Raw genomic sequence first — 57,671 nt, 5'->3', positions numbered from 1 at the left:
AAGTCTGTTTTACATATCTTTTTGTATAAATGGGGTCTGTGTCTTCAAACAAGCCTCCTTTTGTATATCTGATGCTTTTGGGTTCTGTGAGCTCTATACCTATATATCCGCTGTTATAGCTGCCTTTTTGTCCTTTTCCGCAATGCCAACCTCTAAAACTATATGGTAAAGTTTCGTATATTGCATAAGTTGACACGAAAGCGTGTACGCATTTATATACACCTGCTTTGTTCCAACTTTTTATAAAATTCATAGGATTTTCTACGTTGCAACCTACACTGTGTATCATCAATCCTTTTATATTCATCTTTGTAGCTGATTTGTAGCAGTCGTTCTTTGTGAGATGTTGCTTTATTATATTCATATTACTACCTCCTATATAATAGAAAATATATTCTATAAAATATTTTGTATTATCACTTCATATGTCTATTAAATTTTTATGATTGTAATTGCAGTGTACATATTGATTAAATCATAATAAATATTGAAATTACAAGATATTTAGAAAGTTTAATACATTGGGAATAAAAATGTATCTATTAAAAAATATCTATAAATTTAAAAAAAAGGTATACAAAATTTTAAAAATTTTATGCTTGAATTATAGAATATAATTTTCTATAATATATATCGTAATATAAATATTGATAAAAAAATAAGTAGCACATTATATATTTATGTATGTATGAGTTTTAATTTAAAACATTTATTTTTCAATATTTATATATTTATTAAACAGTTTCATTTTTATAAGTATATCTTATTTGAAATAATATTTTTTAGGAATGAAACGGATATTGTATTAATTATAATTTAGAAAATATTTTCTATTAATTGGAGGCAGAACGATGAGGAAGAATGAGTATAGTTATGTTGAAAATCTTGTTAAAACTTTTTTTGAAGGTGATGAATATGCCAAAGATGAGGCGTTATCTGAGATAATAGAGTGTTTTAAACCGCTTATTGTAAAGCTTATGTTCAGATATTTTTCTGTATATGATGAAGATATCATGCAAAGTGCGATAGTGGAGCTTATTGAAAGGACTGTGAGCTATGATTATCTGCACTACAACAGATTTGCAGGATATATAAAGAGGTTTATGGAATTATATTTCAAACGAATGTATTTTAATAATATTAATAGCTGTGAAATAATTTGCGATGATATGTATATGAGTGAGATGTCTTGCAATGATGTTTACAGTGTGGAAGTGGACAGCATGATGAGTATGCTGAGCGATTCGCAAAGGTATATAATAAAGAATAATGTGCTTGAAAATAAGAAATTGCAAGAGGTGGCAATAGATATGAAGATATCGTATGTATATGCCAAAAAGATAAAGAAATCGGCGCTTGATGTTATGAGAAAAAACATATAGGAGGATATTATGCAATATAATGAGATAGTGAATTTGGTGGGCAATATGGGTTTTCCGATAGGGATAACAATATATGTGCTTATAAGGTTGGAGTCAAAAATGGACAAATTGAACGAGAGTATAAACAAACTGACAAATGTGATTGATTATAACAAAAAATGATTAAAAATGAAAACTTTTTGATAGATTTCAGAATATCTTGATTTGAATATGATTTAGTATAAAAAATTTTTTGTATACTTTTTTATAAAAATCGGATATTAATTATTGAAAGACAAAGATAAGTCTTCAAATAATTTAAAGCGTTATAGACTAATGTTAAAAGTCAATATGATAATGGATATTCTTATTTTTAATAATTTATCAGCTAAGTAAACTCAATGCTGATTTTTGATAAAATAGTAGATGATTTATATGGGAAGTCCATAAATATGGTTATATTTTAGATTTGGACAATACTATTTTTTTCTACAGTTTTATTGAGTTTTAGTATAGCATATTCAAATTAAAAAGCTTATATCCATTAAACTAAACGAGTATCTATATAAATATAATTATGAAAAGGAGAAATATTATGAATAAAAGTATAAAGGCAAGAAGCATAAAATTCAAATATCAAACAGGAGTGTCTGCTACCGGCAAACCGAAATATTCTTACAATACGATAGGCAATATAGACTCTGCTGTAAGTGACGAGATAATATTCGGTATGGTGGAAGTGATTGCGAAAGTTCAGCAAACACCGTCTGCTGATGTGGAAATAGCTGAAACAACAGTATTAAACTAATTGAAAATGGAGGATGATTATGAATACATTAAAATTGAAATTTAAAATGGCGGATGCCAAGGAAAAGACAGTGAGTATAAAAAATGCCAAAGAAACTGCTTCACAAGCAGATATAAAAGCTCTCGGCAACTATATAGCTACAAACTCTATGCTTAATTATGCAGGCAACAAAGTGTTGAGCTTTGCTGGAGCGGTGATGATTGACAGCAGAGAAACTAAGATATCTGCAGAATAGATATTAAAAGAAAAACACATCTATAATTTTATAGGTGTGTTTTTTTGTGTTTATATTAAAATCCGGTTAATACTAAAATCTTATAGAATAGTGGAAGCTTATATTATTAATTTTTATAATAAAGCATTTATATTTATGCTATACAATTATATAAATTGTCTGTAATTTTATTGGGAAATGGTATCAGTATAAATATAGAACAGCAGGAATGTATAAAATGCCACAGTATTGACGCTATATAAAACGTACGTTATAATATATTTATTAAATTTCAAAAAATAATTATTATTAAAAAATATATAAGGAGAGTGTTATGAAGAGAGAATTTGAACCTAAAAATGTATGGAAAGAAGTAGAACATAAAGAGATTATGGATTATGCAAAAAGATATATGAACTTTTTGGATATAGCTAAAACGGAGCGTCTTGCCACAAAGCAGATAGTAAAACTTGCAAAACAAAACGGATTTAAAGATTATGAAGAATTTGTAAAAATCGGCAAGATAAATGTTGGAGATAAGATAGTATATAATCACAAGGGCAAATCTGCGGTACTATTTGTAGTAGGTAAGAAACCTATAAAAGACGGTATGAACATAGTAGGTGCACATATAGATTCGCCACGTCTTGATATCAAGGCTTGTCCTTTATATGAAGATTCCAATGTGGCTCTTTTCAAAACTCATTATTACGGTGGAGTTAAAAAGTATCAATGGACTACAATACCTCTTGCTTTACATGGGGTAGTTTTTACAAGAGAAGGTAAGGAAGTGGAGATTTCTTTTGGAGATTCAGATGATGAGCCTGTATTATATATAAATGACTTGTTAATTCACCTGTCAGCAGACCAAATGGAGAAAAAAGCAAGTAAAGTTATAGAAGCGGAGCAACTCAATGTGGTGGTAGGACAGATACCTCTAAAAACAGATGACAAAGAAGTAAAAAACTATGTAAAAGAAAATATATTGAAGATATTGGAAGAAAAATACGGTATAAGAGAACAAGATTTTATGACTGCGGAGCTTGAGATAGTGCCTGCCGGAAAATCAAGACATGTGGGATTGGACAGCTCATTTATTGCAGGACACGGACATGATGACAGGGTTTGCTCATATGCCGGAATGGAAGCGATATTTAAAGTACAAAATGTAGATATATCAGCAGTGTGTTTGCTTACAGATAAAGAAGAAGTGGGTTCTATGGGAAATACAGGAATGGAATCAAGATTTTTTGAAAACCTTGTGGCAAATTTGATTGCTATGCAAGAGGATTACAATGATTTGAAGATAAGGTCAGCTTTTGCAAATTCGCAAGTTTTGTCAGCTGATGTGAATGCGGCATTTGATCCTACATTCCCTGAGGTTATGGAAAAGAGAAACGCAGCACTTGTGGGACATGGTATAACTATATCAAAATATACAGGTGTAAGAGGAAAAGGCGGTTGCAATGATGCAAATGCCGAATTTTTGGCTATAGTTAGAAAAGTATTTGATGACAATGATGTTATATGGCAAACAGGTGAGCTTGGCAAGGCAGACCAAGGTGGTGGAGGTACAATTGCCTATATTCTTGCAAATCTCGGTGCAGAGGTGCTTGATTGCGGAACGCCTATGCTGAGTATGCATGCACCTATCGAACTTGTAGGAAAAGCAGATGCATATATGACTTCAAAAGCATATTTCGCATTTTTAAATCGTTAGGAATAGTCTTTATACTATTTTCTAATAAAATTATGGATAACTTATATAATTATATAACATCAATATAAATAGTTTATTAAAAAAATTAATTATTATATTTTTCCATTGTTATATTAGATTTTAGTATTAATCAATCAGAGAATAGAGCGTATCTGAAAAAAATGTTGTAAAAATCGAGATTTTTTCGAAAATACCCTTATATAATAAGCTGAATATTTTTCGGATATGCTCTAAGTTTGAATTAGGATAGATAATTTTAAAATATCTTTCATTATTATACTAAAATTTAATATAATAATGGATATACTTATTTTTAGAATTTATTTCCTGATTAAAATTAAGTATAATCAAAGTGGAATATCTGTTAATTAAACGAACAGCAGTATTAATTTAAAGCGGGAGGGAATTATGTTCAAAACAGTGATAACATTAAAAGATAACTTGGACGATACAACTCTGTCAAATATGAAAAAAAATTGCAGACAAACATTTTGATACACGTATAGATAAATTGGAAAATGTAAGTAGAGACAAATATGTACTTATCTACCAAAGCGACAAGGAAAGCGGTTATGGAGCTACACTTGATGGCAACTGCACATTATATTTAGAAGAAGAGTTCAGAAATAATGTAAAAAGCTGGACTTGGCAGGATACAGATGAAGATGATGTTGAAGATGTGCTTGTAGAGCTTGCAATTCCTGTCATAAGACCGAGAAAGATAGTGTAATATTATGTCAAAAATTTTAAAACAAATAGCATTTGATTTAGATACGAAGTCATTAAAAATATATTATCCGAAAAATAATTGGCGAAAAGCATATGAAGATATAAAAGAATATATGTATAGTAATAATTTTATCTGGATACAAGGTTCGGTATATACATCGAAAATAGGTATGTCTAACTCAAATGTAAGAAATATAGTAAAAATTCTTCAAGATGATTATAAATATCTAAATAAATGCGTGAGAGATATAGTGGTTACCAATATAGGAAAAACGTACAAATTAAACAATTTGTTTGATAAAGATATGGATATACCTACAAAGAAAGAGTATCAAGAGAAAACTCAGATTAAAAATATATAGATAAGATTTTGCAAAATATAATAATGGATAATTTATACGAGAAATATATAAATAGTGTTATATTTTTATTAAATGTACACAATATTATTTATTTCTATAGCTTTGTTTAGTTTTTTATTATACAACTGTTAGACGTGTGCAGAATATAGTGTATATAGTTATTCACAGCTGTATACAGTATAATAATACAGTTATATTTATATATATTGCTGATAGAATATATTTTTTCTTGTTTTGCACATCTCTATCCAACTGTACAAAAGGAGGAAGATGGAATGCGAAATTTGAGAGTAAAAAAAAGACGAAGAGCGAAAATGAAAGTTCAACCTATAGCTATAACATCTCTTCTTTTTTTTGTACAACTTATAATGCTTTTTGAAGTCTATACAAGATTGGACAAGTATCAGGGAGTATTTAACATATCTTGGCATTTAATATCAATAATTTTGGCACTTTTCATAATAAATAAAGAAGAAAATTCGGCATATAAAATAGCGTGGATTTTGCCTATGTGCGTGTTTCCTTTAGTAGGTATAATATTGTATGTACTCATAAAAGTATTGCCGGGGACAAAGCAATTATCAGATGTGCTGAAAACTAAGATATGTATGTCAAGCCAGTACATACATCAAAATGAAGATGTGCTTAAGACTTTTAAAGAGGTAGACAGTAATTATGCGTCTATGGCAAAGTTTCTATATGAATATGAGAGTTTTCCTGTATATGCAGATACAAAATTAGAGTATTATTCACTTGGAGAATATGCTTTTGAGAGCATAAAAAAAGAGCTTTTAAAAGCAAGAGATTACATATTTATAGAATTTTTTATAGTTTCAAGAGGATATATGCTCACAGAAGTATTAGATATTCTTGAAAAGAAAGCCAATGAAGGCGTAGAGATAAGATTTATGTATGACGGGGCGAATATGTTTTCGCTACCTGATAATTACAGTGAGTTCATAAGTTCAAAAGGAATCGACTGCAAAATATTTTCTCCTGTAAAACCTATAATATCGTCATATCAAAACAACAGAGACCACAGAAAAATTATAGTTATAGACGGGAAAATAGGGTTTACAGGAGGTATAAATATAGCGGATGAGTACATTAATAAAAAAGAAAGATTCGGACATTGGAAAGACTGTGCCATCAGGATAGAAGGACATGCTGTAAAAAGTCTTGCGGCTATGTTTTTACAAATGTGGAACATAAATGAAGATGACAAATATGAAATGGAAGATTATAATACTTATTTGCTTACAAAAAAACAAAAAAACTTAAAATAACACATAAAAAACTTGTGAATATGAATGAGCTTTTGCATGAGAAAAAAATAGAGAAGTTGAAAGAAAAATTAAAAAATAATCCGAAACAAAAGGTTAAAATAAGAGAAAATTTGCTTACATTCAAGTGTAAAAATTTTGTTCTACAACCTATGAGAGTATATGACAACTATTCTATACCTTATGGCGATTATCCCGGTAATATGAACAATACGGCAGAGGCGATATATATACATATACTTTTTTATGCGAAAAAATATGTGGATATTATGACACCATATCTTATAATAGATGACGAGCTTATAAATGCGATGAGTATGGCATGTAAGCGAGGTGTAAGAGTAAGGTTGCTACTTCCCGGAATACCTGACAAAAAAATACCGTATATGGTTGCACAGAGCTATTTTACAGCTCTTATGGATGCGGGTGTACAGATATATATCTATACAAAAGGTTTTGTACATTCAAAAGTTTTTGTAAGTGATGATATTGTAAGCACTGTCGGTACGGTAAATTTGGATTATCGCAGTTTGTATTTGCATTTTGAAAATGGTATATTTTGTTATGACAGAGAATTGGCACTTGATATAGAAGATGATTTTGAAAACACTGTTAAGACAGCCAAACGCCTTACAAATCAGGAATATAGAAACATACCGGTTTTTAACAGACTTCTTGGAAGAATTTTTAGAGTATTTGCCCCTCTTATGTGAGGATAGTTATGTATATTTTCTTGATATATTCAGCGATTTTATATAAATATTTTAAAGAGAATTGATTGAAAATTATGAAAAAGATAAGTTTAAAACAAAAGATTATAATAATTTTGCTGTTGACATCTATAATTTATACGCTATATCAGAAGTTGCAGGATATATACAATCCAAGCTCTACTTTGCAGGTACATTTTATAGATGTCGGTCAAGGAGACAGTACACTTATAATAACTCCTGACAAAAAAACTATATTGATAGATGCCGGAGATGAGCAACATTCGAGTAGAACGACGGGTTATATAAAATCGCAAGGTATTGAAAAGCTTGACCTCGTAATAGCAACTCATCCTGATGCCGATCATATAGGCGGTATGGATAAGATTATAAAAAACTTTGATATAGGGATGTTTTCTATGCCACTCGTTTCAAAGGATACCAAACAATATAAGGAGATAAAAAAGGAGCTGAAAAATAAAAAATTAAAAAATAAACCGCTTTATACAGGTGATGGTCTTAGTATAGGAAAAGATATAAAATTACAAATACTTTCACCACAAAAAAATAAAACCTATAGCGATACCAATGAATATTCAATAGTTGCAAGACTTTTATATAAAGAGGTGTCTTTTTTATTTATGGCGGATGCAACTATGGAAAATGAGATTGCAATTATAAACGATTTTGATGATATAAGAGCGGACGTGCTTAAACTTGGACATCATGGAAGCAGTACATCCACATCGGATTATTTTTTAGGAAAAGTAAATCCGAGCATAGGTGTAATATCTTGCGGAAAAAACAATAAATACGGACATCCGCACAAAGAAGTTATGAATTTGCTTAAAAAATACAATATAATGATATTTAGGACAGATGAGCAGGGCAGTATCGTGCTTAAAAGTGACGGATATAAAATTTATAGCGGGAGAAGGAAATAAATGGAGCTTAAACAGGAAATAATAGAGTATTGGACATCAAGAGCGAAGGATTTTTCAAATCTTCATCAAAGAGAGCTGGAAGATATTAAATCCGGCAGATGGTTGGCAGAAATATCTCCTTATTTACAAAATAAACATCAAAAAATATTGGATATAGGAACAGGGAGCGGATTTTTTGCTATACTATTATCAACTCAAGGATATGAAGTTACAGGTATTGATTTGTGCGAAGAGATGATTGAGTGTGCAATAAATAATGCCAAAACAGTTGGTACTGATGTAAATTTTATGGTAGAGGATGCTGAAAATCCTGATTTTGAAGATGAGAGCTTCGATATAATAGTGACACGAAACCTTACGTGGACACTTCCTAATATGGAAAAAGCGTATGAAAAATGGTATAAAATATTAAAAAAAGGTGGGGTATTGATAAATCTTGACGGAAATTACAATGTCAACAAATTGTTGGAAACTCCAATACTAAAAAAATGTTCACATTCTATATTGAGCTATGAGCAAAAGAAAAAATGCAATAAAATATACTCAGAACTTGAAAAAAGAGTAAGACCGGCATATGATGTAGAAGTTTTGAAAAACATAGGCTATACAGTATGTGAAGTGGATGAAAATTTAAGTGACAGAATATATAAAGAAAGAGATGAATTTTATAATCCTGTCAGAATGTTTAAAATAGTGGCTAAAAAATAATTAATGATTATAATAAAACGAGTTATACCATTTTTATTTCAAAAAAACAAAGTAATTATAATGCACAAAGAAGGAAATAGTTATGGAAGACGTAAAAGTATTGAAAATGAGTAAAGAACACATAGAAGATGTGCTTGAGATTGAAAAGCGATGTTTTACAGATGCGTGGACAAGAAAAATGTTTGAAGACGAGCTTTTAAATCCGTTGGCTTATTATATTGTGCTTGTGCAAGATGAAAACATAGTCGGCTATGCAGGATTTTGGGATATAATAGATGATGCTCAGATAATGAATGTTGCAGTAGATACGATGTATAGAGGCAAAGGTTTAGGCAATTTAATTATGGAGGATTTTATAAAAGAAGCGAAAGATAGACATCTTGATACTATGAGTTTGGAGGTCAGAGTATCAAACGAGCCGGCAATAAAACTATATGAAAAATACGGATTTGAAGTGCAGGGCAGACGAAAAAAATATTATCAGGACAACGGCGAAGATGCTTATATAATGTATTTGTTTGACTTGTAACCATATTAAAATATCTATGTTTATTAGAGGGATATCAGTATAAAAGGGATTGTATGGATAAAATATTGGAGATAAAAAATTTAAGTGCAGGATATGGCAATAAAAAAGTTATATCCGATATAAATTTAAGTGTGAAAAACGGACAAAGCATTGCGATAGTAGGAGAAAGTGGCGGAGGAAAAACTACGCTTGTAAAAGCTGTAACCAATATGTGCGATATATATTCAGGAGATATATTATTTGAGGGTAAAAGCATAGTAAATATTAGCAAAAAAGAGATAAGAGAAAACAGAAAACACATACAAATGATAATACAGGATTCACATTCAGCTTTTAATCCGAGTATGAGCATAAGAGATTATATAAAAGAACCTATGAAAAATTTTTATAAATATGACGATAAAAAATGTCTTGAAAAAACAAAAGAATTGTTGAATTTGGTGAGTTTGGATGAAAGTGTATTGGACAGGAGTCCTAATTCTCTCAGCGGAGGACAAAGACAAAGAATAGCTATAATAGGAGCGCTTTCAGTAAATCCTAAAGTTTTGATTTGTGATGAGATAACATCGGCATTAGATGTTTCCGTAGGAAAGCAGATAATGGAATTGTTGGACTATATAAAGTCTAAAACAAATATGACCATAATATACATATCTCATGATTTGGCATTGATGGCAAGTGCTTCAGATGAAATATTTATAATGAATGACGGAAAAATAGTAGAGCAGATTTCAAGCAAAGATTTAAAAAAATCACAAAACATATATACCAGAAAACTTTTAGATGCGACATATGTAATAGATTAAAAAACACTGCTGTTTTTATATAATTAAACAGCGGTGTTTTTTTATGTATATTTTTATAATTTATATGCTTTAATATAAATAAAACTTATAGCCGATAATAACTAATATATATCGTAAAATACTGTAAAAATGAATGATTTGGCTTGACAAAAGATATGAAAAAATATAATATTGGAATGTAAATTAAAAATTAGCTTAATCTACTGTAATATATTTTAACATACTATAAAATAACCATTGTTAAATTAAAATTAATATTATTTTCTAATAAAATTATGGATAACTTGTATAATTATATAAAATTAATACATAGTCTACCAGAAAAATTAATTGTTATAATTTTCCGTTATTCTATAAGATTTTAGTATAATACTATCTTTAGTAAGTATATAGATTATAATAATTTTTAAAAATATTTTTATTTTTTATAGTATGGACTTGTGTTTAAGTAAATACTTATAAAATTTTAGGAGCAATAGATGATAAAAATAGAGCATTTAAACAAAACGTATAACAACTCGGTTAAAGCTCTTGATGATATAAATCTTGATATTGAAAAAGGAGATATATTCGGGATAGTGGGTCTATCCGGTGCAGGAAAGTCATCTTTGGTAAGATGTATAAACAGGCTTGAAGAACCTGACAGCGGTAAGGTTATAATAGGAAACTCGGATATATTGAAACTTGAAAAAAACGAACTCATTGAGCAGAGGAAAAAAATAGGAATGATATTTCAAAATTTTAACCTTTTCTCATCTATGACAGTATTTGAAAACATAGCCTATCCGCTAAGATTGGCTAAACAAGATAAAAATTATATAAAAAAGAGAGTTAAAGAGTTATTGGAAATAGTTGATTTACAAGATAAGGCGGAAAGCTATCCGTCACAGTTGTCAGGTGGACAAAAGCAAAGGGTAGGTATAGCAAGAGCTATTGCAAATAATCCGGATGTACTTCTTTGTGACGAGGCTACATCGGCATTAGACCCTAAGACAACAGGGCAGATACTATCACTTTTAAAAGATATAAATAAACAAACTTCGCTCACTCTCGTCATTATAACTCACGAAATGGAAGTTATAAAACAAATCTGTAACAAGGTTGCAATCATAGAAAAAGGTAAGATAATAGACAGCGGTAAAGTTATAGATTTATTCTCAAAACCTGCAAATGAAAGAACAAAACATTTTGTAGAATATGATTATAAATTACCTGAAGATATATATAAAGGTCATCTGATGTCGCTGACATTTACAAGCGAAGTTGCCTGTACAGCCATTATTTCTAAAATTTCAAGAAGGTACAGCATAGATATAAATGTAATTTCCGGAAATATAGATTATATACAAGGCGAACTGCTTGGGAAATTGTGCGTTGAAATACCGAAAGATTACGATATAGACGAAATAAAATCAGAATTTGAACAATATAATGTGAGAGTGGAGGTAATATAATGCAAGATATGATAGGAGTTTTATATGAACCACTTTTAGAAACCTTATATATGGTAGGGGTATCTACATTATTTACCGTGTTGATAGGATTACCGCTTGGAACAGTTATAGTTATAACATCTGATAATCATATAATGCCTAAAAAAGTATTAAACACAGTTTTGTCATATATAGTTAATATAACTCGTTCATTCCCTTTTATAATACTTATGATAAGTATATTTCCGCTCACAAAATTTATAGTCGGGAAAAAAATAGGAACTACAGCAGCTATAGTTCCGCTTGTCTTTGCAGCAACACCTTTTTTTGCAAGATTGGTAGAAACTTCACTTAGAGAAATACCTTGGGGAGTTATAGAGGCTGCACTTTCCATGGGTTCTACTACAATGCAGATAATAAGGAGAGTTATGATACCGGAGGCATTATCATCTATAGTTCTCGGTATAACTACAACTGTAATCAGCATACTCGGATATTCAGCTATGGCAGGTTCTATCGGTGGCGGAGGACTTGGCGACCTGGCAATAATGTACGGCTATCAAAGATGGCAGACAGATATAATGATAATTACGGTAATAGTCCTTGTAATATTGGTACAAATAATTCAAAGCATAGGCAACAGGATTGCTAAAAGATTGGATAAAAAATAAAGTGTAAGTTTCTGAAACTTTTAAAAGTGTATACGACAAAATCGCAATCATTATTTAATTGTTAACTATAGACTATACTAATATTTGATTAATTGACAGATGAGCTTCATATTATATTTTTATTTAATTTAACAAAAATAATTGAAAAATAAAATATATATTATTTTATTAAATATTAGTATAAAAAAAGATTGGTATAAACTAAAAAATGTTTCAGTAAAATAAATTGTTTAATAAATTTTAAAACTTGGAGGTAAGTTAAATGAAGAAAAATATTAAAAAACTATTGGCATTTGCATTATCAGCATCCATTTTATTGGTAGGTTGCTCAAGTGGAGGAAATGAAAAGCAAGGAACTGCTAAGGAAGAAAACAAAACTGCTTCTGCAGAACAAGTATTAAAAATAGGTGCAACACCTGAACCACATGCAGCGATATTGGAATCTGTAAAACCTGCACTTGAAAAAGAAGGCATAAAATTGGATATACAAGTATTCAATGATTATGTAATACCGAATACAGCATTGGAAGAAAAAGATTTGGACGCAAACTATTTCCAACACCAACCATATTTGGACGAATTCAACGCTCAAAAAGGTACACATATAGTATCAGCCGGAACAGTTCACGTTGAGCCTATGGCTGTATATTCTAAAAAATACACAGCATTGAGTGATTTGCCTGAAGGTGCTACAATATCATTGCCGAATGACCCTACAAACGGAGGTAGAGCACTCATACTTCTTCAAAAAGAAGGATTAATCAAATTAAAAGACGGAGCAGGACTTACTGCAACAGATAAAGATATTGTAGAAAATGCTAAAAATTTCAAATTTGAATTATTGGATGCCGCTCAATTACCAAGAACACTTGATGACGTAGATGCATCGGTTATAAATACAAACTACGCATTAGATGCAAAGCTTGACCCTACAAAAGATGCGCTTGTTGTAGAAGATAAAGAATCTCCATATGCTAATATAGTAGCAGTAAGAGAAGGAGAAACAGAAGATCCAAGAATACAAGCACTTATGAAAGCTCTTAACAGCGAAGAAACAAAAAAATTCATTGAAGAAACTTACAAAGGTGCAATAGTACCTGCATTTTAATTCGATATACATTTTGGAAAAGATAGATTGAAAATTATAGTGTTATCTTTTATTACGGCATTTATTTGCCCACCTGATTTTTCGGTGAGGGTTTTTGCTATTGATAAGCCAAGACCTGTTGATTTACTACCCTTTGACCAATCAACGGAGTAGTTTCGCTTGAATATATCTTGTGTAGAGTTTACCTTAAAATTTGCAGGCAGAGTATTTGATATGCTAACATCGTAGGTGTTTTTCTCAGCATTATCTTTTAAGGAAATATCTATTTTTTCTCTTCCGTATATAAATGAGTTTTTTATAAGATTTGAAAATATTCGTTCAAGTGAAGTTTTATCAGAATATATCATACTTTTATTTGAAGGTATATCTATGTTTATCTTATCATATGCCTGCTCAAGCTCACTGTAATAATTGGCGATAATCTCTCTAAGTGTTTGACTTAGAGAGATTTTTGATATTACGAAAGGATAGTCGAAACTGTCGATGGATGTTATGGAATAAAAATCTTCTACCAAAGCTGACAGCGACATACTCCTGTTTTTTACAATATTTAAGTATTTTATCTTATCTTCTTGTGAAATGTTGTTATCATCCAATAAGAGCTGCATATATCCGCTTATAGAAGTAAGCGGTGTTCTGAAATCGTGTGATATGGAAGTTGCCATACTTTTTAGGCTTTCCTTTGCAGTTTCAAATTCTTTTTTTTGCTCAAGCAATTCTTGTATTATCAGATTGATTGAATTTAAAAGGCTTGGAATAAATACGAAATAGCTTGTTTTTATAGGACTTGCAGAGCTTTTTTGTATTATTAAATTGAGTTGAAACTCGATTTTTCTCTGCTCATTTCTGTTCCATATTACATATATTATAAATAATATGATTGCACATAAGAATCCTGATAAAAAGTAAAGCATTTGAACTCCTTTAATCTATTTTTAATTCCCTTGTATTGATGAAAAATATCTGTATAACTATAAATGAAAGTACATAAAGCGAAACACCTATGAGAAATTTTAAGCTGATAATGCCGTTTTCCAAGGCATTGCCTGCTATTGAATCTACAGTTATGTTTAAAAAAGGTTTTAAGAATTTTACTATTTGGGATATCCAATAAAGTACATTTGTCAATATTCGTGTTGTTGAAAGGCAGAGCCATCCTAAAGCTATATCGGTTTTTGATGTAAAATACAGTATAACCGCCCCTTCAAGCGTATATACAGCTGTTATTATATAGGATACAAGTCCTGTCTTTATACTTAGTTTCAAGACATCAATATATGCTGCAATATTTGAATAAAATCCTTTAGAAAATATATAAAACTCTGCAAAAAAAACTGCTCCTAAAAATAAATATGCAAAAAATAAATATATGAGCAGAGATATTAATTTTGATACTATATAATAAGTTCTGTCGGAAGATTTTGAAAATATCTGTTTTATATATCCGCTGTTTATGTCATCGCAATATACTACTATAAATGCGTTTATAGAGAGCAGTATAACACCTAAATTTGTGCACACCGACAAGGCTGTTATTATCATATCGGGTGAAAAGCGCTGTTCTTCACCATAAGATAAACTTCCTGATAACATTACAGTTGTAAAAAGTAGTGTAAGTATTAAGAAAAAAAGATAATTTTTCTTTTTATGAGCTATTCTGTATAAATCGGCACATAATGTATTAATCATTTGCTTTACCTCCAATCATCTTTAAGAAAAATTCTTCAAGAGTTATTGAATTTAAGTGTAATTTTTGAAGATGTAATCCGTTTTCGTACAGTGCATCAGCTACTTTTTGAGGTTCGTCTACATAGTCGAGTAATAATATTTCGTTATTTGAGTTGACGCTGTAGTTATGGGTGTTAAGAATTTGTTCCAATATGATTGTGGCTTTTTTTGTATCATCGGCTTTTACTATGAGTTGTTGTTTACATTCATCTTCAAGCTCTTCGTGGCTTAATTGTTTTATAAGCATTCCTGAATCCAAAAAACCGAATTTTGTTGACATTACTTCCAATTCAGATAATATGTGTGAACTTATTATAAATGTTGTGCCATAGTTTTTGTTTATGTCTATTATAAGATTTTTTAAATCGTGGATACCTTCAGGGTCTAAACCGTTTAGAGGTTCGTCAAGTAAAATTATATCTGGATAACCCATAAGGCAGGACGCTATTTCAAGCCTTTGTTTCATACCCATGGAGTAGGTTTTGACAGGTTTTTTTATATTTTTCAATTTGAGTGCGTCCAATACACGAAGTATTTCTTGCTTTTCATTTTGTATGCCGTCTATTTTGCAACGATAACTTAGATTTTCGTATGCACTCAGATATGGGAACATACTTTTGTCTATAAAAAATCTCATATTTTTGCGTGAGAGTCTTAATTGATGTTCGTTTTGACTGTTTTGTATGCTTATACTGCCGTATGTTGCAGGAATTATACCTGATATTGCTTTTAGCAAAGTGGATTTGCCAGCACCGTTTTTGCCTATAAGACCGTATATATCGCCTTGCATAACGTCCAATGACAAATCTTTTAAGGCGTAGAAAGTTTTGTACACTTTGCTTAAATTTTCCACTTTTATTATAGAGTTCATATTACCTCCTCAATTCAGTTATTTGATTTTAGAAGTTTTAATTTATCAAAACTTGTTTTGAAAGGGTATATTCAGAACAAATTTTACGCAAGTATAAGTCCATACTTAAATGAATTGCATTTAAAACTATAATAAAAGTATAAAAATAAATTTTTAAAAAATAATTAATTAAAATGTTAAATATTACTTAAATTATTTTTTGGTATTTAATCTGAAGCCTACACCCCATACTGTTTCGATTATATCTTTTTGTGTATAGTCTTTGAGTTTTGAGCGAAGCCTTGAGATGTGAACGTTTATTGTGTTGTCATCTCCATAGTATGCGTCCCCCCACACCATAGTATAAAGTATTTCTTTTGTAAATACTCTTTTAGGCTCGTTTATAAACAGTACGAGCAAATCAAATTCTTTTTGAGTCAGCGTGATAGGTTTATTATCGGCAAGGACATCTCTTGACATCAAATCTATTTTGATATTTTCGAATTGAAGTATATCGTTTGTATCGGTATTTGCGCTTGTTTGCAATTTTCTTAAATGTGATTTTACTCTTGCTTTTACTTCTCTTGTGTCAAAAGGTTTGGATATATAATCGTCCGCTCCGATTTCCAATACGCTTACAAGCGTCTGTGTATCTCCTTTTGCAGTTAGTACTATTATAGGTACTGATGATGTTTTTCTAATTTCTTCTATAACTTCCTCTCCGTTTTTGCCGGGCAACATAAGGTCGAGCAGGATAAGGTCAAATTTTTCGCCTGAATTTGCGAATATAAGCATTGCCTCAGTGCCGGAGAATGCGTTTGTAATATTGTATTCTCCTTTTAACAAGTCTGTCAGCAGCATATTTATATCATTGTCATCTTCGACTATAAGTATATTGTTCATAAAGCCTCCTATAAGAAATGTATGTCAAACAGTTGACAATTATTTTATTAAGTAATATTATAAACGTTATATATGCTATAATTTTATATATTTTACTGTAATATTGAAGTTTAATTAAGCAATGGATATTTTTGTTTTTAAGAGTTTATTAGATAAGCATATTAAAAATAAAGAGCTATCCATTGCTCAGACCAATATCAGTATAAATATAGTGTACTTTATAAAGTCAAAAAAATTTGCCATACGGTAAATATAGCGCAATGTCATATTTTGTATAAAAATTATATTTTTTATTTTAAAGTAATTTTAGAAAAAATACAATAGAAATAAAGTGTTGAATATAAAATGTAATATTTTAATAAGTTGATTTTTACTATTTTATACTAAAATCTTATAGAATAATATAAAATAATAATAATTAATTTTTCTGATAAACTGTTTATATTAAGGCTATATAATTATACAAGTTATCCATAATTTTATTAGAAAATATTATTTAATTAAATTATATATGATTGTTTATTATAGATACGGAGGGTTTGATGAAAAACAGGTTCGCATTTATATATGTGATTATGGCTACACTATTTTTTTCGTCTATGGAGGTGGCTATAAAATCATCTAAGGGTGCATTTAATCCCATACAACTTAATTTTATAAGGTTTTTGGTGGGTGGTCTTATACTGGTGCCTATTGCCTTAAACAATTTGAAAAAGGCTGATTATAAATTGCAAAAATCGGACTATTTCAAATTTGCAATATCGGGTTTTATGAATGTGGTTGTAAGTATGAGTTTTTATACTTCATCTGTAGCGTATATACCTGCATATACTGCTGCCATAATATTTGCAGGCAATACATTTTTTTCTATAATGCTTGCATCTATAATATTAAAGGAGAAAATAGATACGAGAACTTTTGTGGCACTTGCAATATCGCTTTTTGGGATAATGTATATAATCAATCCGTTCAATTTTGAGGGCAGTTTGATAGGTGTTGTTCTTTGTTTGACGTCTGCTGTATTTTTTGCATTTTACGGTGTACTCGGCAAGTTTTTTGCAAGAACTTCCAATATGAGCAGTATAGTAATCACATCGTTCGGATTTTTGTTCGGAGTTGCGGAGTTATTGATATTGATATGTCTATCTCATATTCCGGCGATATCGGATATGTTTTTGTCAATAGGGCTTGAAAAATTTTCGATGATACCTGTATTTGCAGGTATAAACAGCAGTAATATACACATACTTATGTATATTGCCGTAGGTGTTACGGGTATGGGCTTTGCGTCATATTTTCTGGCTATGGAAAATTTGCCTGTTGTATTTGTATCACTTGTATTTTTTATAAAACCTGTGCTCGCACCTATAATCGCTTATATTTTTATAAGAGAGGTCATTTCTATGCACAATCTCATAGGTCTTATGTTTATAGTAATAGGTTCTTGCATATTATTTTTTACAAATCTTAAAAAAACGAAAATTTAATAAACATTTATAATAATTGTAATTAAAATGTAAGTGCATATTTTAGTTTTTCGTGTATAATGTAATAATAACAATAAAATATCAGGAGGGATTACAATGAATTTTAAGAAGATAGTTTCATCTGTGCTTTCAGGTATGATGATATTCACATCACTTGCTTTTTATTCGTCTGCAAATGCCGACAGTGCAAGCGATGAATATTTTGAAAATTTAAAAAGAGTGTCAAACTGGGAAAAAATGGAGACTCAAACAAATATTAAAACAGGTTTTGACGCTAACCTTGACAAAGATGAAAAGGTGTCATTCGGATATGATATCGAGCTTAATTCAAAATTTGACAGATCTAAAATGAGTGGTGATTTGAATGTCAAATTCACACCTAAAAACGATAAGACACCGGTAATACCTGAGTTTAAACTGTATTTTGATGATAAAGATCTTTATATTAATAAAGAGTTTGTCAGTATGGTTGGCGGTTATATAGGTATTGACAAGAAATTTGACAGAGATTTTGTAAAGATAGAACTTAATGAAAAAGACTCCAAAAAACTCGGCTTAAATTCCAAATACATGAAGAATTATTATGAAAATGCACCTCAGCTTACTGAAAAAATGATAAACTTCATAAAAAGTATAGATCTCGGTATAGATTTGGGACTTACTAAGAAAAGTGACAATAATTATATATTGACTTGGGATTCTGATAAAATGGTCGATATAACTAATGCGTATTTCAAATATATATTCTCAAATTTTGACAGCTTTGCTAAGTTTTATAATGATGTCTTGGGAATAGATGTGTATGAAGTATATAAAGAGTCCGGTGTGGAGGTAAGTAAGGAAGAGCTTGAAAATAATATGAAAGAAGCTCTTGAAATGTGGAAAAAACAAGTAGAGCCTATGATGCCTGTGATTAAAGAAGTTATAAAAGGTTCTGAATTCTCCATGGAAGAAACTTTCGGAGATGACAATTACAGTGCAAAAATAAGTTTGAATATAAATATTGATGTAAATAAAGTTGATAAATTATTTAATTCTACATTAAATTCAACAGAAAATGACAATGTGAACGTAGGTGTTATCGGCAAAAGAGATGAGAAAAACTCAGAACAAAATATAAAATTTTTATTACAATCGGATCAAATGTCAAAAAGCAGTCCTGATCTTGAAATGAAAGCACCTAATTCTTATGATACATTCAATTATTCAGAATTTATGACTGAAAAACAAAAACAAATTGAGGAAGAACTGAAAAAATACGAAGAAGAGCAAAAAAATGCAAAACAAAAAGGTGATGACAAGTATGAAATAAGCATATCACCGAGTAAAAAAATACTTGTAAAAAACGAATATGGAGAAAAATCTGAAACTAAGATAGATTGCAAAGTTCAAAATGGTGTCTTGTATGTGAAAACATCAGATTTGGAAGAATATATACTACATGACGTTTTAGATGAAAAAGATGAATATCTTCCATTTAAGAAAATTATGGAGGAAAGAGAATTTGACGTAGTTTGGAATGCCAAAGAACATATTATAACAGCTACAATGAAATAAAAATAAAGTTATAAAAAATATCCGCTGATTTTTACCGGCGGATATTTTTTATAAGACAACCTCTTTAAATTTTTCTTAGAATTCTGTTCTCGGGTCCTTAGTTGTGTACATAACTTTATTATTTTGAACTATAACTATTTACAAAAGGTAAGTTGTAAAATTATACAAAATTATGATATAATTAAAAAATTAAATATTATAAATGATGTAAATCGGATTATTATGGAAAAATTTATTTTCATTAAAAATTACTATACTATAATTTTAAATATTATAGTTAATTTTATTTTATAAGCTGATTAAACGTTATATGAAATAAAATGCTAAATTGAATTTATTTCGTTAGAGGTACTTGTTTTTCTGCATTTTAGCAGTGCGTGGTATTTTGAATAGGTTTTAGTATTAATTGAGAGTATATTTATATAAAAGCTGAAAAGGCAGGAAGTATAATGGACGCAAATATATTGAAATTTATAGATGAAAAAGTAGAAGAGGGCAAAAAAGCGGCTCTTATACTACTTACACAGACGTCCGGTTCTACTCCGAGAAAAGCCGGAAGTATAATGGCTCTATGTGAGGATGGTAGCAGATGTGGTACAGTAGGTGGAGGAAATCTGGAAAATCAGATACTCATATCAACGAAAGAGGCAATAGAGAAACTGGAAGATAGAGAGTTTGAGCATATTCTTACAGAAAAAGGAGATTTGGGTATGATATGCGGAGGAGAGGCAAGCGGATATATTAAGGTGTTTTATCCGAGGAATAAATTGCTTATAATAGGTGCAGGACATGTAGGAAAGGCGCTTTATGATTTAGCTGTTACTCTTGACTTTGATATAACTGTAATGGACGACAGGGAAGAATACGCAAACAAAGATGCTTATCCGAGTGCCGATATAGTTGTAGGTGAGTATGAAGATGTATTGCCTAAGCTGGAAGTGGATAAATTTACGTCAGTTGTTATAGTGACAAGAGGGCATAAATATGATAAAGAGGCGTTGAAGGCTTTTATCAATAAGGATACGGCATATGTAGGAATGATAGGTTCAAGAAGAAAGATAAAGGGAACCTTAGACGTTTTAAAAGAAGATACAAGGTATAAGGATAATTTATCTAAACTGTATGCACCTATAGGGCTTGATATAGGTTCTAATTTGCCGAGCGAAATTGCACTTGGGATAATGTGCGAGATAGTGCTTTGTAAAAACGGTAAAAAACCTGAACATATGAGAGACTTATACAAGCGAAGTGTAGGATTGTAAAAAGTTAATTATTATACAACTTATTAAAGTAGAGGAATAAATATGGATTCTCCACTAAAAAGAATACAAAACTCGGTAATTGAATATGCAAATGCTATAGCCAATGTTATAGGCGTTGACGTGGAAATAGTAGACAGTCAGCTCAACACTATTGCAGGAACCGGAGCATATAGAGAAAACATCAATAAAAATGTAGCGAAAGAGGGATATATATATATAGATGTTATAAAAACCGGACAGCTTCATGTAATTAAAGATCCTGGTAAAAATATATTATGTTCCAAATGTAGTGAAAAAGACGAGTGCAGAGAACTTATGCAAATATCAATGCCTATAAAATATGAAAAAGAAATAGTAGGCGTTATACAGTTGGTCTGTACAAAATTGGAGCAGAAACAAAAGCTTATTGCAAAAGAAAAAGATTATTTGAAGTTTATAAAAGAGATAGCCGGCAATATAACGGATAAATTGCATGAGTTGGACGAGCAGGAAAAAACTAAAAAAAGAATAGAATTGTTTCATCAAATAGTGGACGATATAGATAAGATGGTTATAGTCTTAAATGCCGAAAATACAGTAATTCATATAAATAAAATGGCAAAAAACACTCTCAATATAGAAGTTGGAGAGAAAATAAACGTCAAGAAAACACACGAGATGTTGGTGGGAGAATATCTTTTTACCATACAGACGGATCAAAAGGACGTAGATGTAATAGGCAGAATAAAATCAGCCAACAGTGTATATTATGAGCATACCGATATAATAATTTGTACAAAGACAAAGAATATTAAAGATAGAGCATATAACGTCGTTACAGGACATAACTATATAAGTACGGACGACATAATAGGTTCTAACAAACAGATAAAGCTGTTAAAAGAAAGAATAAAAAAGATTGCAAAATCTACATCTACAGTTTTTATAACCGGAGAAAGCGGTACGGGTAAAGAACTCATTGCAAGATCTATACACTCAGAATCTGATAGAGCCGATAAACCGTTTATAGCTGTAAATTGTGCGGCAATACCGGACAGTTTATTGGAAACTGAGCTTTTCGGATATGTCAAAGGTGCATTTACAGGTGCAAGTGATCAAGGTAGGATAGGTAAATTTGAGCTTGCCAACAGAGGAGTTATATTTTTGGACGAAATAGGCGATATGCCACTACATTTACAAGCGAAAATATTAAGACTGCTCCAAGACAAAGAACTCATAAGGATAGGCTCCAACAAGACGATAAAGTTGGATGTGAGAGTTGTAACGGCAACTAATAAGGACTTGAAGAAGCTCATAGAAGAAAAAAAATTCAGAGAGGATTTGTATTACAGAATAAATGTAATTCCTATAAGCGTTCCACCGCTTAGAAAAAGACTTGATGATATAGAAAAATTGGCTTATCATATGCTCGACAGATATAACAAGAGTTTCGGCAAAAATGTTACACATATAGATAATGAAGTCATACAGATATTTATGGAATATGATTGGGAAGGTAATATCAGAGAGCTTGAAAATGTAATAGAATATATGATGAATATATCTGAAACTGATACACTTACAGAAGAGCTGATTCCGATAAATATACTTGAAAAAAGAATAGGTTATGAACCGAAAGATGATGAAAAAGCTAATAAAAGTCAAAGAGTAGTTCCTATAAAAGAATTGGAAATGAATGAAATCAGAAAAGCTCTAAACATATACGGATATGATACGAAAGGTAAGAAGATTGCCGCAAAAAAAATTGGGTATAGGAATAGCGACTCTTTATAGAAAGATTGAAGAAGAAATTAATGTTTGATTAAATTATCAAAATGATAAAAACTGATTTAAAGATGTGTATTTGAGTTGCTATATGTATATGTCTTTTATTTGTATGGTTTAAATACACGTATTCAAGACATATTTTTCCGCATAGCTCCACGCACTTTATATAACGAGTTTTATTAAACACCGTTTATTATATATTTATTATTTTGAAAAGCTATAGCTATTAATATCTAAATATAAATCATTTATCAAAAATTTATTATCAAAATGATAAAATTATCAAAATGATAATAAATTTTTGTTTTTTGTATTAATTATTTATTGAATTTTTAATCATATTTGCATATAAATTATACTAATTTAGTATTTTTCGGTTTTAAATATTTTCTAAATAAACTATAATTTTTAAACGAATATTCTTGCAAGATGATTGAGAAACAAAAAATATTTTTCAACAATTTAAAAACTTGGCACGAAATTTGCATATATTATTTAATAGAAAAGTTTAATAGTAAAAGATGACTTGGATAAATTTTAAAATCATTATTGTGCACAAAAATAAAACTTGGTGAGGAGTATGATATTAAAAACTGTCTTTATTGCTGTTAGACTTTGGTAAAAATATAGAAGCATAGGCTGAATCCTTACATAAAATTGAAGTTATATAAATGTATTTCAGCATATGTATTATTAAAGATTGGGAGAGAAGTATGGAGAATGTAAGATGGATTATCAACGATAATTCAAGAGTTTCAGGTGAAAAAGCGAATGTAGATGCTTTCAGCCGAAATGAAATTTCAAAGGCGAGAAATTTTCATAAGAAGTTTGATATTTATGAGCCTACTCCGCTTGCCAGACTTACTGAATTGTCGGCAAAATTGGGGGTTAAGGAGTTTCTTGTAAAAGATGAGTCCAAAAGATTCGGACTTAATGCTTTTAAAGTGCTTGGAGGTTCATATGCAATTGGTAATTTCTTAGCTGAAAAGCTGGAAAAAAATATTGACGAAGTAGATTTTGATATGCTCAAATCAAAAGAAACAAAGGAAAAATTGGGAGATATTACTTTTTACACAGCTACGGACGGAAATCATGGTAGAGGTGTGGCTTGGGCAGCTAATCAACTTGGTCAAAAATCTGTTGTATATATGCCAAAGGGTTCTTCACAGTACAGACTTGATAAGATAAAGGCAGAAGGAGCGGACGCCAGCATAACTGATATGAACTATGATGAAGCGGTTAGATTGGCTGATAAAAACGCAAAAGCAACAGGCGGAGAAGTAATCCAAGATACAGCTTGGGAAGGTTATGTAAAAGTGCCTATGTGGATAATGCAAGGCTACGGTACGCTTATGCTTGAAGCGGTTGAACAAATGAAAGAATATGGAATAGATGCGCCTACGCATGTATTCTTACAAGCGGGTGTTGGAGCTATGGCAGGTGCGGTTCAAGGAATGATAGCTTCTATATATCCTGAAAACAGACCTATAACTACAATAGTTGAACCGGAAGTTGCAAACTGTATATTCCGTTCAGCAGAAAATAAAAAAATGACTAACGTTACAGGAGATATGTTTACTATAATGGCAGGTCTTGCTTGTGGTGAGCCTAATCCTATAGGTTGGGATATAATGAAGGATTATTCTGACGCATTTATATCTTGTCCTGAATATGTTGCAGCTGATGGTATGAGAGTTTTAGGTAATCCTCTTGGAAATGACCCTAAAGTTATATCAGGAGAATCAGGAGCCGTTACTTCAGGTATAGTGTATGAAATCCTTACAGATGAAAATTTAAAAGAGCTTAAAGAAAAACTTAAAATAGATGAAAATTCAAAGATTCTTGTAATTTCAACAGAAGGAGATACAGATCCTGATAATTACAGAAAAATAGTTTGGGACGGAGAGTTTTCAAGATAGTTTTAGACTAAGTTTTGGCTGGTAATTCTATTTTATTCAAATAGATTTTAGTATAAAAAATGATTTAAAAATTTGCTGTTAAAAGTCAGCAGAAAATATATAGGAGGAAGAAAAAATGAGTATTGATTACAAGTTAATTCAAGAAAAAGCAGAAGGCTATAAAGCTGCTATGACAAAATTCTTAAGAGATGTAGTAAAGTTTCCGGGTGAAAGCTGCGGAGAAAAAGAACATGCTGAAAGAATTCTTGAAGAAATGAAAATGTTAGAGTTTGACGAAGCATATATAGACAAACAAGGAAACGTAATGGGATTCATGGGCAAAGGCGACAAGATAATAGCTTTTGACGGACATATAGATACAGTTGGAATAGGAAACAGAGCTAACTGGACATTCGATCCATATGAAGGATTTGAAGATGATTTGCACATAGGTGGTAGAGGAGTTTCTGACCAATTAGGTGGAGTTATTTCTGCTGTTTACGGTGCAAGAATAATGAAAGAACTTAATCTTATTCCTGAAGGATACAAAGTAATGGTTGTAGGAACAGTTCAAGAAGAAGACTGCGACGGACTTTGCTGGGAATATATAATCAAAAAAGAAAACATAAGACCTGAATTTGTTGTATCTACAGAACCTACTGATGGTGGTATCTACAGAGGACAAAGAGGACGTATGGAAATAAGAGTTGACGTACAAGGTATATCTTGCCACGGTTCAGCTCCTGAGCGTGGAGACAATGCTATATACAAAATGTCTGAAATAATCCAAAACATAAGAGATCTTAATGCAAATTCTGCAGACGAGTCTACTGCAATAAGAGGACTTGTAAAAATGCTTGATAAAAAATACAATCCTGAGCATTATGAAGAAGCTAACTTCCTTGGAAGAGGAACAGTTACAGTATCTCAAATATTCTACACATCTCCAAGCCGTTGTGCAGTAGCTGACTCTTGCAGCATATCACTTGACAGAAGAATGACTGCAGGCGAAACATGGCAAAGTTGTATAAAAGAGATTGAAGACCTTCCGGCAGTACAAAAATACGGTGCTAAGGTATCAATGTACGAATATGATGTACCATCTTGGACAGGAGAAAAATATCCTATCGAATGCTACTTCCCAACTTGGGTAATTCCAAAAGATCACAATGTTACAAAATCTCTTGAAAAAGTATATCAAGGACTATACAATACTGAGCTTAGAAAAGGTGACGTTGATAATATAGAAATGAGACAAGCAAGACCTCTTACAGATAAATGGACATTCTCTACAAACGGTGTGTCTATAATGGGAAGAAACGGAATACCTTGCATAGGATTTGGACCTGGAGCGGAAGCTCAAGCCCATGCACCAAACGAAATAACTTGGAAAAACGACTTGGTAACTTGCGCAGCTCTATATGCAGGAGTTCCTTACGAATATTCACAATTAGTAAAATAATTTTTAATATTATTGGACTAAAAAATAAACAAGTTTTAAGCTTAAAGCCGAAAAAAGAGTGCGTGTTTGAAATATAACTACAACTTTGTGGTAAATGCGCATCTTCGGCTTATTATAAAATGATTATAAATTAAATAATAAATTAAATCTCGGAGGATTAAATAATGTCATTAATGCAAAGATATATAAACAAATTAGATTCACTAAATTTTGAAAAAATGTACAACAACGATTTTTTTGAAACTTGGACAAAAACATTTGATGAATTACAAGCTACTTGGACAGTTGCAGATGCACTTAGAAAATTGAGAGAAGAAAACATATCTACAAAGATATTTGATTCAGGTCTTGGAATATCACTATTTAGAGATAATTCAACAAGAACAAGATTCTCTTTTGCATCAGCTTGTAACCTATTAGGTTTAGAAGTACAAGACTTAGATGAAGGAAAATCACAAATAGCACACGGTGAAACAGTTAGAGAAACAGCTAATATGATATCATTTATGGCTGACGTTATAGGTATCAGAGATGATATGTATATCGGAAAAGGTAACAAATATATGAGAGATTACGCATCATATGTTGACGAAGGACATAAAGACGGCATATTAGAGCAAAGACCTACACTTGTTGACCTTCAATGCGATATAGACCACCCTACACAAACAATGGCTGACGCACTTCATGTAATACACGAATTTGGTGGAATAGAAAATCTTAAAGGCAAAAAAATAGCTATGACTTGGGCTTACTCACCATCTTACGGAAAACCACTTTCAGTACCTCAAGGTGTTGTAGGACTGTTCACAAGATTAGGAATGGAAGTATCTCTTGCTCATCCGGAAGGTTATGAAATAATGCCTGAAGTAGAAGAAATAGGTAGAAAAAATGCAGCAGCTTATGGTGGAAAATTCACTAAGACAAACTCAATGGCAGAAGCATTCAAAGATGCAGATATAGTATATCCTAAATCTTGGGCTCCTTTTGCAGCTATGGAAAAAAGAACAGACCTTTATGGAAAAGGAGATATGAACGGAATAAATGAACTTGAAAAAGAGCTTCTTGCTCAAAACGCTAAACATAAAGATTGGGAATGTACAGAAGAATTGATGAAAACTACTAAAGACGGAAAAGCTCTTTACCTACACTGTTTGCCTGCTGATATAACAGGACTCAGCTGTAAAGAAGGAGAAGTTGAAAACTCAGTATTCGACAGATATAGAGTGCCTCTATACAAAGAAGCAAGCTTCAAACCATATATAATAGCAGCTATGATATTCTTATCAAAAGTAAGAAATCCACAAGATATGTTGCAAAGATTAGAAAATGCAAAAAAAGAAAGATGGATGAAATAATAATATAAAAACATATATCTAAACGGTCGGTTATCAAATAAAGCTTTCATTATGATATAAAATATAATTTATTATTGCTGTGAGATTTATTTGGTAATTGACAGTTGTTTATTTAAAAAGTGGATAAAATAAGGTGACTATAATAATCAATTTTGACAAGAAAAATTATTCGGAATAATATAAATAATAGAATAAATTAGGATTATTAATTAAATAAAAGTAAATATTTCTTGACTGAATTGACATAATATTAACATAATATTTTTTTATGATTAATGATTTGCAAAAAAAACTGTATTTATTTTGTAATAACAAAATGTTAAATTGTAATTTATAATTATCAATTTACATAACTAAGGAGAAAAATAGATGAGTGATAATACTAAAAAATTGAGCGACCAAGAGTTGATTTATCAACTTGAGGGCAGACCAAGTTTTAAGGTTGCTTTTCCGCTTGGATTCCAACACGTACTTGCGATGTTTACAGGTAATCTTGCTCCTGTACTTATATTGGTAGGTGTACTTGGACTTGACAATGAAACAAGACTAAGGATGATACAATGTGCGATGTTTGTATCAGGACTTACTACTTTCGTGCAGTTATATCCTATAAAAATAGGTAAATTCCAAATAGGTGCGGGACTTCCGATAGTAATGGGTACATCGTTTGCATTTGTACCGACTGCCAGAACAATAGGACTGCAATATTTAGAACAAGGTCCTCTTGTAGCACTTGCGGTAGTACTTGGTGCTGCGGCAGTAGGAAGCCTTGTTGAAGTTGTTATGGGAATATTCTACAAACCGCTTAAAAAATTATTCCCTCCGCTTGTTGTAGGCAGTGTGCTTATCACAATAGGCATACATCTGTTGGATGTAGGTGTGGATTATTTTGCAGGAGGAGCGGCACTCAAAGCTGCAGATGCAAAAGCGATAGCGGAAGCTACAGCAAAAGGTTTGGATGCAAGTACTGTTCATTTGAAATACGGTTCTATAGAAAATATAGCATTAGGATTTTTGGTATTTTTTGTAATAATATTCCTTCAAAGATTTGGAAAAGGCATGTGGAAGATATCTGCAATACTTATAGGTCTTATAGTTGGATATATAGCTGCGGCACTTACAGGACAAATCAGTTTTCAACCTGTTTTTGATGCCCCGCTTTTCGCAGCTCCTATTCCGATACTTGCACCTTGGGATTTAAAATTTCCGTTAGAGGCGGTAATAAGTTTTGCAACAATATATATAGTATCAGGACTTGAAACTATAGGTAACTCCAATGGTATAACAATAGCCGGATTTAACAGAGAGGCTACAGGAGAAGAAACATCAGGAGCAATACTTGCTGATGCGCTCGGTTCTACTACGGCAGTGTTATTCAACGCATTACCTAATACTGCTTTCGGACAAAATGCAGGTATAGTTGCCATGACAAAAGTTGTAAATAAATGGTGTATTGCAATGGGTGCATTTGTACTTGCAGGAGCGGCATTTTTGCCTAAGATAGGTATGTTGTTCAACATAATGCCTTCAAGCGTACTTGGCGGTGCAGTTATAACTGTGTTTGCAATGATACTTATAAACGGTATAAAAATGATAGCAAAAGCCGGTTTCAGTGACAGAAACATAATAATATTAGGCGTTACATTCGGACTTGGACTTGGACTTGGTGCACATCCGGCGGCAGTACAGGGATTACCTCCGGCATTGGCATTCTTGTTCAAAGATACAGTTGCCTGTGTATGTATAATATCAATACTTTGCAATATAATATTCCCTCCTGATGCTCACGACAGAGAATTGGCGGAAGAAATGGTAAGAAAAGGCGAATAATAAAATTTTTAATAAAGAGATATATTACAACTTAAACCGCTATATAAATTTAGATACTGATATTTAACTATATAGCGGTTTAATACTAAGTTATGAATTATTTAAAAAGCGATTTTATATGTAGAGGTATATTATGCTAATCTCAAATAAAAATGAAACTTTCCGAAAGAAATCGCTAACAATGTTTGATAAACAGCAATTTTAAGATTTATGTATCATTTTAAAATGATATTGGATTTTGTTTGTAAAAGAATTATTTTAAGCTTGAAAACAATTGAAATTTATATAAATGAAAAAATAAAATTATTGAATTGATATTTATAAAAAACTTTTAATTTAGGAGGGGAAATTATGAGCGAATTTATGAGAGGCATACCTTTTGAAAATATAATTACTTGGTCATTAGATGAGTATAAAAATTGCAAAAGTGTATTCGGAATAAGAAAAGATAAGTTTTATTTTAATAAGTCAGGAAAAAAACAAAAAATAGTATTAGGAGATACTATTTCGACAGTCGTAGGACCGGCGGCAGGTCCGAACTCACAACTTGCCCAAAACATAGTTGCATCTTATCTTGCCGGAGCAAGATTTATAGAATTAAAAACAGTGCAAATAATGGATGGAAAAGAATTACAGGCTTGTATTGCAAGACCATGTATAAATGCGGAAGATGAGTGCTATAACTGTGAATGGTCAACAGAGCTTACAGTACCTCAAGCGTTTGACGAATATATCAAAGCATACTTTGCGACAATAGTGCTTGCAAAAGAATTCGGCATATCAGATGAGCAAGATTTTGCTTATAATATGAGTGTGGGATATACACTTGAAGGGATACAATCAGAGAAGATAGACAAATATATAGAAGGTATGAAAGACGCATCTTCTACAGCTATATTTAAAGAATGCAAAGAATACTTAAAAAATAATATAGATCAATTTGAAAACTTTACATTGCAAGATTTGGAAAAAATCTCTCCAAATGTCTGTAAGTCGATAACTCTATCAACTCTACACGGATGTCCGGCAGAAGACATAGAGAAAATTTCAAGTTATTTGTTAAAAGAAAAGAAAGTAAATGTATTTATAAAATGTAACCCTACACTATTGGGCTATGAATTTGCAAGAAACATATTGGATAAAATGGGATATGATTATATTTCCTTTACAGATCATCACTTCAACAATGACTTGCAATACAGTGATGCTATATCAATGTTCAAAAGATTGCTTGAAATCGCAAAAAATGAAGGCAAAGCATTCGGCTTGAAAATAACAAATACTTTCCCTGTAAAAGTTGAAAGAGGAGAGTTGCCTTCAGAAGAAATGTATATGGCAGGACGTTCACTTTATTTATTGAGTTTATCATTGGCAAGCAAATTGTCCAATGAATTTAAAGGTCAATTGCCTTTATCATATTCAGGCGGAGCGGACGCATTTAACATAAGAGAAATGTTTGAAACTGGTATAATGCCTATAACAGTTGCCACTACTATATTAAAACCTGGCGGATACGAAAGATTCGCTCAACTTGCAAAAGAAACCGAAGATTTGATGAAAGAAAGCTATGACGGTATAGATTATGAAAAATTGGCTGAAGTTGTAAAAAATATACCTGAACATAGAAGAAATCATAAATTGTACAGAGAAAAGGTTGCAAGCAGAAAGACAGATTCAGCATTACCTCTATTTGATTGTTTCAAAGCACCTTGTAAAGACGGAGGATGTCCTATTGAACAGCAAATACCTGAATATTTGAAGCTTGTGGCAGACAAAGATTATGATAAAGCGATAGAAGTAATAGCAAATGACAATACTGCACCTACAATATTGGGTAAACTGTGTGCACATCACTGCCAAGACCATTGTACAAGAGTTGACTACGAAAAAACTTTACAAATAAGAGAAATAAAATTAGTTGCAGCAGATAATGCACAAGACAAATTTATCTCACAAATAAAAAAATCAGAAATAAAAACAGCAAATAAAGTAGCAGTTATAGGAGCAGGTCCTGTCGGAATCGCAGCTGCATCATATCTTAGAAGAAACGGTGTGGAGGTTACAGTATTTGAAAAACTTTCAAAACCTTATGGAATAGTAAGCCATATAATACCTGCATTTAGAATATCTGATGAAGAGATACAAAGAGATTATCAAATAGCAGTCAATCAAGGAGTAGAATTCAAATTTAATACAGAAATAAAAGACAGCTATAAAGATTTACAAAAAGAATATAAATATGTGATAGTTGCAACAGGTGCATGGGAAAAAGGAATGTCGCCTGTAAACAAAGGACAAGAAAAAGTAATAGATGCCCTTGATTTCCTATGGCAATACAAAAATGAAGACAAGGTGAATGTAGGAAGTAAAGTAGCAGTTATAGGGGCAGGAGACGTAGCAATGGACTGCGTAAGAGTAGCAAGCAAATTGCCAAATGTAGAAAAAGCAGTTTTAGTATACAGAAGAACAGAAGCTTATATGCCGGCAGCACAGGAAGAAGTAGACCATATTAAAAAAGAAGGCATAGAAATAATGGAGCTCACAGCACCTGTAGAATTTGACGGCAAAACATTGAAGTGTGAAAAAATGAAACTCGGCGGTTTTGATGAAAGTGGCAGAAGAGCCTGCTTAGGAACAGGAGAGTTTGTAGAGCTTGATTTTGATACAGTTATAGGAGCAACAGGAGCAACAGTTGATAAAAATGCTTTTGCATCAAATAATCTTGAGTTGGACAAAAAAGGTTATGCAGTATTAAATACAAATTGCGAAACAAGTCAAAAAGACGTATATGTAATAGGAGATTGCAAAAAAGGACCTTCAACGATAGTAAAAGGTATGGGAGATGCTAAAAAGACAGCACTTGATATATTGGCAAAAGAAAATATCAAACCTGACTTCAAAAAATATGATATAATAGAAGATGAAAACGAGTTATATAAAAGACGTGCTATACTTGTATTACCTAAACAAGACGGCAGTGAAGGTGAAAGATGCCTTAAATGCGACCAAATATGCGAAATCTGTGTACAAGTATGTCCTAACAGAGCAAATATAATGTTGCAAGTAGACGGCTATGATATGAAGCATCAAATAATACACATAGACGGAATGTGTAATGAATGTGGTAACTGTGGCGTATTCTGTCCGCACTCAGGCAGACCGTATAAAGATAAGTTTACTGTTTTCTGGACAAAACTGGATTTTGAAGAATCAACAAATGTAGGATTTTTCAGACAAGAAGACGGAACATATCTATTCAGATTGGAAAACCAAGATATAGTAACATATAAAAAAGGCGACAAGAACATACCGGATTTATATGTAAATATGTTAAATCAAATAGAAGAAAAATATGGATATTATGTGATTGACGGAATAATTGCAGATTAGATTTAAGATATTGACCATAACAACAAATAACTTTTATAATATAAGTGGATGATGATTAATTGTGAAATAGACAAAGCGTCAAAAGATATAATTATTGACGTAGTCTATTTCACAAAAACAATCTTCATTTTTAAAGATAAGATATTACAGTTTAATATTGTAAAAATCTCAAAATTTCTTATAGTCAAGCCATTATATTCTCAAAATATAATAAAAATTATTAGGAGAAGCTATGAAAGTTGCATTTTTGGACAGAGACGGTACTATAAATAAAGACTACGAAGATGAAAAATGGAGCTGTATAAGCGAGCCTGAGCTGTTTGAAAGCACTATCGAAGCAATGAAATATCTATGTGAAATAGGATATAAAATAATAATTTTAACTAATCAGTACATAATCGGAGAGAATATAATTACTTTAAAACAATATAATGATTTCAATAAAAAACTACTTAATATATTGAAATCAAATGATATAGAAGTGCTTGACGTCTTCTTTTGTCCACATAAAAAAAACGATGATTGTGATTGTTGTAAACCAAAGGTCGGAATGATAAAACAAGCTATGAGCAAATATCCGGATATTGAATTGGAAAAATCGTTTGTATGTGGAGATTCACAAGCTGACAAAAAACTTGCCGAAAATATGAATATGAAATTTTTTGGAATAAAAATACAGTGTGAAAACAGTATAAACAGTTTAGCAGATTTGAAAAAAGAATTATCTTAGATGAAAAGTATCGGTTTTATAAATTATATTTTGAACGTATATTTAATTAAATATAAATTCGGTAAATCTTTTAAACTATAAAAATTTAAAATAGAGGTGAATATTATGATAATAGGAAACGGTAGACTCATAACAAATTCAGACAAAATAGGTTTTATGGATAACGGAGCAGTGCTTATAAAAGGCAATGTAGTAGAGGAAATAGGAGATTTTGAAACACTTAAAAAAGCTAATCCCAATGAAGAGGTGCTTGATGCAAACGGTCAACTTATAATGCCGGGTATGATATGCGCTCACTCACATATATACAGTGCATATGCAAGAGGAATGGCACCGAGCGGAGCGACTGATAACTTCTTCAACATATTGGAAAATCTTTGGTGGAAACTGGATAGAAGTCTCGGCTTGGAAGATATAAAACTGAACGCATACACTACATATGCAGAGTCTATAAAATCAGGTGTTACTACACTTATTGACCATCACGCAAGTGGACATTGCATACCCGGAAGCCTTTTTGCACTTGAAGAAGTTGCAAAAAAAATAGGTGTAAGAACATCTCTTTGCTTTGAAACAACAGATAGAGACGGTAAAGAAGCAACAAAAGCGGGAATAAAAGAAAATGTGGATTTTATAAAACATACACTTAAAGATAACGATGATATGGTAAAAGGATTGTTCGGAATGCACGCATCATTTACTATATCAGATGAAACTATGTCTCTTATAAAAGAAGCTATGGAAGGCGTAGATGCAGGATATCACGTACACGTTACAGAAGGTATAGAAGACCAATATGACAGCCTTAAAAAATATGGCAGAAAAGTTGGAGAAAGACTGTACGATTGGGGAATATTAGGAGATAAAACCCTTGCAATACACTGCATACATTTAAGTCAAGGTGAAATGGATATAATAAAAGCTACAGACACAAGTGTAGTTACAAATCCGGAGTCAAATATGAACAATGCTGTAGGAGCGCCACCTGTTGTACAAATGCTTAAAAAAGGCATAAGAGTAGGATTGGGTTCAGACGCATACACACAAGATATGTTTGAGTCAATGAAAGTATCAAATATACTTCAAAGCCATCATTTAGCAGATCCTACAGTAGGTTTTATGGAAACAAAAGCACTTCAATTTGAAAACAATCCAAAAATATGTGCAAAATATTGGGATAAACCGCTTGGAAAGATTGAAAAAGGAGCATATGCTGATATAATAGTTGTAGATTACAAACCTCATACACCTATGTCAGATGCAAACTGGTTCGGACATTTATTATTCGGAGTAAACGGTGGAATGGTGAAACATACTGTAATAAACGGTAAACTTGTCATGAAAGACAGAATAATACTTACTGCCGATATGGATAAGATAAATGCCGATTCTACTCAAAGAGCAAGCGAAATTTGGAAAAATATGTAATATAATAAATAAAAATATTTAAAAATGGATATATTTAATAAAAGGATAGAAAAAAATCTATCCTTTAAAAATATTTATTGTTGATTTTGCAAATTATTGACGATAAGCTATATACTAAAATTCATTAGAATGATAGAAAAATAGAGTTGTGTAAATTTAATAAATATACTTTTATTTATGGATTTTTCACATAAATATATGTTATTCTATTGGAGATTGGTATTACTTACAAAAAAAGGTGAATACAATGCTTGAATTTATACTAAATGGCGAAATAGTAAACTCATATATAGATATGTATCTAATAGACTACCTAAGGGATATTATGCATATAACATCGGTAAAACGTGGCTGTGAAGATGGCAGTTGCGGTGCGTGCATGCTTATAATAGACGGTGTAGCTACATACTCCTGCCATAAAAAAATATCTGATATATTGGGAAAAAGCGTAATAACGGTGGAAGGCTTGGACGAAGAAGAAAAAGAAGTTTATGTATATGCATTTAAAACTGTAGGTGCAGTACAGTGCGGATACTGTACTCCTGCGATGATTATGTCGGCAAAGGCACTTATAGATGAATATAACTTGCCATCAAAATATCAGATAAAAAAAGCTATAAGCAAAAACATATGCAGATGTACGGGATATGCAAAGATAGAAAAAGCAATAGAATTAGCCTCAAGGATATTTGCAGGAATAGATAAGATACAAAAATCTAAATCAAAGGGTAAAATAGGCGAAATTTTATCTTCAGAAGAAGTGGATGATAAGATACTCGGCATAGCAAAATATACAGACGATTTATATATGAAAGATATGTTATATGGCGGTGCATTGAGATTAGACGTACCGAGAGCCTTTATAAAAAGTATTGATTGCACAAAAGCATTAAATCACAAAGATACGGTAGCAATAATAGACAAAAACTCTCTGAAAAAATCAAATAAAGTAGGGCTTGTAAGGCAAGATACGCCTGTATTTGTAGGAGTAGGCGAAGAAACGAGATGTATATCCGACGCTATATGTGCAATAGCCTCAAAGACTAAAAAAGGATTAAAAGAGGCGTTGTCATTAGTAGAAGTGGAGTATGAAGAATTAAAGCCTATAACACATATGAAAGATGCTCTTAAAAAAGACGCATATGATATACATAAAGACGGAAATATATTACAAAAAGTCCTTATAAATAGAGGAGACGTAGATTCAGCCATAAAAAATTCAAAATATGTAATAACAAATAATTACAGCGTTCCAATGACTGACCACGCCTTTTTAGAAACAGAATCGGCACTTGCATATGTTAAAGATGAAGATTTGATACTTTATACATCTGCACAAAATGTGTCAAATATACGAAAACAGCTTGTGAACATATTGGATTTACCTGAAAATAATATAAAAGTATTTATAAAAAACGTAGGTGGAGATTTTGGAGGCAAGAATGATATAACAGTTCAGCACCATACGGCACTTCTTGCACTTGAAACCAAGAAGCCTGTCAAGATGACATTTACAAGACAGGAAAGCATCAAATATCACTCCAAAAGGCATGCAATGGAAATGGAATTTACAACAGCTTGCGATGAAAACGGAAAACTTACAGCTTTAAAAGCTATAATTATAGCAGATACAGGAGCATATGCCTCAGTAGGAGAAAATGTTATAGAAAAATGCTGTATGCACTCCGCAGGTCCATATAATTACCAAAATATAAATATAAAAGGTATGTCCGTTTTTACAAATAATATAAGCGCAGGAGCATTCAGAGGATTTGGAGTTACTCAGTCCAATTTTGCGATTGAGAGCAATCTCAACAGGCTTGCAGAACTTGCAGGTATATCGGCATGGGATATAAGATATAAAAATGCGGTAGATGTAGGAGATATATTGCCTAACGGACAGATAGCCGACAGTGATACTGCATTAAAAGAAACATTGATTTCAGTAAAAGATTTCTTTTACTCAAAATCATATGTAGGAATAGCTTGTGCTATGAAAAATATGGGAGATGGTGTAGGAAGTAAAGATGTTGGGAAATGCGTATTGCTTGTAAAAAATGACAAAGTTATAATAAAATCCGACATAGCATTTTCAGGTCAAGGAATAGAAACTGCACTTATTCAGATAGTTTGCCAAACGACCGGTCTTTTGCCGGGGCAAATAAAATGTGAATGTATGCAACTTGGCAGTGCAAACACGTCAAAACACACATTTTTCATAGGAGAAGCGGTGAGGAGAGCATCTCTTAAATTACAAGAGGCACTCATAAATTCTACCCTTAGAAAACTTAACGGAAGCTATTATATAGGAGAATATGTGAGCGTAACAGATCCTATTGATTCCAAAAAAGATAATCCTATATCTCATATATCATATGCTTATGCTACGCATTGTGTCGCTTTGGATGAAGACGGAAAAGTAAAAAAGGTGATAGCATCTCATGATGTAGGAAAAGCCATTAACCCTATTAATATACAGGGGCAGATACAAGGCGGAGTTACTATGGCGCTTGGATATGCACTGAGTGAAAAAGTAATTGTAAAAAATGGAGTTGTGCAGGGAGATTTTGGCTCACTTGGAGTGCTTAGAGCCAATCAGGTGCCGGAAATAGATGTAATCATAGTAGAAAAAAATCTCAGCAAACTTGCATATGGAGCAAAAGGAGTGGCTGAAATATCAGCAATACCGACAGTTGCAGCACTTCAAGGAGCATATATGAAATTTGACGGGATATTTAGAACAAAACTTCCATTGGAAGATACAGCGTACAATAAAAAGAAACTCAAAAAAAACAACTTCGCATTCAAAAATATGAAGTTTTAAACAGTTAAGTTTCATAGTGAATCAGCTTTATTTATAATAAGGTTAATTCGCTATGAAACTTATTTATTATCTAATACTAATATTCCATTAAATAGATACTACTACTCAACGCCGTAAAGATATACTTTTAACCATATTTTTTAAAGTGTATTATATCTTATTTTCTTCTTTTTTATGTAGTTATTTTATAGAATTTTAGTATTAAGACAAAATTGCGTATAATCTATAAATATATATAATCTCATCAAATATGAAATACTTGGTATTATAGATAGTGATTAGTATAAAGTCTTATAGAATAATTGGAAAACATAATAATTAATTTTTCAGGTAGACTATATATATTAATGTTAATTATACAAGTTATCCATAATTTTATTAGAAAATAGTTATAATACTATTGCTTGAACTTTAAACTATTTTATTTTTATAAAACCTGAATCCATTTCTATGTTTATTTTGTCTTTTCCGTTTTTAATTTTTTCGCTTATAGTTTTATCTTCCAACATATATTTTTTACCTAATATATTTACTATACCGCTGTCGCTTTTTACATTTATTTGTGCGTCATAATTTTTTAAATCTATCCGTGCTATCGAATCAGACGCGTCTATATTTATGTTGTAGGATTTTTCACCGCTTAGGCTGATAACTGCGTTATCCGTTTTTAAGTCGGCGGATTTCAAACTCTCTTTTGCCACAAATACTGCACTGTCCGTATCAAACTTCACTTTAAGATTTTGAGCATCAGGTGTTGAAATAACTAAGTAAGGTGTATTTTTGTCAAACTTTTCAGGTGAAGTTATTTCATATTTTGAGCCGTTTTGATTTATCTTCATAAGTTTTACATTGTCATTGCTCTTTCTTTTTGAGTAAAAATCTATCTTGTATTTATCGGATTTTTCTATTTGTACACATAAAGATGAAGACGGCAAGTTTATATATAATTCGTCAAATTTATTCAAATTTTCAGTCTTTAGTAAGTATTTGTATTCCTTGGACATTTCATTTTCAAAATAATCACCAAGTGCCATTTCATCAATTACAGTATCGGATACAAAGTCGGATACGCCATCCAAGATATTTTGCTCCAAACTTTTAGCAAATAAATTTGCACCTTTATTGATTATATCGTAATCTTCATAATTATAATCAAGAGCATCATCAATTTCATCTTTGATATAGTCTTTAACAGGATTATATCTATGGCTGTGAAATATTGAATTATGACTGTAGATATCTCTTACATTTGCAAAATCGAATGCGAAAAATGAAATAGCTGAAAGCAGACTACTTATTAAGATTAATATTATTAGAGCCTTTAGAAGTTTTTTCATTGTTATTCCTCCTTTTTTTCCATTTAATTGTTATAAATATGTTTTTTATACCTTTTATAATTAACTTTATTATAAAAACTCCAAGCAGTATTATTAGAAGTCCGAAAGATATTACGGCAATAGCTGAAAACAACCTTGTAAGCGGGTGAATAGAAGTGATTATATGATTCGGGAAAATATTTCTTGCGAAAATGGGGTTTATAACGGACATTATAAGTGTTATTCCGAATACAAATATAGTAAATATAATCCCTACTATTGAGCTGACAATTCCAAAGAAAATGCCTAATATACCTAATATTATGGCAATTATTACACCTACAACTCCCATTCCGAAACCGAATATTGTGGGCAAAATGCTTATTACACCTATTATTGCCAATATTGTTAAAATAAATTTATAATTTTTGCTTTTTTTGTTCTCCTCTTCTGCGTCTTTTTCAAAGCCTGATTGTTCAAATTCTACATTTTTAGCTACGAGATGTATTTTTTCACCGCTTATATATTCTTTTGCTATCAACTCCGGTGAGCCAAGCTCGCTACATATATCTTCTTCACTCTTGCCGTTTTCCATTGCTATGTTGAAATGTTCTTCGTAATCCGAGAGGATATCATCTATCACGATTTGAGGCATATCTTTGAGATAAAATTTGAGCAAGTCCAAAAATTCTCTTTTTTTCATATGGTATCATTCCTTTTTTATATTTTCAAAATAGTATTTACCGAGCTTGTAAAATCAGTCCATTCTTTGATTTGCAAGTTTTGTGAAGCTCTGCCGGTGTCTGTGAGCTTGTAATATTTTCTTGGTGGACCTGTTTGAGACTCTTGCAAGTATGTATCCACATATCCGTCATTTTTGAGTCGCCTTAACAGCGGATATATAGTACCCTCCGATATATCTATATGAGCGGATATTTTTTCAACCAGTTCATATCCGTACATATCCTTTTCGATGAGCAGAGATAATACGAGCAATTCCAACACACCTTTTTTGAATTGTATGTTCATAAAACCTCCTTAATACTAATAAGCTTTATCTATTATTTACTATAAGAACAAAATAAAAAATATTTATCATTTTATAGTTTTTTTATTCTACTTATAATATGAAATATACTATGCTTTAATGCTCGTAAATGCTGAAATAAGCATAATACTATTGCCCGTTTGAAATGCCGTACAATTTTGATTCCTATATAATATATTTTTATATGAATATTTATTGTATTATTTCATAGTATATATGGCTTTTTAAAAGATTTTCAGTATAAAAGACAGTAGAATAATAGATATTTTAAGAATTTATTAGCTAAGTAAAATTAAGTACACTTAATAACGTATATAAATTTTATACCTTAATTAAACAGATATTAGTATAAAATTATTTTTATTAAATAGAGTATAACACAAGGTACTATATAATGCAAGGTACTAAATTAAATTTAATAAAAAATATTGCAATTTAGGAAAATTGTATTTTAATAGAAACAAATAGCTATAAAATGATAGTAAGTATAATAAAAATAAAATTTGCTTAAAATTTCTGGTATAATGATTAAAAAATATAATTCTTTGAAAGAATATTGTTTTAGCAATAAGACGAGAAAATAAAAAAAGAGAAGTATCTGTGAAAATATGGATACTTCTCTTTTTTGAAATTATAGTAATGTTAATATTCTTTTAATTAATGGATAAAATATATATAAGTTATACTTGATTTTAATTAGTTAAATAAATTATTAAAAGCAAAAATATCCATTATTCTATTAACTTTTAGTATAAATATGTTATATCAAAATTCAACTGAAAAATAGTGTTTTATAAATTTAATAAGATATAACGCTATTTATATATTTCTTATAAACTATACTGTTATTATATTTGAATTAATGAGAGTAGTAATAGCATCACTGTTATTATATTGGGGAAAAGTATGAATTTAGAATAAATATTTTAATATACTAATTATTCTTTTGGAGCTTCCATAATTTGTAAAATTCGCCTTTTTTGTCTATAAGCTGTTTTGATGTTCCTTCTTCTATGAGTTTGCCGTCTCTAAGCACTATTATTTTGTCGGCGTTTTCAACAGTTCTTAATCTGTGTGCAATTACTATTACGGTTTTATTTTTTACGAGGTTTGACAGTGCCTCTTGCAGTTTTGTTTCGTTGTCGGCATCTACGCTTGATGTGGATTCGTCCAAAAATATTATAGGTGCGTCTTTTAATATGGCTCTTGCTATTGATATTCTCTGACGCTCTCCACCTGATAAAAGTACTCCGTTTTCTCCGATTTTTGTGTCATATTTTTGAGGTAATTCTTGGACAAATTCGTCTACCATCGCTATTTTTGCTACTTGTATTACTTCTTCGTCTGTTGCGTTTTTGCGTCCTATTCTGATATTTTCCATAATTGTATTGTTGAAAAGCACTACGTCTTGAAATACCATTGAATAGTGTTTGAGCAGATTTTCCGGTTCTATCTGACGTATGTCGCTACCGCCTAATTTTATTGTGCCTGAGTTTATATCCCAAAATCTGAGCATCAATTTTGCAAGTGTTGATTTGCCTGAACCTGATGCGCCTACAAGTGCAGTAGTTTGACCTTGTTTTGCTGTAAAGCTTACACTTTTTATCACTTCAGTATCATTGTAGCCGAATGATACATTTTCGAGTGTTATGTCGAAATTATCTATCTGTTTGTCATTTCCGCTCATAAGTTTCATATTGAATATTTCGTCCATTCTTTTTGCCGGTGTGTCTATATACATAAACTCTATTATGAATGAAAGGCAACCGTCCATAGGTGCATATATTACTACGCAGGCGATTATAAGGCATATATAAGATGCAAGCTCAAGATTTCCGTTTGTATATTCGCCGAATCCTACCAATATTGCGAGCGGTACACCTATTCTCATAAGTGTTTTAAGCGGTGCTAAAAGCAACGGATTGTATATCTCCGCTCTAAGATGTTCTTTTTCTTCGCTGTCGAGCAGTTTTTTAAACTCCGACATAGTTTTTTCTTTTCTTTGATATGCTTTTATCGGCAGTATATTTTCGAGAGTTTCCTGAACAAATTCAGTTACTTTTAATTTTTCGCCATAGTGAGCTTTTTCTGATTGCATTTTTTTATTTTTTGCCAAGTGAATCATAAAAAGTGCTATTGGAAATGGAAGTATAAGGCAAATTGCCATTTTCAAATTCATAGTTGCTATTGATACTACTATTAAGGTTACGGATATGATTGTGCCGTAAAATTCGGGTACGGCATGAGAATATGCGTGTTCTATGGCTTCCATATCTCCCATTATAGTGGCTGTCAAATCTGCCAGATCTCTCTTGTCAAAAAATGAAAGAGGCAATTTGCGTATATGGTTTGACAGTGATATTCTCTTGTTTGCCGTTTCTGTATATGTTGTGGTATATACGCTGTCATATTGCAGATTGTTGGCAAAATATATAGCTAAAAAAGTTATGATTGCCATTACTACATATAGTATTGTGGTGTAGTTTGTTTGAGTATGGTACATATAGATGTTCAGACTTTCTCTGATAAAATTGAACACTACACCCATAGGCATCATAAAGGCTATGTTTAAAAGTGCGCAATAGATTATACCTTTTAACATATTTTTTGAGCCTTCTTTTGATAACATGAATTTTTTTTGTAATATATCAAGCATTTGCAACCCTCCATTTTATACTTCTTGAATAGTTTTCGTAGAGCTGTCTGTAATAAGGACTGTTTTGCATAAGCTCTTCGTGGTTTCCGCTGTCTATGAGTTTTCCGTGTTGCATTATGAGTATCTTATCTACGTTGGTGATTGAATTTAATCTGTGGGCTATCATTATACACGTCTTGCCTTGTTTTAATTTTTCTATGCTTTCGCTTATTTTATGTTCGTTTTCAGGGTCTGCATAAGCTGTAGCTTCGTCTAAGAGCAAGATGTCTGGGTTTCTTAAAAATGCTCTTGCTATAGATATTCTTTGTGCTTCTCCGCCTGATACATATGTTCCTTGCTCGCCTATCATAGTGTCTAAACCGTTTTTCATATTGGAGAGTATATCTTCGCAACCGCTTAATTTGATTGCATTTAAAATTTCATCATCTGAATAATTTTTGCCCATGGTTATATTTTCTCTAAGCGTTCTTTTGAGCAATTTGCTTTCTTGGAACACTATGGCGAGTTTTGACAAAAGTATATCTTCGTCTATTGAGCGAATGTCCTGACCGTCTATTTTTATAGAGCCTTTGTCTATATCGTAAAATCTGCCGATGAGCTCAAGCAGTGTGGATTTACCTGAACCGCTTGCACCTACGAGCGCATATGTTTTATTTTTTTTAAAATTGAAGCTTATATCGTTTATAGCAGGAGTTTCTTTGCCCATATAAGTAAAACTTACATTTTCAAAACTTATGCCTTCTTGATTTGTTTTTTCTATGTTCATATTAGGCATTTGTTTATTTTCAAAAATATCATTCAATTTTTCTATGGATATGAAGAACATATTTTTTGCTTCAGATACTGTTGCAAGTTTCATAAGTACAGAGTGAAGCAGCATTGACATCAATATATATAAAATTGACTTTGACAACAGTTCAAGCGGTGATGAGCTGTGCCTTATAAGTATCATTGTAAGCGGTCCGAGCAGTATTGTCGGCATAAATAGAGATAGTGTATAAAATATCATAGGTTTTTTGCAAAAATTTACGAAAAATTTTGCTTTTTCGTCATAATCCATGATAGATGCATAAAATCTTTGAAAGCTTTCTACGCTTTGGTTAAATACTTTTACAACAGGGATACCTCTTATAAATTCGACTCCGTTTATGCTCAAATTTTCTGATGATTGCATATATTCGCCCATCAGCTCTTTAGTTTTCGGTCCCATTAAGGAAAACATATTTGCCATTCCTATTATCACACCTGCTATGCAAAGCAGTCCGAGTCTGTAATCTACGGATAGTATCATAATTATAAAAAGTATAGGTATAACAGTGGAAGATGCTATATCAGGGAACATATGTGCTATGAATGTATGTGTCTTGGATGCGTTGTCGTCAATCATTCTTCTTATTCTGCCTGTATCTTCGTTTTCAAAATATCCTATAGGTAGTGAGAGCAGGTGATTAATAGCGTTATGCCTTATATTTTTTTCAATGCGAAAGGCTAACAAGTGCGATGCCATCAATCCTGAAAAACTCACAATTATACCTATTATTTGTGATATAAATATGTAAATTGCATATGATACTATCTTGTTTTTGTCGGCTGAAGTACCGTTTATTATCAGCTCTCTTGCAATTTGCCATATGAGATAGTAAGGTATAACAGACAAAATACCATAGATAGCCGAAAAAATTACAGTTAAATAATAAAGTGGCATTTTTTCTTTTGCATAAAAAGTGATGACATTTTTAATGCTTATTTTTTTATTCATATTGTTGAATTCCTCCTTTTGCTGATATATAATTAAAATAAGTGCAATTATTTATAGCAAAACAACTTAAAAATGAATAACAAATATATGTAAATCTTATATTAATGAGATTATCCGATTAAACGCATATATTTTTTAATAAACTTGCAAATATTTTGATTTACTATATTTTGAATTGTATAGTTGAGTTTACTATATAAATATTTTGCTATATCTTGATAAATTAATGATACAAAATATGATTATTTATTTCAAGTGTATATAGTTAATAATGACTAAATGTATCATTTGGGCTAATCGTAGCAAATATTGAAATATATCTTAATTTATGCTGATATTTTATCAATACTGAATACGGTTGCAAATTATAAAATCGCTAAAGTTTATATAATTTGTTGTTTAAAAAAATATGATTTTCTAAGGATATAATATGTAATTAGTTTTTAGTATGAGCATATATTGATTTATAGAAATTTAGGATTGACTATAAAGGAGGGCAGTTATGAATTATGGATATGAAAAGTTTTTAACAAGTGTAGGCTTCACTTTGGATGAGGAATGTAATTTATTTTCGCCTATAGGAGTTACATACAAGATAAATGCACAGGAAATGGACGGATATTACTGGTTTTACACAAATGATTATTTTTCCGTAAATATCCACGATTTTAATGTAAAAAAAGACATAATAGTAAATCACACTCAAGATGATTTGAGCGATACCTATGTAAGCATATCATATATCAAGTCCGTACATGGCGAGTGCCTTACTCCATATCAGTCGGTTACGGACAATATGACATTTACATATTTTCATAAAAAAGGAGTTTTCAGATTTTTGCTTCATGGAGGATATCCGTATTTTTCCGTAGGAATAGAATATAAGGAAAAATTTATAGCAGAGTTTGTTGAAAAAACATCAAATTTGGATAAAGAAGTATTGGAAGATGCGTTTCAACAACTAAATTCTTTGGAAGAGATACCGGAGATACAAAAAATTGCTGATGATATTTTGAGTTATGATAAGAATTTTCCTGCAAGTGAGATATATTACGAGGTAAAAGCCAAGGAATTATTGAATATAGCTATAAATAGATATTTTGAAAGGAAAGAGAGTAAAGCCAAGATAAGCCTACAAGACGATATATCACTCGATAATGTGTGTAAGTATATCAATGACCACTACTCATCAGATATTTCACAGGATTTGTTGTGCAAAATAGCACTTATGAGCAAAACAAAATTGAAAGATTCATTTAAACGCAAGTATAATATGAGCATTACAGAATATATACAAAGAAGACGTATAAATGTTGCAGAGCATATGCTCATAGCGACAAACTTAAATATATCTGAGGTTGCAAGAGCTGTAGGGTACAATTCGCACAGCAGATTTTCAACATTGTTTAAAAAATATAAAGGTAATCTGCCTCAAGAAGCAAAAAAATTCAGTTTTTATTAATACCATTATCTATAAATATATGATATAATCAAATGGTTATCACAATCCATACCGGATAACGGTTAGGAGGTGAAGCTGTTGAATATGCTTATTGCATTCTTTATTACTGTCATGGCAAATGTGGTCAGTAATTATATTTGCAAATGGTTAGACAGTATCTTTTGTGATAATTAGCCTATTAAAAAGCACACTACTGGCATAGTGTGCTTTTTTGGTGGAACTGTTTAACTTATTGCATTTATTAAAGTAATTATAATACAAGATAATATATTTGTCAATTAAATATTAATAATCGTAAAAACATTAAATCAATTTACTTATAATATACATAATAACTATTGACAATTGATAAAAAAAATCATACAATATACTAAGAATAATTATCATTTAATTTTTTTGAAAGGAAAAACATATTAATGAAAGCATTATTAGTAGGAGCCGATACATTAGGCAAAATACCGAATACGCTTAAAGATTTCGGAATAAATGATTACATACATTGGCAAGGCAGAAAAAAAGGTATGAGAAATTTAAAAATGCCTGAAGTGGATATGGTTATAGTATTTACAGACTTCATAGAGCATGGACTTACAATAAATGTCAAAGACAGAGCTAAAAGAGATAATATTGAATGTATATTCTGTAAACGTTCATGTACAGACCTTACCTGTAAACTTCAAAATTGTAAGCTGTGTAGTAAGAATTGTCAAAATTGTCCTAATGCTAATTTAAATATAATTCAGTAGTAGGGCGGATTAAATTTATTTTTGGATTTTTAAATAAAAATCGGAATAAGTAGCCTGTATAAATATAAAAAGATGTTCCCAATTACGAAGAACATCTTTTTATATTTATAAAATTAAAAACTATTCATATCTAAGAGCATCTATCGGATCGAGATTTGATGCTTTATTTGCAGGGAAGAGTCCGAAGAATATACCGACGCCGAATGAGAATACTACTGCTGTTATAATGGCGTTTACCGATATAGTGGAATCCACGTTCATAAATTTGGTTGCTATATTTGACAGTCCAAGACCTATTAATGTACCGATTATACCTCCGGCACCTGATAATATTATTGATTCTATCAAGAATTGAAGCAATATGTCTTTTTTTCTTGCTCCAAGAGATTTTCTTATACCTATCTCTTTTGTTCTTTCAGTTACTGATACGAGCATTATATTCATTATACCTATACCGCCGACTACAAGAGATATTGCTGCTATTGCACCTAATCCGAGTGACAGCATAGTAAGCATTTGATTTATCATGCCTGCTTGTTCTTCTAAAGTCTGTATTTTATATGTTGAAGGATCAGCTTGCTTGTATCTTGTGACAAACTCTTTTATCTTGTTGCTTTCTGTTGCTGAGTTCAAATTTTCGGCTATTTTCATATCCAAATAACCCGTGCTTGAACCTGCAATTGTGTATGGAATATATGCGTCTGTTTGATTGCCTCCACCTATGGAGTCAAAGATGGTTTTTTCTTTATTATATACACCTATTATTTTAAGTGTAGTAGTTTCACCGTCTATTGTACCTGTTATTTCTTCGCCGACTATATCTTCTCTTCCAAACAGTGCTTGAGCAAATTCTCTGTTTACTATTGTTACTTTTTTTCTTCCTATTACATCATTTTCTTGAAAATCTCTACCGTATATTATTTTGTAAGTGCTTAATTCTTTGATATAGTTATAATCTACACCTGAAAAATTCACTTTTTGCTCTTTAATACCTCTTTTTATAGTGCTGACAGAACCGTTTGATAATGATATATATGCTAATTGATTTTTAAATTTTCCTTTTATATAATCGACATCTTCAAGAGTAAAATATTTGTTATCGTCAATTTGATTTTCTTCTTCATAATTTACGTATAACGCAACTCTGTTTTTACCGAAACCGCTTATAAACTTGTTCATAGTGGCTTTGGTAGATTCACCGACTGATGTTATGGTAATTACTGATGCGATACCTATGATTATGCCGAGCATAGTCAAAAAAAGAGCGCATCTTGTTGGCTTTTATTGATGATAGAGCCATTTTAAAGTTTTCTAATATTAATCCCATATCTACCTCATAAAATCTTTAAAAATTTATATAATTCAACAAAGCGTAATAGCTTTGCTGATAGAATTGAATACTTATATCTGATTAAATGATGAATAATTTTTTTTAAAATGTATTAAAATATAAGTTTAAATCAAAAATATAATGTTTTGATTTAAACTATCAATAAACAACAGTTTAATCTTATTAGAATTTTGATATATTATAGTTTATTTCGTCTTTTAGTATGTTTCCGTCTTTGAATGTTATTATTCGTTTTGTGTAGGCTGCTATATCAGGTTCGTGTGTTACCAATATTACAGTCTTGCCTTGTGCATTTAATTCTGAAAAAATTTGCATTATTTCTACTGATGATTTTGAGTCTAAATTACCTGTGGGTTCGTCTGCCAATATTATAGGCGGGTCGTTGGCAAGTGCTCTTGCTATTGCTACTCTTTGGCGTTGACCTCCTGATAGTTCGTTTGGCATATGGTGAAGTCTTTCTGACAGACCTACATCTTCAAGCAATTTTTCTGCACGTTTTGTTCTGTAGTTGGAATCTTTTTTTGCGTATATCATAGGCAACTCTACATTTTTAAGTGCCGATGTTCTTGATATAAGGTTGAAAGACTGGAATACAAAGCCTATTTTTTGGTTTCTTATATATGCAAGCTCGTTTTGTGTCTTGTCTTTTATGTTTATGCCTTCCAATATATATTCGCCTTCGCTCTGTTTATCAAGACAGCCTATTATATTCATAAGCGTGGATTTTCCGGAGCCTGATGAACCCATAATTGATACAAACTCGCCTTTTTCTATTTCAAAGTTTACACCTTTTAGAGCCATAAGCTCGCTATCGCCCATTTGATATTTCTTTTTCAGGTCTATTACTTGTACTACCTTGTTATCAGACATTAACTTGCTCCTATTTCTAAATTAATTTGTTATTTTGCGACTTGTTCCTGTGGTTGAGCTCCATATTGCATCATCATTGAATTGTCAACTATTTGAACTTTTTGTCCGTCCATAAAAGTTTCTTGTGGGCTTTTTACTATTTGCATACCCTCTGTTAACTGTGGTGATGAAATCTCTGTTTCCAAATCAGATTCCAGACCTTTTGTAACTTCTATCTTTTTAAGTGTGTCGTTTTCTACTGTAAATATATAGCTTTTATCTTCAACAGTCAGTATAGAATCAAACGGTACTTTGAACACGTTGTTTACGCCTTGTATTTTTATTGTGGCTTTCGCATTTACTCCTGATATAAGTCTTTCATCTTTTTGTGTGACTAATATTTTTACAGGTACTATTATGCTGTTGCTTGAAGATGATTTTTCTCCTGTAGGAGATATTCTGTTTACTACTCCGGATACAGTGTCTTTTCCTAATACGTCTGCTGATATTTTTACTTCTTGATTTAATTTTATTTTAGATATGTCATACTCGCCGACCTTTGCCACTACATATTTTTTGCTTTCATCTTCTATTATGAACATAGGTTTGTGGTTTTCAGTATCTTGTGCATATCTACCGATTTTTGCATATACTCTTGTAACTGTACCTTGTATTGGTGATGTTATTTTTAATTTTTCTAATTTTTCCAATTTTTGTGACAGTGATATTTTTTTGTTTTCTAATGCTGTAAGTGCAGATTGCTTAGGTGTAGCTTGATTTATTTGTGCCTGTATGTCATGCTCACCTTTTTTCAGTGCCTCTTGTGCGTTGTCATATGATATTTGTGCTTGTTCCAAAGCAGTTTTTGCATTGTCATATTCTTGCTGAGGTATGGCACCTGAATCTAACAATTGTTTTTTATCATCTAATGCTTTTGTTGCATTATCCAATGCTATTTTTGCATTTTCACTGTTAAGTTTGAGAGATTCTGTTGATTTGTAAATATCATTTACGGAGTCATATGATTCACCAAGTTTTTGCTCATCGAATTTTATTTCGTTTTGTAACAATGTTATTTCATCTCTTAGAGCTTCTCCGTCAAGCTCTGCCAATACTTGACCTTTTTGTACTGTATCGCCTTCTTTTACATTTATCTTGACAACTTCATAGTTATATGGAGATGTTATTTCTGCTGAGTCTTCAGAAGATACATTACCTTGCACTTCTACCACGCTTTCCACGTTACCTTTTTCCAAGGTAGAAACTTCAACGGGTGTAGTCATCTCAGGCTTAGGACCGAAGAATTTGAAAGCTATAAAAGCCACAATAATAGCTATTATTGCAAATATTATAATTTTTTTCTTGCTAAATTTTTTCATAAAACACTCCTTAATCTGCTTTGATTTTATAAGTTTATTTATTACAGTTTTATTTTTACCAAAAACTAAGCTGTTTTAAAATCATATTTGCAAAATTTTTTAGATATGCTTAAAATTTTATCTGATTTAAAAGTATATAAATCAAATCAGTAAAAGTTTTAAATAAAAAAACCACACAGTTTAACTTATGTGTGGTCTTTTAAAGCGTATAAATTCTGAAATTAATTATAACTTATAAAATTTCCACAGCTATTATTTAAAATTTTGTAAATAACTATTTTATTTCATAATAATAATTTATATTATAAAGTTTAAATAAATATTAAATGCTTTTTAAATATTATTTACATTTTTCTGAAATAAGCTGTGCGAGTTCGTTTGCCATAGTTGTTATCTTGTCTTCATCTTTTCCTTCTATCATTACCCTTACAAGAGGCTCTGTGCCTGACGGTCTTATAAGCACTCTGCCTTCCTGTGCCATATCTTCTTCTATCTGCTTAATTTTTTGAGCAATCTCCGGTATCTCCATATAAGTTTGCTTGAATTTGTTGTCTACTTTTGCATTTACCAAAACTTGAGGATATATGTCCATTATTTTTGCAAGTTCGCTCATTTTTTTCTTGCTTTGCTTCAATATGGAAGATAGTATTAACGAGCTTAATATTCCGTCACCTGTCGTGTTGTAGTCCAAAAATATTATATGTCCGGATTGTTCTCCGCCTATTGAATAACCGCATTTTAACATTTCTTCAAGTACATATCTGTCGCCTACACCTGTTATGCTCAAATCTATATCGTTTTGTTTTGCTGATATGTGAAGCCCTAAATTGCTCATAACCGTAACTACGAGCTTGTTATCTTTTAATTTGTCTTGTTCTTTTAAATGCTTGGCACAGATGAGCATTATTTTGTCGCCGTCTACGATTTCTCCTTTTTCATCAACAGCTATAAGTCTGTCTGAATCGCCGTCATATGCCAAACCTATGTCGGCTTTTTGTTGTAATACGGCTTTTTGAAGATTTTGGGGATGAGTAGAGCCACAATCCCAATTTATGTTTAAGCCGTTAGGTTTGTCTGCTATGGTGTGTACTGTAGCTTTTAATCTCTTAAATACTTCAGGTGCGATTTTATAAGCGGCACCGTTTGACGTATCCAATACCACTTTGAGACCTTTTAAATCTGTATTTACAATTTTTTGTAAAAAATCCATATAAGCCTCTTTTGGATTCTCCCTTTTGACAAGTCTGCCTATGGCGTTGTGAGTAGGGGAATTTATAATATCTTTTTTGTTTTCCATTTGCTCGATTAAATCTTCGATTTCCTCTTCGATTGCATCTGCAAGTTTAAAACCCTGTGAATTGAAAAATTTAATTCCGTTATATTCCATAGGATTGTGCGATGCGGATATAACCGTACCTATGTCAGCTTTAAAAAATCGTGTCAGATATGCAACAGCAGGTGTAGGAACTATACCGGCATCTATTACATCAATGCCTACGCTTGTAAAGCCCGCCATAAGAGCATATTTTAAAGTGTCCTTTGATATTCTTGTATCTGTGCCTATTATTGCAAGAGGTTTTTGTCCATCGTGATGTGAATATTTACTTATGATATATCCACCTGCTCTTGCCAATTTGTATGCAAGTGTAGGAGTGAGTTCCTCATTGGCGATACCTCTGACTCCGTCTGTACCGAAATATTTTCTCATATAGTTTTCTCCTGTTTTTTTATAATAATTTAATTTGCTTATCAAAATAATACTGAAATTAAATAGAACAATAAATAGTATTGCTCTTAATTTTTAATAAAATATAATACAATGTATAGGTTTCTCAATATAAATTATCTGCTATTCTATTGTTGTATATCAGTATAGATAGTATTTGTAATATGATATTTTTAGTGTATACGAGCGATTAATTATTCATAATGTTATCTGATAAAAAATATCTAAATAATTATAACATAATTTATGAAAATGTAACAGTTTTCGTTAAATTAATGCAAATAAAAAAACAAAGAGATGTGAAAAATACATTTCTTTGTTTTCTGTTCCTTTAAAGTCAATTATATTTTGGACATTATTTTTTTTGCGAGGTCTATTCCTAAATTTTCGGGTGCTTGTGATATTTGTTCGTCATATATGAATGAAGTGCCGTCTATATATGATTTAAAGCCGATTATTTTATAGATATTGTCTTTTTTTGTGCAGTATGCACCTGCGGGTGAGTGGCAACCTCCACCTATATAGTCTAAGAATTCTCTTTCTTGCATGACACAGTCCATAGTAGTTTTGTCGTTTATTTTTTCGAGCATAGAGATTATTTCTTCGTTGTCGGATGTGGTTTCTACACATATACAGCCTTGTCCTGAGGCTGATATGAAAGGAAGTTCCTGATAATTTACATCTTTTAGCATATCGAGCCTTTTTAAGCCTGCTTTTGCGAGAACTATTGCGTCAAAATTTTCTTCTTTCATTTTTCTCAATCGTGTTTGGATGTTGCCTCTTATGTTGCAGATTTCAAAGTCTGGACTTATTTTTTTGAGCTGTACTTCTCGTCTTATGGAGGAGGTACCTATTTTTGCATTTTTTGGCAAATCATATATATTTGAGCAGTTTTTTGCGAATATCATTATATCTTTGTTGGTGTCACGTTTGATATATGCGCTTATCTGCAAGTTTTCGCTTAGTTGTGTGGGGATGTCTTTGAGTGAGTGGACTGCCATGGATACTTCACCTTTTATGAGCATATCTTCGATTTCTTGTGTAAATAGTCCTTTTGAGCCTATTTGTGACAGTTTGTTATTGAGATTTTTGTCTCCTAAGGTATCGATGGTTACAATTTCAAATTTAATATTCGGATATATTTTTTTGAGCATATCGACTACGATTTGCGTTTGTTTGAGTGCAAGCATACTTTTTCTGCTTGCTACTTTTATGATTTTCATAATGTCCTCATAAATTTTTTAAAATAATTTTATTGTAATACAAAGGTTAATATAATAATGGATATTTTTGTTTTTAAAATTTTATTGGCTAAGTAAAATTAAGCATATTTAAAATAAACAAAATATACTAAAACCAAATAGAAAAATAGTATTGCATAAATTTAATGAAATATAACAAATATTTATGGAAAACTCAGATAAATTGTCTATTATATGAGAGAATAGTAATATGCCTGTCTATTAATCAAACGAATATTAATATAAAGGAAAATTTTCCAGTTTTTCGCGTATATTTTTGGATAATTTGGGGTCATTCCCATAGGTTGTGATTGCTATGGCGTAATCATCGGTCTGTATTGATGACATATTTGCAAAATTCGAGTTTTCTTGATGTTTGCAAAAATTTGCCAATATAAATCTGCTTTTTTGTGCGGTGCTTATATCAGATAATATTTGTCTCTGTGTTTCATCGTCATCAGTGCAGGCAAACACCATATCGTAGCCGTCTATGTCGTAGGATTCATATTTTTTTATTTCGTAGTGTATATTTTGTCTTGCTGATATTTTTGTTAGCTTGTCTTTTGATATGTCGAGTGATACTATCTTGATGTTTTTGCATATGTCTATGATTGAGCACAGCTTTCTATATCCTACTGTGCCAAGACCTATTATGAGCACGTTTATATCGGAGATGTCCAAGTTTATGGGATAGAAGTTGTTTTGCATATAATCACCTTGTGTTAAACTGATATTCGTTTGAAAAACGGATATATAATATGTTATTCAAAGTATGGAAATATAGCATTATTTAGTGGATTTTTATGTTGAAATCACTTCTTTTTAGATAATCAGGTATTATTTTTATATTATATTTTTCTTCTAATATTTTTATATATTTATTAGTTTTTTCACTTTCAAATGTAGGAATATGGATGTTGACGGATTTTATTTGTTCCAAGTTTTCTTCGTCTGTGATTTGCATATTTGAGAGTTTTTCTGATATTTGCTCGAATATATATTCTACGGAATAGAGCTTGGTAAAATTTTTATCAAGCAATATCTCGGATATGGAAAGATCTTCTTTTTTTCTGATTATTTGCATCAGAGATAGCTTTGTGATTGATACTACGCTTGATTTTCTGTCGTCATTTTCCAATTGTGTATTCATTTGATTTATGAGATTTTTTGCAAGTTTATCGTCATTCATTTCTATGAAATCTATCAGAATTATTCCGCTTAAATCTCTGAGAATTATCTGTCTTGCGATTTCAGGAATTACCATAGAGTTTATATGGTGTGCGTTTTTGTTTTTGTCTTTGTATTTGAAATAGCCTGCGGAGTTTACGTCTATTACATACATTGCTTCTGTTTTTTGTATGTATAGATTAATTCCGTTTTGCATTGATATTTTATCGCTGAGCAGGGCATCTATCTGTGTGTTTATAAGATTTTTTTCGAACAGGTTTTCATTTTTGCAGATGATGTTATCTATCTTAAATGATGAGCGTTTTAATCTATCTGCTGTTTGTTTGTCGTTTATAATGAGCTCGTCTATATCAGTGTTCAGCTTGGATAAAAATAATTCTTCGCTTTCGTATTGTCTATAGAGTAACTGTGGTTTTGATGTGAGTTTTGCTTTTAGCTTAATTTGAGCATATATTTTGTCAAATTCTTCTGTTTCTGATATCGCTTTATAAATATCATCTTTTGTGCAGTTACTTCTCAATATTATTTTTGTGTCTGATAATATGGAGGGATTTATTGCATTTTTGAAAGTCTCTATTATCTCATCATCTTTTGATTTGTTTGATATGGACAGTCCGCTACTTCCTTTTATATAGATTATATATTTTCCTACAAGTGTTATCTCGTCTGTGAGCTTAGGATTTTTTTCGTTGTTATAGATTTTTTTTATCTGGCAGAGCTTGTATTCAAAATTGTCTTTGCCGTAGTAGTGCATAAAGCCGTCAGTGTTTTCATCTAATGACAGGGAAAGCGAACTCATAGATATGTTGTGTTTCTTTTTTTTGCTATGAATATATCTTTTTCAAAATATGGTTGATTTTTATCTGTTATTTTGAGTTTTTTGAGTATATCGTCTTTAAAATATGCTATTTTATCGAGAAAAAGTCCTTTTTGTATGATTATTTTTTTCATAATATTTTTATAACGCTCTCGTTATTTCTCCGTTTTCGTTCATATTATATGTGTCTGTCTTTGTTATTATGGTGAATGTGTCTTGTTCTAAGCCTGATTGAGTGAGTATATATGAAAGAAGTGCTCGTGGGTTTAATGTCTTTGCGGAGGATGTGCATATGGTTGATTTTATTATGTTTTTTTTCTTGTCATAACTCAATTCTTCAATATATTCCTTCATATCGTAGGGTATTTCGTTGCCACTTTTGCTTATTCTGCTGAACATTATTGTCTTAGATGAATTGATGGTGTCTATTGCATTTATTATGCTGTCAAAGTTTATCTCGTCGTCTATTTCAAATTCAAATTTGCTGTGTGTTATGAATGACATAAGGGCTTCGGTTTTATCTTCGAATTTTTTGGCTTTTGTGAAGATTATTCCTTCTACTGAGGCTGTGTTGTATCTTTCGATAAGTTCGTCTAAGGAAATGCTCTCATCTTCAAGTTCCAAGTCAATGTATTCACAGTAGCTTTGCATTCCTACAGATAATGCAGGAGAAAATGACGTTTTGGGATGTGGAGAAAAGCCCTGCGAGTATGAAAGCTTTATTCCTGCTCTTCTTGATATCCTCTCCATTAATTTTACTATGTCCAAGTGCGATATATATGAAATATCGCCTAATTTTTGATATTGAACTCTTATCATAGATTACCTTTCTATATTTAACCGCATAGTCCTGTGGCTATATCTTTGTTTACCATACATCCTGTGCAACCTTTTCTACAATCATGGGTTAATTGTTCTTTTTTTGCACGCTCGTTTTCTAAAATCAAATATCTTTTTGATACTCCGCAGTCTATATGGTCCCAAGGGAATATCTCTTCATAATCTCTTTGTCTTGTGGCATAAAAATCTACGTCCAATCCGACTTCTTCAAACGCTTGTATCCAAGTGTCATAGTTGAAAAACTCACTCCAACCGTCCAATTTTGCACCTAATTCGTATGCTCTTAGTATTGCTTTTGACTGTCTTCTGTCTCCTCTTGCAAGTACGGCTTCTATTCGAGAGGTTTTAGGATCGTGGTAGCTGAAGGATACATTTTTATTTCTGATATTGTCTTTTATATAAAATTGTTTTTTCTTCATTTCGTCCAATGAGTTTTGACCAAACCACTGAAACGGAGTGAAAGGTTTTGGTACAAAATGAGATGCACTCAGCGATACTCCCATTCTTGCGGTTAATTTGCCATTATGCGTATCTTTGTAAATATTTAATGCTCTATATCCGAGTTTTCTAAGCTCGTCTAAGTCTTCATAAGTTTCATAAGGCAAGCCTATCATAGAATAAAGTTTCACTCTATGCCAACCGCTTGTGAAGATTTTTGTAAGCGTGTCGTCCAAGTCGGAAGTATCAACGCCTTTATTTATAACATCTCTCATTCTTTGAGAGCCTGCTTCCGGTGCGAATGTCATACCTGATTTTTTTACTTTTTGTACTTTTTGAGCGGTATCGAGTGAAAATCCGTCTAATCTCAGCGAAGGTAGTGATATGGCTGTTTTTTCATCTGAGTATATTTCATTTAATTCGTCTATCAGACCGTTTATATCGGAGTAGTCACTGCTACTTAGAGAGGTTAATGATATTTCTTCGTATCCGGTAGAGTTGTACATTTGTTTTGATATGCTTTTCAAAGTTTCAAGTTTTCTTTCTCTTATCGGGCGGTATAGCATACCTGCTTGACAAAATCTGCAACCTCTTGTGCAACCTCGAAATATTTCGAGCATTATTCTTGAATGTACTATTTCTATATTCGGCACGATTATATTTTCAGGATAAAATGATTTGTCGAAGTCTTTTATTATTCTTTTTTTGATTTTTTCTGGAACACCTTCGTATTTTGGAGTGATGCTTTTAAAAGTGTTGTCATCGTTGTAACTTACATCATAAAATGCAGGGACGTATATGCCTTCTATATTCCTTGCAGCATCTAATAAAAATGCTTTTTTTGAATAGTTGGGAGAATTTTTGTGCTTTCTGTATAAATCTAAAAACTCCACCATCATCTCTTCGCCTTCACCTATCTGCACAACATCTATAAAGTCTGCAATAGGCTCGCAGTTGTAAGCGCAAGGTCCTCCTGCAACTATTATTGGATATTT

Annotated in this window: 50 protein-coding genes (2 of these 50 running past the window's edge); 30 read left to right on the top strand and 20 right to left on the bottom strand. The window is 31.4% G+C overall.

What is annotated here, in order from left to right; translation table 11 throughout:
• A protein-coding gene (locus HMPREF9629_RS05005) for a peptidoglycan recognition protein family protein (RefSeq protein ID WP_009525275.1) crosses the window boundary here: on the bottom strand, positions 1–364 show its 5' portion. Its footprint begins 236 nt before the window's first position; only the first 364 of its 600 coding nucleotides appear in the window; its start codon is at positions 362–364; the stop codon falls past the left edge of the window.
• Positions 365–851: 487 nt separating this feature from the next.
• Here HMPREF9629_RS05005 and HMPREF9629_RS05000 point away from each other — a divergent pair, with 487 nt between their 5' ends.
• The 16 genes from HMPREF9629_RS05000 (at position 852) to HMPREF9629_RS04935 (ending at position 13,386) form a co-directional block, all read left to right on the top strand.
• Positions 852–1,382, top strand: a complete 531-nt coding sequence (locus HMPREF9629_RS05000) for a sigma-70 RNA polymerase sigma factor region 4 domain-containing protein (RefSeq protein ID WP_009525274.1) — start codon at positions 852–854, stop codon at positions 1,380–1,382.
• Positions 1,383–1,391: 9 nt separating this feature from the next.
• Positions 1,392–1,544 (top strand): YvrJ family protein, encoded by a 153-nt coding sequence (locus tag HMPREF9629_RS11410; RefSeq protein ID WP_009525273.1) that lies wholly within the window; start codon positions 1,392–1,394, stop codon positions 1,542–1,544.
• Positions 1,545–1,956: 412 nt separating this feature from the next.
• Positions 1,957–2,169: a DUF1659 domain-containing protein gene (locus HMPREF9629_RS04995; RefSeq protein ID WP_009525272.1), complete on the top strand. Its 213-nt coding sequence runs from the start codon at positions 1,957–1,959 to the stop codon at positions 2,167–2,169.
• Positions 2,170–2,188: 19 nt separating this feature from the next.
• On the top strand, positions 2,189–2,404 hold the full coding sequence (locus HMPREF9629_RS04990) for a DUF2922 domain-containing protein (protein WP_009525271.1): 216 nt from the start codon (positions 2,189–2,191) through the stop codon (positions 2,402–2,404).
• 313 nt (positions 2,405–2,717) lie between these two features.
• A complete protein-coding gene (locus HMPREF9629_RS04985) occupies positions 2,718–4,103 on the top strand; it encodes an aminopeptidase (RefSeq protein ID WP_009525270.1) in 1,386 nt (461 codons plus the stop codon).
• Between the two features lie 511 nt (positions 4,104–4,614).
• Complete coding sequence (locus tag HMPREF9629_RS04980) at positions 4,615–4,833, top strand: hypothetical protein (RefSeq protein WP_009525269.1); 219 nt, start codon at positions 4,615–4,617, stop codon at positions 4,831–4,833.
• Positions 4,834–4,837: 4 nt separating this feature from the next.
• Positions 4,838–5,194 carry a hypothetical protein gene (locus HMPREF9629_RS04975; RefSeq protein WP_009525268.1) on the top strand — a complete coding sequence of 119 codons (357 nt, stop codon included), beginning with the start codon at positions 4,838–4,840 and terminating at the stop codon, positions 5,192–5,194.
• A gap of 275 nt (positions 5,195–5,469) precedes the next feature.
• Complete coding sequence (locus HMPREF9629_RS12145; RefSeq protein WP_009525267.1) at positions 5,470–6,480, top strand: PLDc N-terminal domain-containing protein; 1,011 nt, start codon at positions 5,470–5,472, stop codon at positions 6,478–6,480.
• Positions 6,481–6,500: 20 nt separating this feature from the next.
• Positions 6,501–7,190: a phospholipase D-like domain-containing protein gene (locus tag HMPREF9629_RS12140; RefSeq protein ID WP_009525266.1), complete on the top strand. Its 690-nt coding sequence runs from the start codon at positions 6,501–6,503 to the stop codon at positions 7,188–7,190.
• Positions 7,191–7,264: 74 nt separating this feature from the next.
• A complete protein-coding gene (locus tag HMPREF9629_RS04965; protein ID WP_040012680.1) occupies positions 7,265–8,131 on the top strand; it encodes a ComEC/Rec2 family competence protein in 867 nt (288 codons plus the stop codon).
• Complete coding sequence (locus HMPREF9629_RS04960) at positions 8,132–8,839, top strand: class I SAM-dependent methyltransferase (RefSeq protein ID WP_009525264.1); 708 nt, start codon at positions 8,132–8,134, stop codon at positions 8,837–8,839.
• Positions 8,840–8,921: 82 nt separating this feature from the next.
• Entirely contained in the window at positions 8,922–9,368 is a 447-nt protein-coding gene (gene rimI, locus HMPREF9629_RS04955; RefSeq protein ID WP_009525263.1) for a ribosomal protein S18-alanine N-acetyltransferase, read from the top strand.
• 53 nt (positions 9,369–9,421) lie between these two features.
• Positions 9,422–10,174, top strand: coding sequence for an ABC transporter ATP-binding protein (locus tag HMPREF9629_RS04950; protein ID WP_009525262.1), 753 nt, complete (start codon positions 9,422–9,424; stop codon positions 10,172–10,174).
• A gap of 479 nt (positions 10,175–10,653) precedes the next feature.
• Positions 10,654–11,628, top strand: coding sequence for a methionine ABC transporter ATP-binding protein (locus HMPREF9629_RS04945; protein ID WP_009525261.1), 975 nt, complete (start codon positions 10,654–10,656; stop codon positions 11,626–11,628).
• On the top strand, positions 11,628–12,278 hold the full coding sequence (locus HMPREF9629_RS04940) for a methionine ABC transporter permease (protein WP_009525260.1): 651 nt from the start codon (positions 11,628–11,630) through the stop codon (positions 12,276–12,278). The genes HMPREF9629_RS04945 and HMPREF9629_RS04940 overlap by 1 nt, the downstream gene beginning before the upstream one ends.
• A gap of 262 nt (positions 12,279–12,540) precedes the next feature.
• The gene (locus HMPREF9629_RS04935; protein ID WP_009525259.1) at positions 12,541–13,386 is read left to right on the top strand and encodes a MetQ/NlpA family ABC transporter substrate-binding protein; all 846 of its coding nucleotides are present in this window, start codon (positions 12,541–12,543) and stop codon (positions 13,384–13,386) included.
• On the opposite strand, the gene HMPREF9629_RS04930 is transcribed toward HMPREF9629_RS04935, so the two are convergent.
• The 4 genes from HMPREF9629_RS04930 to HMPREF9629_RS04915 all read right to left on the bottom strand — a co-directional run bounded on the left by HMPREF9629_RS04930 (position 13,383) and on the right by HMPREF9629_RS04915 (position 16,867).
• Complete coding sequence (locus HMPREF9629_RS04930) at positions 13,383–14,300, bottom strand: sensor histidine kinase (RefSeq protein ID WP_009525258.1); 918 nt, start codon at positions 14,298–14,300, stop codon at positions 13,383–13,385. The genes HMPREF9629_RS04935 and HMPREF9629_RS04930 overlap by 4 nt on opposite strands.
• Positions 14,301–14,310: 10 nt before the next feature.
• The gene (locus HMPREF9629_RS04925) at positions 14,311–15,075 is read right to left on the bottom strand and encodes an ABC transporter (protein ID WP_009525257.1); all 765 of its coding nucleotides are present in this window, start codon (positions 15,073–15,075) and stop codon (positions 14,311–14,313) included.
• Positions 15,068–15,985: an ABC transporter ATP-binding protein gene (locus HMPREF9629_RS04920; protein WP_009525256.1), complete on the bottom strand. Its 918-nt coding sequence runs from the start codon at positions 15,983–15,985 to the stop codon at positions 15,068–15,070. The genes HMPREF9629_RS04925 and HMPREF9629_RS04920 overlap by 8 nt, the downstream gene beginning before the upstream one ends.
• Positions 15,986–16,177: 192 nt before the next feature.
• Entirely contained in the window at positions 16,178–16,867 is a 690-nt protein-coding gene (locus HMPREF9629_RS04915) for a response regulator transcription factor (RefSeq protein ID WP_009525255.1), read from the bottom strand.
• Between the two features lie 542 nt (positions 16,868–17,409).
• On the opposite strand from HMPREF9629_RS04915, the gene HMPREF9629_RS04910 reads away from it, so the two are divergent.
• The 12 genes from HMPREF9629_RS04910 (at position 17,410) to xdh (ending at position 37,860) form a co-directional block, all read left to right on the top strand.
• Positions 17,410–18,354 (top strand): DMT family transporter, encoded by a 945-nt coding sequence (locus tag HMPREF9629_RS04910; RefSeq protein WP_009525254.1) that lies wholly within the window; start codon positions 17,410–17,412, stop codon positions 18,352–18,354.
• Positions 18,355–18,450: 96 nt separating this feature from the next.
• Complete coding sequence (locus tag HMPREF9629_RS04905; RefSeq protein ID WP_009525253.1) at positions 18,451–19,911, top strand: hypothetical protein; 1,461 nt, start codon at positions 18,451–18,453, stop codon at positions 19,909–19,911.
• Between the two features lie 449 nt (positions 19,912–20,360).
• The gene (locus tag HMPREF9629_RS04900; RefSeq protein ID WP_009525252.1) at positions 20,361–21,173 is read left to right on the top strand and encodes an XdhC family protein; all 813 of its coding nucleotides are present in this window, start codon (positions 20,361–20,363) and stop codon (positions 21,171–21,173) included.
• 42 nt (positions 21,174–21,215) lie between these two features.
• Positions 21,216–22,946: a sigma-54 interaction domain-containing protein gene (locus HMPREF9629_RS04895; protein ID WP_009525251.1), complete on the top strand. Its 1,731-nt coding sequence runs from the start codon at positions 21,216–21,218 to the stop codon at positions 22,944–22,946.
• Between the two features lie 707 nt (positions 22,947–23,653).
• Positions 23,654–24,859 carry a diaminopropionate ammonia-lyase gene (dpaL, locus tag HMPREF9629_RS04890; protein WP_009525250.1) on the top strand — a complete coding sequence of 402 codons (1,206 nt, stop codon included), beginning with the start codon at positions 23,654–23,656 and terminating at the stop codon, positions 24,857–24,859.
• Between the two features lie 115 nt (positions 24,860–24,974).
• Complete coding sequence (locus HMPREF9629_RS04885) at positions 24,975–26,300, top strand: YgeY family selenium metabolism-linked hydrolase (protein ID WP_009525249.1); 1,326 nt, start codon at positions 24,975–24,977, stop codon at positions 26,298–26,300.
• Positions 26,301–26,464: 164 nt separating this feature from the next.
• Positions 26,465–27,658 (top strand): knotted carbamoyltransferase YgeW, encoded by a 1,194-nt coding sequence (gene ygeW / locus HMPREF9629_RS04880; protein ID WP_009525248.1) that lies wholly within the window; start codon positions 26,465–26,467, stop codon positions 27,656–27,658.
• 369 nt (positions 27,659–28,027) lie between these two features.
• Positions 28,028–29,488, top strand: a complete 1,461-nt coding sequence (locus HMPREF9629_RS04875) for a uracil-xanthine permease family protein (RefSeq protein WP_009525247.1) — start codon at positions 28,028–28,030, stop codon at positions 29,486–29,488.
• A gap of 351 nt (positions 29,489–29,839) precedes the next feature.
• Positions 29,840–32,878 carry a putative selenate reductase subunit YgfK gene (ygfK, locus tag HMPREF9629_RS04870; protein WP_009525246.1) on the top strand — a complete coding sequence of 1,013 codons (3,039 nt, stop codon included), beginning with the start codon at positions 29,840–29,842 and terminating at the stop codon, positions 32,876–32,878.
• Positions 32,879–33,110: 232 nt separating this feature from the next.
• Positions 33,111–33,608 (top strand): D-glycero-alpha-D-manno-heptose-1,7-bisphosphate 7-phosphatase, encoded by a 498-nt coding sequence (locus tag HMPREF9629_RS04865; protein WP_009525245.1) that lies wholly within the window; start codon positions 33,111–33,113, stop codon positions 33,606–33,608.
• Between the two features lie 105 nt (positions 33,609–33,713).
• Positions 33,714–35,036: a putative aminohydrolase SsnA gene (ssnA, locus tag HMPREF9629_RS04860; RefSeq protein WP_009525244.1), complete on the top strand. Its 1,323-nt coding sequence runs from the start codon at positions 33,714–33,716 to the stop codon at positions 35,034–35,036.
• Positions 35,037–35,283: 247 nt separating this feature from the next.
• Positions 35,284–37,860 (top strand): selenium-dependent xanthine dehydrogenase, encoded by a 2,577-nt coding sequence (gene xdh / locus HMPREF9629_RS04855; RefSeq protein WP_009525243.1) that lies wholly within the window; start codon positions 35,284–35,286, stop codon positions 37,858–37,860.
• A gap of 416 nt (positions 37,861–38,276) precedes the next feature.
• Here xdh and HMPREF9629_RS04850 read toward each other — a convergent pair whose 3' ends face one another.
• From HMPREF9629_RS04850 to HMPREF9629_RS04830, 5 genes are all read right to left on the bottom strand, one after another.
• Positions 38,277–39,197: a DUF4097 family beta strand repeat-containing protein gene (locus HMPREF9629_RS04850; protein ID WP_009525242.1), complete on the bottom strand. Its 921-nt coding sequence runs from the start codon at positions 39,195–39,197 to the stop codon at positions 38,277–38,279.
• The gene (locus tag HMPREF9629_RS04845) at positions 39,151–39,879 is read right to left on the bottom strand and encodes a DUF1700 domain-containing protein (protein ID WP_009525241.1); all 729 of its coding nucleotides are present in this window, start codon (positions 39,877–39,879) and stop codon (positions 39,151–39,153) included. The genes HMPREF9629_RS04850 and HMPREF9629_RS04845 overlap by 47 nt, the downstream gene beginning before the upstream one ends.
• Before the next feature lie 17 nt (positions 39,880–39,896).
• Complete coding sequence (locus tag HMPREF9629_RS04840; RefSeq protein WP_009525240.1) at positions 39,897–40,205, bottom strand: PadR family transcriptional regulator; 309 nt, start codon at positions 40,203–40,205, stop codon at positions 39,897–39,899.
• Between the two features lie 953 nt (positions 40,206–41,158).
• Positions 41,159–42,880 (bottom strand): ABC transporter ATP-binding protein, encoded by a 1,722-nt coding sequence (locus tag HMPREF9629_RS04835; protein WP_009525239.1) that lies wholly within the window; start codon positions 42,878–42,880, stop codon positions 41,159–41,161.
• On the bottom strand, positions 42,873–44,639 hold the full coding sequence (locus tag HMPREF9629_RS04830; protein ID WP_009525238.1) for an ABC transporter ATP-binding protein: 1,767 nt from the start codon (positions 44,637–44,639) through the stop codon (positions 42,873–42,875). The genes HMPREF9629_RS04835 and HMPREF9629_RS04830 overlap by 8 nt, the downstream gene beginning before the upstream one ends.
• Positions 44,640–45,141: 502 nt before the next feature.
• Between HMPREF9629_RS04830 and HMPREF9629_RS04825 the strand changes: the two genes are divergently transcribed.
• Together HMPREF9629_RS04825 and HMPREF9629_RS04820 are read left to right on the top strand one after the other, a co-directional pair.
• Positions 45,142–46,101, top strand: coding sequence for a helix-turn-helix domain-containing protein (locus HMPREF9629_RS04825; RefSeq protein ID WP_009525237.1), 960 nt, complete (start codon positions 45,142–45,144; stop codon positions 46,099–46,101).
• A gap of 416 nt (positions 46,102–46,517) precedes the next feature.
• A complete protein-coding gene (locus HMPREF9629_RS04820) occupies positions 46,518–46,847 on the top strand; it encodes a DUF2325 domain-containing protein (protein WP_009525236.1) in 330 nt (109 codons plus the stop codon).
• Positions 46,848–46,967: 120 nt separating this feature from the next.
• Here the strand turns inward: HMPREF9629_RS04820 and HMPREF9629_RS04815 are convergent, their stop codons facing one another.
• From HMPREF9629_RS04815 to HMPREF9629_RS04775, 10 genes are all read right to left on the bottom strand, one after another.
• Positions 46,968–48,098, bottom strand: a complete 1,131-nt coding sequence (locus HMPREF9629_RS04815; protein ID WP_009525235.1) for an ABC transporter permease — start codon at positions 48,096–48,098, stop codon at positions 46,968–46,970.
• Positions 48,099–48,360: 262 nt separating this feature from the next.
• Positions 48,361–49,068: an ABC transporter ATP-binding protein gene (locus tag HMPREF9629_RS04810; protein WP_009525234.1), complete on the bottom strand. Its 708-nt coding sequence runs from the start codon at positions 49,066–49,068 to the stop codon at positions 48,361–48,363.
• A gap of 29 nt (positions 49,069–49,097) precedes the next feature.
• A complete protein-coding gene (locus tag HMPREF9629_RS04805; RefSeq protein ID WP_009525233.1) occupies positions 49,098–50,426 on the bottom strand; it encodes an efflux RND transporter periplasmic adaptor subunit in 1,329 nt (442 codons plus the stop codon).
• Between the two features lie 340 nt (positions 50,427–50,766).
• Positions 50,767–52,134 carry a phosphoglucosamine mutase gene (gene glmM, locus HMPREF9629_RS04800; protein ID WP_009525232.1) on the bottom strand — a complete coding sequence of 456 codons (1,368 nt, stop codon included), beginning with the start codon at positions 52,132–52,134 and terminating at the stop codon, positions 50,767–50,769.
• 359 nt (positions 52,135–52,493) lie between these two features.
• Entirely contained in the window at positions 52,494–53,375 is an 882-nt protein-coding gene (gene hemC, locus HMPREF9629_RS04795) for a hydroxymethylbilane synthase (protein ID WP_009525231.1), read from the bottom strand.
• A 255-nt stretch (positions 53,376–53,630) separates the two neighbouring features.
• Entirely contained in the window at positions 53,631–54,101 is a 471-nt protein-coding gene (locus tag HMPREF9629_RS04790) for a precorrin-2 dehydrogenase/sirohydrochlorin ferrochelatase family protein (protein ID WP_009525230.1), read from the bottom strand.
• Positions 54,102–54,183: 82 nt separating this feature from the next.
• On the bottom strand, positions 54,184–55,380 hold the full coding sequence (locus HMPREF9629_RS04785; RefSeq protein ID WP_009525229.1) for a ribonuclease E/G: 1,197 nt from the start codon (positions 55,378–55,380) through the stop codon (positions 54,184–54,186).
• A complete protein-coding gene (locus tag HMPREF9629_RS11770) occupies positions 55,377–55,532 on the bottom strand; it encodes a hypothetical protein (RefSeq protein WP_154646056.1) in 156 nt (51 codons plus the stop codon). Before HMPREF9629_RS11770 ends, HMPREF9629_RS04785 begins: the two co-directional genes overlap by 4 nt.
• Before the next feature lie 7 nt (positions 55,533–55,539).
• Complete coding sequence (locus HMPREF9629_RS04780) at positions 55,540–56,217, bottom strand: TIGR03936 family radical SAM-associated protein (RefSeq protein ID WP_009525228.1); 678 nt, start codon at positions 56,215–56,217, stop codon at positions 55,540–55,542.
• Between the two features lie 17 nt (positions 56,218–56,234).
• A protein-coding gene (locus HMPREF9629_RS04775; RefSeq protein ID WP_009525227.1) for a TIGR03960 family B12-binding radical SAM protein crosses the window boundary here: on the bottom strand, positions 56,235–57,671 show its 3' portion. The gene runs 411 nt beyond the window's last position; only the last 1,437 of its 1,848 coding nucleotides appear in the window; its start codon lies beyond the right edge, outside the window; its stop codon occupies positions 56,235–56,237.

The organism is Peptoanaerobacter stomatis, from assembly GCF_000238115.1.
GTDB classification, from domain to species: domain Bacteria; phylum Bacillota; class Clostridia; order Peptostreptococcales; family Filifactoraceae; genus Peptoanaerobacter; species Peptoanaerobacter stomatis.
Note: the sequence above shows the minus strand (reverse complement) of the source record. Positions and strands in the feature narration are given on the sequence as shown.

Excerpts from the sequence above, each read along its gene's own strand:
- HMPREF9629_RS05000 (WP_009525274.1), top strand. The coding sequence starts at position 852 with ATGAGGAAGAATGAGTATAGTTATGTTGAAAATCTTGTTAAAACTTTT.
- HMPREF9629_RS11410 (WP_009525273.1), top strand. The coding sequence starts at position 1,392 with ATGCAATATAATGAGATAGTGAATTTGGTGGGCAATATGGGTTTTCCG.
- HMPREF9629_RS04995 (WP_009525272.1), top strand. The coding sequence starts at position 1,957 with ATGAATAAAAGTATAAAGGCAAGAAGCATAAAATTCAAATATCAAACA.
- HMPREF9629_RS04990 (WP_009525271.1), top strand. The coding sequence starts at position 2,189 with ATGAATACATTAAAATTGAAATTTAAAATGGCGGATGCCAAGGAAAAG.
- HMPREF9629_RS04985 (WP_009525270.1), top strand. The coding sequence starts at position 2,718 with ATGAAGAGAGAATTTGAACCTAAAAATGTATGGAAAGAAGTAGAACAT.
- HMPREF9629_RS04975 (WP_009525268.1), top strand. The coding sequence starts at position 4,838 with ATGTCAAAAATTTTAAAACAAATAGCATTTGATTTAGATACGAAGTCA.
- HMPREF9629_RS12145 (WP_009525267.1), top strand. The coding sequence starts at position 5,470 with ATGCGAAATTTGAGAGTAAAAAAAAGACGAAGAGCGAAAATGAAAGTT.
- HMPREF9629_RS12140 (WP_009525266.1), top strand. The coding sequence starts at position 6,501 with ATGAATGAGCTTTTGCATGAGAAAAAAATAGAGAAGTTGAAAGAAAAA.
- HMPREF9629_RS04965 (WP_040012680.1), top strand. The coding sequence starts at position 7,265 with ATGAAAAAGATAAGTTTAAAACAAAAGATTATAATAATTTTGCTGTTG.
- HMPREF9629_RS04960 (WP_009525264.1), top strand. The coding sequence starts at position 8,132 with ATGGAGCTTAAACAGGAAATAATAGAGTATTGGACATCAAGAGCGAAG.
- rimI (WP_009525263.1), top strand. The coding sequence starts at position 8,922 with ATGGAAGACGTAAAAGTATTGAAAATGAGTAAAGAACACATAGAAGAT.
- HMPREF9629_RS04950 (WP_009525262.1), top strand. The coding sequence starts at position 9,422 with ATGGATAAAATATTGGAGATAAAAAATTTAAGTGCAGGATATGGCAAT.
- HMPREF9629_RS04945 (WP_009525261.1), top strand. The coding sequence starts at position 10,654 with ATGATAAAAATAGAGCATTTAAACAAAACGTATAACAACTCGGTTAAA.
- HMPREF9629_RS04940 (WP_009525260.1), top strand. The coding sequence starts at position 11,628 with ATGCAAGATATGATAGGAGTTTTATATGAACCACTTTTAGAAACCTTA.
- HMPREF9629_RS04935 (WP_009525259.1), top strand. The coding sequence starts at position 12,541 with ATGAAGAAAAATATTAAAAAACTATTGGCATTTGCATTATCAGCATCC.
- HMPREF9629_RS04930 (WP_009525258.1), bottom strand. The coding sequence starts at position 14,300 with ATGCTTTACTTTTTATCAGGATTCTTATGTGCAATCATATTATTTATA.
- HMPREF9629_RS04925 (WP_009525257.1), bottom strand. The coding sequence starts at position 15,075 with ATGATTAATACATTATGTGCCGATTTATACAGAATAGCTCATAAAAAG.
- HMPREF9629_RS04920 (WP_009525256.1), bottom strand. The coding sequence starts at position 15,985 with ATGAACTCTATAATAAAAGTGGAAAATTTAAGCAAAGTGTACAAAACT.
- HMPREF9629_RS04915 (WP_009525255.1), bottom strand. The coding sequence starts at position 16,867 with ATGAACAATATACTTATAGTCGAAGATGACAATGATATAAATATGCTG.
- HMPREF9629_RS04910 (WP_009525254.1), top strand. The coding sequence starts at position 17,410 with ATGAAAAACAGGTTCGCATTTATATATGTGATTATGGCTACACTATTT.
- HMPREF9629_RS04905 (WP_009525253.1), top strand. The coding sequence starts at position 18,451 with ATGAATTTTAAGAAGATAGTTTCATCTGTGCTTTCAGGTATGATGATA.
- HMPREF9629_RS04900 (WP_009525252.1), top strand. The coding sequence starts at position 20,361 with ATGGACGCAAATATATTGAAATTTATAGATGAAAAAGTAGAAGAGGGC.
- HMPREF9629_RS04895 (WP_009525251.1), top strand. The coding sequence starts at position 21,216 with ATGGATTCTCCACTAAAAAGAATACAAAACTCGGTAATTGAATATGCA.
- dpaL (WP_009525250.1), top strand. The coding sequence starts at position 23,654 with ATGGAGAATGTAAGATGGATTATCAACGATAATTCAAGAGTTTCAGGT.
- HMPREF9629_RS04885 (WP_009525249.1), top strand. The coding sequence starts at position 24,975 with ATGAGTATTGATTACAAGTTAATTCAAGAAAAAGCAGAAGGCTATAAA.
- ygeW (WP_009525248.1), top strand. The coding sequence starts at position 26,465 with ATGTCATTAATGCAAAGATATATAAACAAATTAGATTCACTAAATTTT.
- HMPREF9629_RS04875 (WP_009525247.1), top strand. The coding sequence starts at position 28,028 with ATGAGTGATAATACTAAAAAATTGAGCGACCAAGAGTTGATTTATCAA.
- ygfK (WP_009525246.1), top strand. The coding sequence starts at position 29,840 with ATGAGCGAATTTATGAGAGGCATACCTTTTGAAAATATAATTACTTGG.
- HMPREF9629_RS04865 (WP_009525245.1), top strand. The coding sequence starts at position 33,111 with ATGAAAGTTGCATTTTTGGACAGAGACGGTACTATAAATAAAGACTAC.
- ssnA (WP_009525244.1), top strand. The coding sequence starts at position 33,714 with ATGATAATAGGAAACGGTAGACTCATAACAAATTCAGACAAAATAGGT.
- xdh (WP_009525243.1), top strand. The coding sequence starts at position 35,284 with ATGCTTGAATTTATACTAAATGGCGAAATAGTAAACTCATATATAGAT.
- HMPREF9629_RS04850 (WP_009525242.1), bottom strand. The coding sequence starts at position 39,197 with ATGAAAAAACTTCTAAAGGCTCTAATAATATTAATCTTAATAAGTAGT.
- HMPREF9629_RS04845 (WP_009525241.1), bottom strand. The coding sequence starts at position 39,879 with ATGAAAAAAAGAGAATTTTTGGACTTGCTCAAATTTTATCTCAAAGAT.
- HMPREF9629_RS04840 (WP_009525240.1), bottom strand. The coding sequence starts at position 40,205 with ATGAACATACAATTCAAAAAAGGTGTGTTGGAATTGCTCGTATTATCT.
- HMPREF9629_RS04835 (WP_009525239.1), bottom strand. The coding sequence starts at position 42,880 with ATGCTTGATATATTACAAAAAAAATTCATGTTATCAAAAGAAGGCTCA.
- HMPREF9629_RS04830 (WP_009525238.1), bottom strand. The coding sequence starts at position 44,639 with ATGAATAAAAAAATAAGCATTAAAAATGTCATCACTTTTTATGCAAAA.
- HMPREF9629_RS04825 (WP_009525237.1), top strand. The coding sequence starts at position 45,142 with ATGAATTATGGATATGAAAAGTTTTTAACAAGTGTAGGCTTCACTTTG.
- HMPREF9629_RS04820 (WP_009525236.1), top strand. The coding sequence starts at position 46,518 with ATGAAAGCATTATTAGTAGGAGCCGATACATTAGGCAAAATACCGAAT.
- HMPREF9629_RS04815 (WP_009525235.1), bottom strand. The coding sequence starts at position 48,098 with ATGCTCGGCATAATCATAGGTATCGCATCAGTAATTACCATAACATCA.
- HMPREF9629_RS04810 (WP_009525234.1), bottom strand. The coding sequence starts at position 49,068 with ATGTCTGATAACAAGGTAGTACAAGTAATAGACCTGAAAAAGAAATAT.
- HMPREF9629_RS04805 (WP_009525233.1), bottom strand. The coding sequence starts at position 50,426 with ATGAAAAAATTTAGCAAGAAAAAAATTATAATATTTGCAATAATAGCT.
- glmM (WP_009525232.1), bottom strand. The coding sequence starts at position 52,134 with ATGAGAAAATATTTCGGTACAGACGGAGTCAGAGGTATCGCCAATGAG.
- hemC (WP_009525231.1), bottom strand. The coding sequence starts at position 53,375 with ATGAAAATCATAAAAGTAGCAAGCAGAAAAAGTATGCTTGCACTCAAA.
- HMPREF9629_RS04790 (WP_009525230.1), bottom strand. The coding sequence starts at position 54,101 with ATGCAAAACAACTTCTATCCCATAAACTTGGACATCTCCGATATAAAC.
- HMPREF9629_RS04785 (WP_009525229.1), bottom strand. The coding sequence starts at position 55,380 with ATGAGTTCGCTTTCCCTGTCATTAGATGAAAACACTGACGGCTTTATG.
- HMPREF9629_RS11770 (WP_154646056.1), bottom strand. The coding sequence starts at position 55,532 with ATGAAAAAAATAATCATACAAAAAGGACTTTTTCTCGATAAAATAGCA.
- HMPREF9629_RS04780 (WP_009525228.1), bottom strand. The coding sequence starts at position 56,217 with ATGATAAGAGTTCAATATCAAAAATTAGGCGATATTTCATATATATCG.